The following is a 57,671-nucleotide window of genomic DNA, read 5'->3' on the forward strand; positions in this document are numbered from 1 at the left end:
ATTAATCAAGGAGACTATTGACCGCGTTGCCCCAACAGAAGCACGCGTTTTAATAACAGGTGAAAACGGATCCGGCAAAGAGCTTGTTGCGCGCTGGCTACATGAAAAATCAAATCGTTCCTCGGCAGCACTTGTCGAAGTAAATTGTGCGGCGATCCCATCTGAGCTTATCGAATCTGAATTGTTTGGACACGAGAAAGGATCGTTTACCTCGGCCGTCAAGCAGCGGATCGGTAAATTCGAACAGGCTAATGGTGGCACGTTGTTTCTGGATGAAATTGGCGACATGAGTCTCTCAGCGCAAGCAAAAGTATTGCGCGCTCTACAAGAAAATAAAATAACCCGCGTTGGTGGAGAAAAGGAAATTGATGTAAATGTCCGCGTAATTGCTGCGACGAACAAAGATTTACTACAAGAGATTGAAAATGGGAACTTCCGTATGGACCTTTTTCATCGACTTAGTGTTATCCTTATTCACGTACCTTCGCTGAGCGAGCGAGCAGAGGATATCCCAATCATTGCCAGCAATTTCTGTGAGGAAATTTGCGGTGATTACAATATCCCTACAAAAGTAATTACAGAACCGGCAATGAAAGCGCTTCAGGCACTTCAGTGGACCGGGAATATACGTGAACTTCGGAACATGATCGAACGGGTCGTTATTCTGAGTGATAACAAGATTACAGAAAAAGAGGTTGCGCTATACGCCAACCCAACAGGTCCAAGCAGCGCACACTCAGAATCAAAAAATGGAAATGTATTCGATTTTGAGAAATTCGAATCCTTTCAGGACTTTAAAGATAACGCTGAAAAAGAATACATTAATTTCAAATTGGATAAAAATGGTTGGAATGTCTCTAAAACGGCTGACGATATTGGAATCCAACGTAGCCACCTGTATCATAAAATTGAGAAGTTCGGTTTGAAACGTACTGAATAACCGGCAAAACAGTCCGTAGAGATGAAAGATGGACAATCTACATAAAGTGGATTGTCCATTTCTTAAAATTATTTATCGGGTTGTATAACCGCCGTTAGCAAAAATGGTTTGTCCTGTTATCCACCAACCATCAGTAACTAAAAACTCTACCAATGGAGCAATGTCTTTAATATCAGTTAAGCCTCCCAAATCGGAAGCCGATTTGTGGTAAGCTACAGCATCATCACTTTCCTGTCCGTAGAAGAAAGGTGTATCCATTGGTCCGGGAGCAACTGCAGTTACAGAAATCCCTCGTGAACCAAACTCTTTGGAAGCTGCTCTAGTAAAATGTTCTACAGGAGCTTTTGCTCCTGCATACGTAGAATAATGCCCGGTAAATGCCGCCAACAATGAGGTGACAATGGTGTTGATTTTACCGTTATCATTTATTTTTTTACCTGCTTCCTGAATAAAGAAATAGGCAACTTTGGAATTGATATTGCTCATACTGTCATATTCTTCTTCAGTGGTATCAGCAAAAGGCTTTTTTAGCACTTTCCCGACCGTATTAATTGCGATATCAATGCCCCCGAATTTTTCGATTGTCGCATCAAAAAGTTTGGTGATGTTTTTTACATCTGTCAAATCTGCTTGATATAAAAATCCTTCTCCGCCTGCGTTTGTAATATGAGCCAAAGTCTTTTCGGCATCTGCTTTTGTGCTATGACTATTATAATGAATAGCAACTTTTGCTCCTTTGGCGGAAAAGTCACGACTCAATAAGCCACCTAAATTTTTTGCACCGCCTGCAATTAAAACTACTTTTCCTTTTAAATCGTTTCTCGCCATTTTATTTGATGTTAAATGATTTATAATTAATACTGTAAAGGTAGATAGATTATGAGTTTATTTCGTGGTGAACTTTTCGGGTTTTTATTTTATGTTTCCCTTTCTGAATTGTCCGGGTGTTTGCCCTATGAATTTCTTAAAAAACTTTGAAAAATTAGAGGGATCGTAAGTCAGTATGTTTGCAATTTCTGCTATAGATTTATCGGTTTCGCAAAGCATTCTTTTAGCTTCATCGAGTATTTTAAGGTCATAAAAATGACAAGGGTGATGTCCCGTTTCTTTCTGGACGGTATCGGTCAAATGTTTGTGCGATATATATAACTCATTGGCAATTTTGTTGATTTCCATAAAATCGCCTATTTTCCCTGATATGACATCAGCGATATGATCATCCAGAAACTGAAAGTAATTATCGGTAATTTCGGTACTCCGTTTTAATATCTCTTGTTCGGTTTGTTTCATTTACTATAAATCAAAATATTTTACAAAGATGTAGTTATCCGAATAACTATTTATGGTGAACTTTTCGGTTTTATTCTTTCAGAATGTACTTCTGTCACATTGTTAAAAACATTTTGAGTGCTGGCCGTTCGAGCAAGATTTAGCGCTTAAACGTTGATACCAAAATAACTTTGCTACAGAACCGTCTATCTTTTTAATCCCAAAATTCTTTTCGTTGTGTACAATAATCGCTTTTAAGTACCGATATGCTGAGCGCGTATTTTGAGTGTTACCATAGCCGATAGCGATACAGATTTAATATCCGGACCCTCGGCTCTAAACTTACTAATCGTTAAACTTCCTTTTTTGTTTCCGGTATAGTACAATAACCACCACTACCATCACTATCACACCAATAACGATAACACCCAGAGAAGAACTATTTGAGGAAGTCGCAACCGAATCAATTTGCGCGGCCTGAAGGGGAAATGAAAAATAGCTGAAAAAAAATAATAGTCCGGTCTTTCTCATGATTTTACCTCGATTTATATAAAATGAATTTAAGATATACTTTACTTAAAACCAAGTAGTGTAGATAAACAAATAGTTATTTTAACATGAATAAATCGTGAACTCGAGCTATGATTGCTAATAAAGTTATCGAAATACAATTAACATATTATGAGGGAACGCTAGTATATGTTGCTCGCTTGTTTTTTAGCTAATTAACTCACGTGCTTCCCGCAAAATCTGTTCAGTTTTCAATTTATCTACCTGGAGTTTATCCAGAAATTTGGAATCCTCAAGCAAATCGGACACAAGGATACAATCATTTTCCAATAAAGTTGCTTTGTCCTTATCGGTGAGCCTTGTTAAACAGGTTACCGGATAGAGCCCCTTATTGTCGACGCGCAACTTAATACTATTATCTGCGGGGTAATCCCAGGAAAGCAGGTTAATATTATAATATTTACCAAAATCCTTTGAATCACTCGTTAAATAAGCGTTGGTAACTAGCCAACCATCAGTAAAGTTATACTCGCGACCAAAAAAAGTAATTTTACGGTTGGAGATATCTTTTACGCGCGACATGAAGTACATCGGCGTTGTGACCGATATTTTCGCGTCCACATCGTTTCTAAACTTACATTCAATAGCGAGGAGATTATTTTCCTTAGCAGCTACAACGTCGATTTCATGGGTTACAGCATGGCCTTGCACCGTTTGACCTGTTACCGTTTCGTAGCCATCGGAGGCAAATAATTTCCCTATCCAGCGTTCGAAATGAAAACCTTCCGGACCTAGCTCGCGCAATGCTTTCTTCAACGAATAACGGGCTGCGTAGGAATCCTTATGGGATTTTAGACTATCGAACGCTAATTGATAAAGTTCTTTCGTACTGATGCCATCATACAATTGATCTTGAATGGATGCGTACACTTTCTCAACTTGCTCCTGCGTTGCACCGGAACGCAATAATGAATGTTGAAGACTCTTAGCGTTAAATGGGACGAGTTCACCAGAATATTTTTTTACATTGATCATATATTTCAAATTAGAACTATCTTAATATCAAAAAAAATATCGACAATCCCATGCAATATTTAAAACATTCTCTTGTATCTACTTGTTGTATACTAAAAGAACAATCATGGCAATTATAGATAAGGCAGTCGAAAAAATAAAAGATAGAATCGATCAGGCATGTGATAATGGAAGGGTACCAGAATCGGAACGTTTATTATCAGTTATTGCTGGAGGATTTATCGTTGCATATAGCGTTAGGTCCGTTGTAAAAAGCCCACTTACCGCGCTCTCTGGCTTGACCCTTGGCGGCGCGTTACTAGTACGAGGGGTAACGGGAAAATGTGCTATCAAAGGCGCTATATCAGCCCAAGAAGAGGAGTTAACGCACACTGTAGTTGAGCACCGCTATTTCGTTAAATAACAAATTATTATTGAACAAAATTTTTGATCTTAAGGGCATCCCTAAAAATTGATTTTTGCTTACATTTGTTGCAAAAATCAATACTATGAAAAAGGTCGTCGTATTTACAGGGGCAGGAATTTCCGCTGAAAGTGGCTTAAAAACATTTCGGGGACAGGATGGGCTTTGGGAAGGAACCAATATCAAAGATGTTGCGACACCGGCGGCTTGGAAGCGCGATCGCAAGCGTGTATTAGATTTTTATAACCAGCGACGCAAGCAATGTATTGCGGCTAACCCAAATGCCGCACACTTAGCGATAAAAAAGCTCGAAGAATACTTTGACACGTATGTGATTACGCAAAATATTGATGACTTACATGAACGTGCAGGTAGCGAGAATATCATTCACCTGCATGGCGAAATCTGTAAAGCCCAATCTTCGTTAAATCCTAAATTTGTATACACGATGCAAGTAGCAGAAATCAATCTTGGGGATACGTGTGAACTGGGGTCCCAATTGCGCCCACATGTAGTTTGGTTCGGAGAGGAGGTTCCGAATCTCAAAAAAGCCGAAGAGTTAACCAACCAAGCTGACGTTTTTATTGTCGTGGGAACATCATTACAAGTGTATCCAGCAGCAAATTTATTAAATCAAACCAAAGCCGGATGCGAGGTTTACTTAATCGATCCAAATGCCGAGGAGATGAATGTTGGATGGCAAATTAAGCGTTATTCGATGAGCGCAACAGTAGGTGTACCCAAACTGGTTGACGAATTAACCAAATAAAATTCGTTACATAAACTTAATCATCTTTAATTCATGTGTTTACAATGGTTACCTAAGTAATTAAGTAAGGTATTCTGTTGTTAAAATGCAGCTTATAAAACAATTCTGCCAAATAATATTCTGAATTTCGGAATGTTATTAAATAACACATTGTCAATAAGTGAATTATATTAATCAAATAAACACATTAATCATATCTTTCATATGCCAAAATGAACGATCTACGCATAACTTTAAACGCTTCGAGCACGTCACTTATAAACGCATCGTCAATTAATTCGAACACGCCGTTGACACCGCCAACAACGTCTGTTTCGGCAATCTTATAGGACTGTTCAAGTGTGGCTTGTTCAAATTTTATAATGAATTTTTGGTTCATCGCAAAAATTGAAATCTTACAATCTGGATGGGGGAGTTCCGCTACTATTCGCATGATCGATAAAAGTTTAAAAAACAAAAGCTGCCATTGCTGACAGCTTTTCGAAAGTACATTTAAATTCTGACTAAACCAATCCTTGTGCTTTCATCGAGACCGCAACTTTAATAAAGCCGCCTATGTTCGAGCCTTTTAGGTAATTTATATAACCGTCATCTTCCTTACCATATTTTACACATGTCTTATGGATGTTTAGCATGATGGATTTCAACCGGTCATCAACTTTCCCACTCGACCATTGTTGTCTAAGATTATTTTGCGACATCTCTAAGCCTGAAACAGCAACACCACCAGCATTTGCAGCTTTGCCAGGGGCAAAATGAATTTTCGCCTTATGAAACACTCTAATTGCTTCAGCAGTCGACGGCATGTTTGCACCTTCGCCAACACAAATACAACCATTTTTAACTAAAGCTTTAGCATCGTCTTCATTCAATTCATTTTGCGTTGCACATGGTAATGCGATATCGCATTTAAACTGCCACGGACGTTTGTCTGCGTGAAATGTAGCCGTCTTATATTTTTTTGTATACTTCTCTAGATCTCTACCTAAAGTAGCAACATAGACTAGCTTCTCAAGTGTCAATCCATCAGGGTCATGTAGCGTACCTTTGCTATTAGAGAGTGTAATTACTCGAGCTCCCATATGGATAGCTTTCTCTGCAGCGAAATAAGCTACATTACCTGCTCCAGAAATGGTAATTGTTTTACCGGCAATCTTTTCGTCTAGATTATCGTAAATACATTCCACAAAGTAGAGTAGACCATACCCAGTGGCTTCCGGGCGAATATTAGAACCGCCCCAATTTAGACCTTTCCCAGTAAGTACGCCCGTGAAGGTGTTGCGAATACGTTTATATTGACCATACATATAACCGATTTCACGTCCACCGACACCGATATCTCCCGCAGGAACATCTGTATCGGGACCAATATGTCTATACAGTTCAGTCATGAAACTTTGGCAAAAACGCATAATTTCCATATTGGATTTTCCTTTTGGGTCAAAATCAGCACCGCCTTTTCCACCACCGATTGGAATACCAGTTAAACTATTTTTAAAAATTTGCTCAAAAGCTAAAAACTTCAGTATACTTAAATTTACAGTAGGAGAGAAGCGTAATCCTCCTTTGTAAGGACCGATTGCACTGTTCATCTGCACGCGATAACCACGATTAACTTGAACCTCATTTTTATCATTCAACCACGCTACTCGGAAAGAAATCACCCGTTCAGGCTCCACAAGACGTTCTAGAATTTTTAAATCTGCCCAAGTCGGGTGTTTTTCGTTAATATAGGGGATGAGATCCTCTGTTACTTCTGCTACGGCTTGTAGAAATTCCGGCTCGTTAGGGTTTCGTTCTTCAACGTATTTAATGAAACTTTTAAAGTTGATCGACATTTTATGATAAAGTTTTTAACAACATAGATTATTATTGCGAATATATTAAATTTAACTGAAATTTTCGACCAACACATCGATTTTGTTGCCATATTTTCTTATTACGATTTAATATTTCTCGAGAAAATGTTTCGAATTAATCGGTATCAATGAATTAACGACTGTACCTTAGTGGAATAGACTTATCCGGATTGAGGATCGCGCACTTTAAAAATAAAACCGAATACAATCTATTTCCCTAAAATACGTATCTTGAATTGCTTAATCGATTAATCGAGTTATCCGAAATGGTTAAAATATTCCTAAAGAAGTATCTAAGTATGAAAAAACGTCCTTTAATTCTCTTTATTATCAGCTTTTTGCTAGTATTATGTAGCACGCAAATTTATGCGCAAAACAGTCGTTATCAATGGTTGCAAGAATTAGAGAATCTCGTCCGCGCGGACCAATTACCGACATATCGGCCAAACCAATTGATCGAGCAAATTTCGAGTTACGATCGCACAGGGAAAAATGACGATGGTTTTGACGGCACATACTCGTATATCAGGAAAGAAGGTATGCATTTAGTAATTGCGGACCTGAAAGGTCCCGGCGTAATCAACAGAATATGGACTCCGACTCCAAATGATGATACTTTAGCATTTTACTTTGACGGCGAAAAGCGTGCACGATTAAGAATTCGTTTTTCCGATTTATTTTCCGGAAAGGTTTTTCCTTTTCTTAAAGGGATCTCTGGGAATGAAATAGGAGGTTTCTATACCTACATGCCAATTCCCTATAAAAAGTCTCTTAAAATAGTCCTAGAAGGCGACGAGATACTATTTCAGCAAGTTCAATATAGGAACTTACCGAATAAGGAAGTGTCATCATGGACAGGTGAATTTTCCCAAGACGAGAAAGGTAAGATTAAGCAAATTGCACAACAGTACGCGGAACTGGTACCATCGGTAGAACCTTTCGCACAAGGGCGATCTTCTAACATTCAAATTACGGAAAAGACTTTCGTTCTTGAGCCCGGAAATGAGGAAGGAATATTTGATGTACAAAACGGAGGAAGGATTGTAGGGATCGAGATTGACGGAGGGACAGCATTCGAAGGTTTGCAAAAAGATGTCCTACTATCAGCCATTTGGGATGAGGAAAATATCGAAGCCATATACGCACCTTTGTCCGATTTTTTCGGTTATGCATATGGAAAAAAGGCGATGCGCAGTCTGTTGTTAGGCACTAGAAATCAACTGAATTACAGTTACTTACCGATGCCCTTTGACAGGTCAGCAGAACTTAAGCTTATTTACAAAAAACGCTCACAAACATCACAATCACCTATTTCATTAGAAGTTAAAGTTTATCACACACCTGTTGCACGTATACCAAAATCAGAAGGTAAATTTTACGCTGTTTGGCGTAGAGAAATTCCTGAAACGGGTAAAAATTACCAATTTTTGAAATTGAACGGCAAGGGGCATTATGTGGGGACCTTACAATGGGCGCAAGGGTTACGCCCCGGGATGACACTATTTTTCGAAGGCGATGACAGAACTATAATCGATGGAGAGCAGCGGCTTCACGGCACAGGATCCGAAGATTACTACAATGGCGGCTGGTATGCCTTATTAGACCGCTGGGATCGCGGCATTAGCCTCCCAATTCACGGATCGCTCGACTACAGCTTACCAATGGCTAGAACAGGCGGATATCGGTTGTTCATGACTGATAAAATGCCTTTTGAAAAAGAAATTGACCACTCAATGGAACATGGTCCAGAAGGAAACGAGTTTCCAGTCGACTACACCTCTATAGCGATGTTCTATGGTGCCCAGGCTCTAACAAGCAGACAAGAGCCAACCGATGAGCTACGCGAGGTATATATACCGACTTTGCACGAATACTTTCCGCAACTCATGGAAATTACGCTTGGTAGCGGGGCAGAAGTGAAGCAGGGGCGTGGGTTACAAATAATATCCGACGGACACCATACAGTGCGCATAGCATTAAGTGATATCCCAGAGGGCACCTATAAACTATCGCTTTCGTATCTAGAAAATAAAAATGGTGCCGAATTTGCGGTCTGGCAACGCCAGAAAGAGATTTCAAACTGGAGATCATCAAAATCAGATCACGAAAACAAAGTAGAGAAAAAAGAAGTGGGCTCCGTTCAAATCACTAATCAAACAAACTCGATCACAATTCATGTACGTAAACAAGGAGAGGAGAAGGGGGTTTTTGAACTCGATAGAATATTTTTAGAAAAGATTGATCAATAGAAAATTACCGGCATTACGTATAATTCCGTCGCCAACTATTATCAGTAATGCGGCGTATACATTTATGCTAAGTACGTACCAACCAAATACTTTCCTTGCCATCTAAGGCTTCATTAGGCGTTGAGTTTACGTTTAATATATCCGTTTCATGCCCATCCAGATGCCAATTTAAGTCTTCATTAGCCACATTTTTCATTTGAAAAATTGCGTCTGGATCTTTATAACTTAAGTCGCTTTTTAACAAATTTGTCTTTTTTTCTAGAAACAATTGCTCCGCGTCTTCTTTACTAATCTGTATCAGACTACTCGCTATACTATCAAAATGTGTCATTTCGTGCCCCAGCTGATTAGGATATCGTTCAGCTAGATAACTAACATACAGATCGCGATCACCAGTCCGAAGCGCTTCATTTTTGTAAGCTAGCCGTTCTGGATTAAGTTCAAAATTAAAATCTTCAGGATTCTCTTTAAACTCGAATTGTTTATCAAGTTGTGCGAGTCGTTGTTCGAGTGTAGTCATAAATATTCCATTTGTTTATCATTAAACGTTTGAGTGGCTTAAATGTTGTAAAATTATATAAACTTGCCAATAAGCATTTGATTTACAACCGAATAACACATTATACAACCTCCCCAATTCATCTATACAACTTGTCTTATAATTTATATTATGTTAAATAGAATATTGTGAACTTCATGCCTACTACATTTCACTAGTAATGCCAAGACAATAAAAAATGCCTAACAAGCGCTGTTTATTATACAGCTTCGTTAGGCATCTATTAAAAAATATTCGTCTGAGCTGGCTACGCCACGTTGTCGATCATAATTGCGCCAACGGTAATATTGGTACGGGGATCAATAATAATCGCCCGAGAGTTTTCTGCATTATCATGCTGCTTATCGAACACCACCTCACCAGCTGCTTTAATACTTACTTTCCCAATGTCGTTTAATTTTATCTCGCCATCATACATCTTCTCTTGCGTATTAACATCTACTTTAAAAAGAATATCAACGATCTTAATCTTGGTCACCGCGCTGTGGTTTTGCAACAGGTATACAGTAGACAGATCTAGGGGCTTATTATCGAACCAACAAATATTGGCTTCAAAATTACGTTCCGCTAGCGCAGGTCGATCTGCTGCTACAATAGTATCACCTCGAGAAACGTCGACGTCATCACTTAGGTGAATGATCACAGATTGGCCATCGTGAGCCTGGTCTAACGATTTTTCAGCAAACTCAATTTCCTTTACAACGCTTTGAACACCACTTGGTAATATAACGACCTTCTCACCAATAGATAACCCCTCTCCTATGACGCGACCGGCATAACCCCTATAATCGTGTAGTTCATCCGTTTGTGGACGTACAACCCACTGTACCGGAAATCTCCATGCGCGCTTTGTATTACCTTGTATTTCAATAGTTTCTAGGTAATCTAAGAGATTGTTTCCTTCATACCAACTCATTTTTTCTGAGTCATGTACAATATTATCACCTTTAAGCGCAGAAACGGGAATAAAATCTACATCTTTTAATCCCAAATTTTCCGCTAACGCGAGATAATCTGTTTTAATATTTTCATAAACGGCTTGTTCATAGTCAACCATATCCATCTTATTGACGCAGACAAGCACCTTTTTCAAGTCAAGAAGTTTCGCTAAAAACGAATGTCTTTTTGTTTGCTCGATCACACCTTTACGTGCGTCAATTAGTATAATGATAAGTTCAGAATTAGATGCTCCGGTTATCATATTACGGGTGTATTGGATATGACCCGGTGCATCTGCAATAATAAATTTTCTTCGTTCAGTCTGAAAGTATTTATAGGCGATGTCAATGGTGATTCCTTGTTCGCGTTCGGCTTTCAAACCGTCCGTTAAAATGGCCAAATCAACTGTACCGTCGTTATTTTTTCTGTTTGCCTTTTTTATAGCATCAAGTTGATCATCCAAAATGGAATTGGTATCATATAGTAAACGGCCTATTAACGTACTTTTCCCATCGTCGACAGAACCCGCTGTTATAAACTTTAATATATTCATCTTCTGTTATTTCGTTTTTATGGTTCACTATTTTCTAAAAGTATCCCTGCTTTTTACGGTCTTCCATCGCCGCTTCTGATACTTTATCATCCATGCGCGCACCTCGTTCACTTACTGTGGACGCTTTAATTTCTTCGATGATATCGTCTAGTTCTGTCGCTATCGAATCTACGGCCGCGGTGCACGTCATATCACCAACAGTACGGAACCGCACAGATTTATTTTCAAGCACATCGTCAGCATCGATCTTTAATGCAGGATCTGAAGCCATCCACTGACCGTTCCTTAATACAACATCTCTATGATGACTAAAATAGATACTAGGCAGCGCAATATTCTCACGTTTGATGTAATTCCAGACGTCAAGTTCCGTCCAGTTTGAGATCGGGAAAACACGTACATTTTCGCCTTTACCAATTTTTCCGTTAAATATACTCCACAATTCGGGGCGCTGACGTTTAGGGTCCCATTGGCCAAATTCATCACGAACCGAAAAAATACGTTCTTTTGCACGTGCTTTTTCTTCGTCGCGACGTGCACCTCCGATACATGCATCAAATCCATTCTTTTCAATCGTTTCTAGCAATGTAACGGTTTGTAGAGAATTTCTACTTGCATTTTTCCCTTTTTGCTCAACTGCTTTTCCTTCGTCGATACTCTGTTGTACTGAACCTACTATTAACTGTTCACCTATCTCCTTGACAAGTTGATCTCTAAACGCGATAGTTTCGGGGAAGTTGTGACCAGTATCAATGTGAACCAAAGGAAAAGGGAATTTTCCTGGACGAAATGCTTTCATAGCTAGATGTACTAGTGTAATCGAGTCTTTACCTCCAGAAAACAAAAGGGCTGGTTTTTCAAACTGTCCTGCAACCTCCCTTAAGATATATATCGCTTCTGCTTCTAAATGATCTAAATAATCCATTCTCTATTTATTTCGTTGTAATATGTAATCCACATTCTTTTTTACTCTTATCTTCCCACCACCATCTTCCTGAGCGGAAATCTTCACCGGGCTGAACCGCCCGTGTACATGGTTGGCACCCAATACTTGGAAACCCTTTATCGTGTAACGGATTGTAAGGGATCCCGTTGGAATTCAAAAAAACGTCCACTTCTGGTAAAGTCCAATTAAAAATTGGATGAATTTTAATAATATTGTTGACTTCGTCCCACTCCACCGCTTCCATATCTTCGCGGTTCGCAGATTGATCGGCTCGAATTCCAGTAATCCATACTTTGAACCCCTTTATCGCACGATGTAACGGTTCTATTTTACGTATATAGCAACACTCCTTTCGGTTGTCGATCGATTCGTAGAAACTGGAAGGCCCCTTTTTATTTACCATCTCTTCCACGGCAGTCGTATTTGGATAATATGCCCGAATAGGAAGCTTATATTTTTCCAGCGTTCGGTTCCAAACGTAATATGTCTCCGGAAAAAGACGGCCTGTTTCCAACGTGAATATCGATGCTTTGCTGCCAGCCTGGGCAAGCAGATGTGTTACCACCTGATCTTCGATACCGAACGAAGTAGAAAAAACTGCTTCGGTGCCGAATTTATCTTCGATATACCGAATAATATCAATGGCGTCTAAGCCTGCTATATCTTTTTTAATCTGCGTTATCATATGAATTACTAGATAAGACGTCTTTTGTATGTTCATTCAATGCCCGAACTTTTTGCTGAAAATCACCTTTTAATTGATTTCGTAAAGCTCCCATCAGTTCGAGCGTTTCATCGATTTCTTCGGGTAGAAGTTCATTTAAAAATTCCTTTATTCTTTTCGCTATTGTAGGTGATTTTCCATTTGTTGAAATACCAATTCGTAAATTCCCTTTCGACACGACCGATCCCAAATAAAAATCACATAAACTAGGTTTGTCCGCAACATTCAACAGTACATTCTTATCCCTCGTTAATTGACGAATCTGCTCATTTAATTCTGCATTATTTGTCGCTAAGAACACTAAGTCAACTCCTTCTAGGTCATTTTCTTTAAATGCTCGCGCGGAAATTGTTACCCGCATATTCTCAGCTACCAGTTTGGGAATTTCTTCGTTGAGGTGTTGGGCTACAATATGAACTTGTGCGCCTGGTGAATTTAAAAGGATCGCCTGTATCTTCTCCAGTCCGACAGCTCCCCCACCTACGACAAGTACTCGTATACTATCGAGTTTTACGTAAATTGGAAACAGTTCATTCATTATACCGCCAGTGATTGTATTTTTTCTTTAACTATCTTGAACGCGAGGTGTTTTGAAACCACTTCTCCTAAAACAATAATTGCGGGTACGCCGATAGTCTTTTTGTTCGACTCTTCAATAATCGTATCAATAGTACCGAGTGCTACGCGCTCATTTGGTAATGAACCATTTTGAATCAGTGCGATCGGCAAGTCATTTCGACCATTCTCTTTGTAAAGCGAGATAATTTGATCGAGTTTTGCATGCCCCATTAAAACGACAACGGTAGCCTTTGTGTTCACAGCGGTGTATAAGTCATCAGACAGTCGTCCGTCTGAGGTCGCTCCAGTAATCACCCAAAAGCTTTCACTAACTCCTCTGTACGTTAAAGGTATTTGTTGTAATCCGGTTAAGCCAGTGGAAGATGAAATTCCAGGAACCACCGCCGTAGGAATGTTAAATCGGCGAACATAATCGAGTTCTTCTCCTCCGCGACCAAATACAAAAGGATCCCCGCCTTTTAAACGAACGACGTGACCGTGTGTGAGTGCGTAATCGACAAGCAATTTGTTAATATAATCCTGCGAAGTAGATATGCGCTCTGCGCGTTTTCCTACGTAGATTTTTGTACATGAAGGTTTCGCATATGCTAATACTTCTTGGTTAACTAATGCGTCATATAAAATTACATCAGCATCCTGTATCGCTTTGATACCTTTTAAAGTAATTAGATCGGGATCACCAGGCCCCGCACCCACAAGTGTAATAAATGGTTTACTTTGCATCTCTTCTCTTTCTCTCTATGATGTAGCTAGTTGAGATTTCTCTCTCTTGCCAGCGCCCTCCAAATAAAACGCAGTTGCCTGTAACAAATAAGTGTCAGCAAACTCTTTCGAGGGTTCATATTTATTAATTTGTAATACACGTTCTGCAAATGTAGCAGGAAAATCAAAAATACCTGTTTTTACGTATTTTTCATCAAATTCGTTCATTACTGCAATTTGCGTGCTTGCGTTAACGCCTTTATCTAGCAATAAAGCTTTTGCTGTAGATATAAACGAACTGTAAGCGTGGTATATTGCATCTGCGTATAAACCTTTTTCTACCGCTAGTTTTGCAAACTCAAGCTTTTCTTCTGACTCGAACAACAAGGTGGAAACGAGATCTATCACAACCCCAGCACATTCGCCGACACCAATCGCCGTATTATAAACGTCATTGCGACCCCAATCAACAAATTCGTCTTCGGTTAAGGTACTCAGGTCTGCTATCGGTTTTAACAAACGATAAAAATAGTCTTTAGTCTGGCGATCATAATAATCATGAAAATTTTCTTCCTCAAACTTATTGGCTTTAAAATCATTCAAAACAGCATCAACTACTTGCGTTACCCGTTTGGTAGGTACTTTGGTAATACGATCTGAAATCCGGCCAATTCCCCCGCCTACAGTACCCCCACCCATCATTACTTGAGCTGCAGGTAGCACACGTCCGCTCGCTTTCATTGAGCTGCCGTGGAAACCGATTTGTGCCAAACTATGTTGACCACAGGAATTCATACAACCGGATATTTTGATCTTCAATTCCTGTTCGTGAATCAGTTCGTTATGGAATGTTGTAACATGATGCTCTAGTACACGCGCCATTTCAGTCGAATTAGAGATCCCAAGATTACAGGTATCTGTCCCTGGACAAGTCGTAACGTCGGCCGTACTATTGTAGCCCGTCGCGGCATATCCTAATTGGTGTAGAACGTTGTAAATATGTGGCAAAGACGCCTCTCTTGCAAATTTTAATAACAGATTTTGATCTTGCGTGATTCGCATGTCGTCAGCAATGTGCTCCCGAAGCGATTCCACAAGTATCCTTGCATTATCTGTGGAGATATCCCCGGTAGATACACGTAAAAAAACGCCGTAAAAACCTTTTTGTTTTTGTTCAAATACGTTTGTTGTACGCCAAATTTCATACGCTAAAGGGTCCACCGGAGTAACGTTTCCTATAAATTCTTTAGGCGGTTCAGGAATCGAAATACGCGATCTATCAAACTCATAACGTTTGCTTTTTGTAGCAAGACGCTCTTCATCGACCAGGCGCAAAACCTCATCAATACCGAGCTTTTGTACAACGTACTTAAACCTAGCTTTGTTCCTATTATTACGCTCTCCATAGCGATCAAAGACACGGATTGTGGCTTCAATTAATGGAATGACTTCGTCCTCAGGAAGAAAGTCATATATTTTATTTGCTAAAATTGGCTGAGCTCCTAGCCCACCACCATACATTACGGTAAACCCTCTTTTCTCTTCTCCATCGATTTCTTTGACTTTAGCTACAAATCCGAAATCCTGCAAGTACGAGAAAGCAGTGTCCTTATCACTGGAGGAGAACCCAATTTTAAATTTCCGGCCCATCTCTGCACAAATCGGGTTACGGACTAGATATTCAAATGTTAATTGTGCGTATGGGGAAATATCAAATGCTTCATCAGGGTCGATACCCGACTGTGGCGATCCTGTTACGTTACGCACTGTATTTCCACAGGCTTCTCGGATCGTCATATCGTCCTTGGCTAATTCTTCCCATAGTTCTGGCGTACGATCAAGGCTTACATAGTGAATTTGTATATCTTGGCGCGTAGTCAAGTGTAAATTACGACTGGCATACTCATCAGAAATATCAGCAACCTTAAGTATTTGCTTAAAGGTAATTTTGCCATAGGGTAACTTAATTCGCACCATTTGCACTCCAGGTTGCCGCTGACCATAAATACCGCGTGCAAGGCGCAATGATTTAAACCTATCTTCTACGATATTTCCATTTCTATAAGCACGGATCTTTTTCTCTAACTCAATGATCTCTTTTGCTACAACCGGATTCTCTATTTCTGTACGAAAGCTCTGCATATTAACTTCTCTCTCAATTAACACTTTACCATTTATCAGCTCAAAAAACTGACTTCTTTTCAATAACTTACCAACAAAGTTATAAAATATTTATCTACTTACCATATAAAATCCACCAATTTACTATATATTTTTTTGTAAAATAGGAAGCACAACGCCCCTACCGGAAATAATGAAGATATCTTCATATATCTATTTTAATCGTGCATATAATCGTCGCCACGATGTTGCTGAAAAATTCACGACCGTTTTCTAACTTCATAAAAGATATGTTTTCGCATTTCCCTGACGCTGCGGCTATCAAATGGAATTATGCTTAAGCCAAATTCGACGGTCAGTGGGGGAAGTAATAAGCACGGAATGCTCCTCCGGATCGGAAACTTTTAAAAGTTACGTACTTTAACAAGTTTTGATTTAGCAATAAGGCTCACTTTGTAGATCATGAAAATAGTGAATATGCTTATAACAACAACGATATAACCCAATATCGTATAATGCTCTAGCGGACTTTCGTTTGTTTCTTGAACGATAATCAGCCCAGCGATCGACGCTGCGATCCCACCTGCCAGTTGTTGTAGCGAAGAACTAACACTCATAAACGCTCCACGATCTTCCATTTCAGGTACTGCCGTAACCAGTGCCGATGAAGGCGTCATCCTACTTAGTATCCCCGTCATCAGCAGAATGTTCAATACAACCACCATCATAAATGGTGTCGGACCTAAACTTGTATATATAAGAACCATTACTATCATCCACACCGTAGCGATCGTGAAAATTTTAAACTTATCGAATTGATCACTTAAGCGACCTACTAAAGGCATTATAATCAATGAGCAAACACCCGAAAGCATGAATAACACGGGAAGCTGTTCGTGCGTTACATGTAGGTTATTTACGGCAAAAACACTACTAAACGGCATCATCATAAATCCCCCGATAGACAGCAGTGCGGTTGCCAAGAACCCAACTCGATGTTCTTTTTTCGAAAATGTATTCCAAAGATGTCGGGCCGCGGACCGTTCTTTCTGCACCCCTAAATGAGCAGTGATCGGCTGTAGTTTTACCGTAATAAGTATTGCTATAATTAAAGCAACCGCGGCAATCCATAAAAAAGCACTCTGCCACCCCCACGCATTTCCGATATACAAACCAATTGGAATCCCTAAAACCTGACTCGCACCAAAGCCCATTTGCACAAATCCCATAACGCGGCCCCGCTGGTCTAGACGAAAGACATCGGTAATAATAGCCATTGAAATCGACCCTATTACCCCCCCAAATAATCCCGTCACAATTCTCGCAGCAACCAGAAGATGGTAATTCGTTGCAAACCCACAAAGGAAAGTGCCGATGATAAAGCCGGAGTAAAAAAAGAGTAATAATTTTTTCCGATCGAACCGATCAGCAAATCCAGCGGTTAACAACCCGGATAATCCAGCACTGAAAGCATATGCTGAAACCGCTATCCCAAACTGAGAAGGTTTGAGGTTAATCGACTTCATCAATAGATCACCCATCGGTGCCATAATCATAAAGTCTAATACAACAGTAAACTGGGTAATAGCCAATATAAAAATGACGAGTTTCTGATAACCAGTTAATGAGACAACTTCCTTTTTTGACATCTGATCGATCTAGGATTACTACGAATTATTCAGTTATACGACACGTACTTAAGTCCATTGTTAATTAATAACATTTCTTAAGCGTTCTACTGCAGAACACCAATTGAAAATATTACGATCCTAGCTCGAATCGTGGTATTTCCGCGGCAATTTAAATAAATAATGTGGATGGTGCTACAGTATTAAATAATTTTAAAAAATATCATTGGAACAACGTTAGCATTCACCGTACTCTACAAGACATCATTTAATTGAAAAAGGAGACCACGAGTGTCTCATTAAAATCGGAACGCTTTAAAAATTAAATAAATTGTGCCCATTAAAATCCGTTCGCTCTTTGTCATATTGAAATTTAGTTTTACTAAAGAGCTCAAGTATGTTCGTTTTATTGGTTAGGGAGATGCTTAATTGATACTGCCGATTTTATTTGCAAGTCCACCCTTAAGTTGCTGTCTGTTCCCGTAGAAACAGAAGTTGTCGCTGGTCTAGTTCCGACTTTTTTTTGAGCGCTTACTTTTTGCTATTCTCAAACATTTTAGCTTGGCGTAACCAGCGTTGTTAGGGTTATTCATTATTTTACTTGTGTTCTATTACAGATGCTTTCTTTTCGTTGAAATTAATCTCTACAAGTTCGTCTTCTGAGGTAAACACTTTATGATAAGCTTCCAATGTTTTTGCCCTTACGGCAAAGGTCTCTTTATCAAAATTAGTGCTGTTGAGCTGTTCCTTCGGTTTAGCGACATCGCTTATTTCTACGCTTTTAGCAATATGATAGGTACTATCAGCAACCTTTACCACCTTAAACCAACCAAACCCTCTTTCTTTACTATCCGCAAAATTTCCTTTTTCTTTATACACATAATACCTTCCAAAATAAATATCGCCTTCGTTTACCGATGCCGATTTAGCCAATCGCTCTTCGTAAGCTTTCTTTTGAGACGGTAGTGTAATGGTTTCATATACAGCATAGCCGATTAATGAAAATGAAAACAACAACATTATCCACCCAAAAATGGTTATTTTGAACCATCCTTCCTGCGGAGGCAATTTTTCCAGTTCTTGTAGTGCAAATGTCTTCATTTCATTCGTCCACTTACCCCTTGCAATATGGCCACCCGTAGGCGTTTGATAATATTTAAGGAATACTTTTTTCGGTCGATATCTATGAAAAGCTGTTCGATTTTCCCGTTGAAAGAAGGCAAGTATCATTGCGTTACCTTGATTTTTCGGATTTTTTAAATGTGTTGCCTCCACTTTTTTTACAATAGAATCGGTTATCCTAATCCACATAGTCTGTTGTTTTTAAAATTATTAAATTTTTTGTTTTCTTATATATGCGCAATAAGAGTTCCACGCCGCATCATATTCGTCCTCCAGAAAGTATTCCAATCGAATTTTGGTAATGGTCTGGTTATTAAAGCTAAATGAAAGCTGGCCGTCGCTAACAATCATCGACATGCTTTGGTCACTTTGGTTAGCCATCCACTGAACAAATTCTCCTTCGTTTTCAAAAGTGATTAAAACAGGATGTGGGCCCATTCCGTCATTTACCTCGCCAAGACAAAACCTCCCATCAAAAAAATACAGTCCGATGCCGCAATAATCCCGGTGAGCATGATAGAGTCCGCCTGTGCCCAGATAGTAGTCCTCTTCTCTTAATCTTGTTGGACTTTCTCTTAATTTCTTAGCAACTGCACCAGCAAGTGCTTCTCCATAGATTTCCCGATTTAAACCTTGGAAAATTTCAAGGTCTCTCGCGCTAAGTGCTGAGGGGGATATGTTAGAAATATACGTTTTCATTTAATTAGCTTGATTTTTCACGTTTTCCAAGGTACCAGCCCTGTGTTTCTATCTCTAGGAAGGACAAGTACGTCCATGCATTTATTCTCTTTTGCATCTCTAAATCTTGGATTGAAACATTTTCCAAATTATTCAGCCAGAATTTGTTTGAGATATCCACTCACCTATCATCCCAGCAATCATAATGTGTTGTCGTTCGAATACATTTAGCTGGAAATGGAAAGTATTAAATGAGGAAAGATCAGTTTGTTCTAGCTTCTGATTTTGCAATTGCTATTGATCATCTGGCTTCAGCAATTCGTTTAGCCCGGCAATTACCTCCGCTTCCAGCGCCTTTATTCTACGCGATCTAGCCAGCACATAGATGCCTAGCGGGAGAAATAAAAACAGCAGTATAACCACCATATCCCGACCATTGGTCATCGTGATCATACCTCGTTCGGGTTTTATTTTTAATCCGATAGATCCTGTGAGTGTAAATCCACTGGTGCGTACCTGAATAGCGCCGAAGTTTGCAGTTATTTTACGGTCCGGTAATTTCTCGCGCAGTCCTTCGATCAGTTGCCCTTTTGAAAATGGCTTAAAACGTAATACTTTCATATGTTTGTTATTTATGTTATAAAATATCTCGGTCAAAAGTAATCACCGTTACTCTGTGAATAAGACCGCTCGTAATAACCCTAGATATAAAGAGACTCTTGCAAAGAGAATGCTGTCAATACAGTATTTTCTTTCATCTTGATCATTATTAAGGCAATACAATATCTTGGAATTGAAACGGAAGCTCCTTTACGGCATCCTTAGTTTCAATAAGAATTTCGATATAACAATCTTTTGTTGGTTGCTCGGTAAGGTAGAATTGATACAAGTTATCGACAGAAGAATATCCGGTATCGATTTTCTCCCGGTTTCCGTTGTAAATAGCTATTCGGTAAAACGCCTCGCTTAAGGGTCTGTTTAGTCGAAAAGTAAGTGTCTTGTGCCTGGACCCTCGGTTGCTCATTCCCATTATACCAGTAAGTAATTGGCGGGCCTGTTTTACTTCCTCTTGTTCCTCCCCGCCTATAGGGCCTTCTTTTTTACGTTTTTTTACTTCTATATCAATCATTTTTTGAACCTCTTCCTGCATATTGAGAAGCTTATCGGTATCCATCAATTGTAGCGCAATTTCAGGATAGGTACGCGCTAGCAGGTTTTCGCCTTTTCGTTGTAAGAAATCACGGATAACAACTTTCCCATTATTGGCTTCGGTCGGTCTAAAGTAGAGCAGACTGCCCTGAAATTGTTCGATCTTAGTAGCGTGGCGGGTGGGTGCTTCAAGGGTAAACTCCATTTTTTTATCGTTGTGATACCTATCGTTTTTGTAAAAGCTATCTTTAATTTCTTCGAGCGATTTTCCGGTTTCATCGACTACTGTAAGCTTGCCGAGCTTTACAAAATGGTAATTATCGAGCATAACACCGTTCACTGCAGTAGTAAATGTAATTTTACTAATGGAATCGGAGGTACTGCGCTGGGTTTGTCCGTTGAGTCTTTCTTCTTTAATATCCTGCATAAACAAGTGAAGCTCTTGCGAAAACAGAGTTATCGAGGAAATACAAAAAACGAGGATTAAAATTAGTTTCGGTTTCATTGCTCTATTGGTTTGGCGGAATGTCCATGACACTTATTGACGCTGCATCCACGATTATCTGCTAAATGTGCGTTCTATTTTCTTATGGTAAGGTAACATCAACAAATTGAAATGGGATCTCTTGGATAGCATCGTTGGTTTTCACAATAATATGCATCCTCATTTCCGGCGTAAGGCTTTCATCTATAGGAATGCTATAGGAGTCGCCATACGCCGACGCCCCGTTAGTGAGTTTCTTTCCGTCTTTAAATATCTCCACTTCAACAACAGCATCATTTGGGTCGTCCTTGTAGAAGTGTAATCGTTTCGAAGCATCACCTCCCCAGTAGCTGTAATCGCTTATTACTTTGTCCAGATAGACTTTAGCGTCCTCAACATCATTCCCCACACCTGCCTTTTTATGGATCTCTTTTATTTTTTTAAGATATCCCGTTTCATCGTTCGCCTGCAGGGTACCTAAGCCCTGTAAATCAATTAGTACCAATTTACAGCCGCTTATTCCCTTCAGCAGATTTTCATGATAATGCTGCTGTAAATTGCTAAAGTTCAGCTCTGATTTAAGCGCCTCTGAGACGGTAAAATATTCTATCACGCCTTGTACCGAGATGCTTACTGCATTTCTTGCGGGCGGTTTGATGCCAATTACTACTTCATTCTGCTTTGTGAAATAATCGGTCGGATACGGATACCCCGCAATCATCTCTAACGGATTATCCAAATTATCTACCGCCCGGATTTCTTTTATGCTAATCTGATGGCTTTGATCGACTTTAACTCCCGTGAGTTCCGTGGTAAGCTCTAACTTACTTGGCCAAAAACCGATGTTTCTTTGTTCTTCGGTGCCTTTTAGCACAAGTTCTCTCTTTTGGGCGAGTAATAATTGGGAACTAAAGATGTATAAAACAGATATTAAAATGCTAATTTTCATGCGTTTATGGCTTGTTCATTAATTTAAACATGTTTGATGCAACGACCAGCGATTGAGTTTTTAAATTACACCTTCAAATGCGCATTAGATAAGTGTAAGCAACCGTCGTTTGGGCATTATTTTTGTATACTTTTCACAAAAGAGAACAGGATATAAAAAACAACAATTTATAGACCAGATAACATTTACAAAGCCTGTTTCGTTGCTGCATTTAGTGAAAAGCCTTCCCTTTTCTTCATAAATGTCAATGAATCCTCTAGGGGAATTAATACAACACCCATATAATATCCGAAACCGACACCCTCTACCCCGAACAGCCGCCGCTGAAGCAACTAAATCTAGCGACTAAAGACATTTAGATGCGCTTTTTTTTCGATTTAAATTATGCCCCATTTAAACAAAAAGTATCCGGCACCGATAACCAAAATCGGCAGTCCAAATGCAAACAGTATGTTGCTTCCTAGATAAATACCCCAATAGGAAATGATGCGTACTTTTTGGTAATTATTCGGGCTGTAAACAATAGGTACTTTTTCACCAATATCGTAGGCCGGTGGATTAGAGCGTGCATTTGGCGTATAGGTCTTTTTCTCGCCCTTCACGGCATATTCTAGCAGCGGCGCGTACATAATGGATGTCCCACTGTTATTGCGAGATTCCATAGCAATATTGTCTCTCACAGTGGCTAGCGTCCTTACACCTGTTTCTCGGAAATTTCGGGACGATAAAAAAAACTGAATTCCCAAAGCCACTAGAGCTAACCCAATCAACACCAAAAGTCCGTGTATCACTACTCCCATCTTCACTGCTTTTTACTTTTCAAAATTTTACTCGATAACGGCCTAGCCCGAATAAAAAAATCGTTTTCATCCTGATTAAACTATTTATCAATAAATTCAAATTTACCCTCAAACAGTTTCCCGATAACCGGTAACGGCTTCTTTGCTTCATTTGCAGCAGCGATGATACCTAATATCATCAGAATAAGGAAAATGATGCCAGAGTAACTAAGTATCGTAGCCAAAGACGGAATTAGCGTTAATAGGATAACAACCAAGATATTGAAAATCAAGGAAGCTACCAGCAGCCCCAACCCTTGCTTTAGATGATACCTACTCAAATCGTTCCGTTCTTCTTTACCACCGAAATAGGCAACCAACCAAAGGATACCAATGTAACTTAAAATAGATTGTACTTTAGGAGTCATAATCATTAAATTTTGATACTACAAAAATCGGTAGAAATCAGCGAACACCTTTTCTATTTAGCTCAACAAACCATCTACAACAAATTATATCGTATATACAAACTATATACACAAATACTATTCGACGTATTACTAGCTAGTTACAACAATAAAAAATAGACTGATTTAACATTGTATATTCAGGTTTCGTCTATTTTTTTTCATTATTTTGTTGGGCTTTGTAGATAGAAGCAATACAAAATCGAGATGTAAAACAATATGAGTAAAGCACTCTTTATTTATATCCCGTGCTCACCAGCCAAAACGATAAATAGATGAAAATACAGCGTATATTATATAGTATAATTTTACTGTTGCTTAGCTCAACCGCTCAAGCCCAACATATCCAGCCCTCTACAAAGGAAACACTGGACAAGTTGGAGAGGTTACAATTGGATAATCAGTCGGCAGAAGCCCTCAAAGTTTTAAAGGCACACATTACGAGGACAACTCCCGCTGGCGATCTGGCCTATTTATACGCACACCAAAGCGGCATATATGCATCAATGGACAGTCTGTTGGTTGCAAAACGGCTCATTGACCGGAGTATGGAGCAAGCAAAAAAATCGAAAATAAATACTTCTTTAGCTGTCGCTTATCGGGCAAAAGCCTTTTTGTATAACGTCATGAATACTCCAGATTCGGTAGTTAAAAGTGCACTGGAAGGATTACGACAGGTAGAAAACATTGACGATGACCTTCCTACAAAATATCATCTCACCTATATGTTATATAGCGCTTACAGCAACTGGGAGGATGCTGAAAAAATGGAGTACTACATCCGTAAAGCAGAGCGTTATGCCTTAAAAGAAAAGAACTTCAATCTCCAAGCCAATGTCAATAACGGGATTGCAAGCATGTACTTGACACAGTATAAAAAGAACAAACAACAGAATCTACTCGATAGTAATATTTATTATTTGAAAAAATCTTTTGCGCTTCTGCAGAAACATCCGGCTGAAATTACGGGCAACACCTTTGCGATTACCTGCATCAATCTGGCGAACTATTACCTGGATTATTCATCAGAAAAACTTTCTACCCGGGAACGTAAAGCTTTTCAATATCTCCAGCTTACCGAAGAGAAACTCAAAGCTAAAGAAGCGACCTCTGAAAAATGGATGAATGTGTTTGGAATTAAAAGTGGTTTTGCAAAAAAGCAGGGAAATTTAGCGCTTTCCGAACAATATCTATTACAAGGGCTCACCCGGTTAATGAGCGCAAAGGGCAATTATTATAAATTAGAGTATGCCATGAATAAAGAGCTCGCTGATCTCGCCCAAAAAAAAGATGATACAAAGTCTGCCTTATCCTATCAGCAAAAAGCGGAAGGCTTATTAAAAAAATCATTCAACGAACAACAGCTTTTCAATGCACAGAAATTAGATGTACAATACGAAACCGCTAGGAAAGATCAGGAACTGCAACTTCTCAAGGAGCGTGAATCGTTTAACCGCAAACAAAAGTATCTCTACGGTGGAATCGCCCTTGCTCTACTTTTTGGGTTGGTGTTTATGTTTATTTCCTATCATTTCAAGCTGCGTTACTCCATCGAGCGGGAGAAGAAACTAGCCAAAGAAAAAGAAGATGCGCAACAACAGGCACTGATGCAGCTTCAATTAGAAAAAGAAGAGCAGGCACGTCTCAAGGTCGAACAGGAATTATTGGATCTGCGAAAGCAACAATTGGAAAAAGAAGCATTAGCAAACTCTTTAATTATCGACCGCAAAAATGACACACTAAAGCTAATCCAAAATAAAATCCAAAATGGCCAAGCCGGTAACATACAGAAACTAATCAAAGAGGAAATGTTACTACAATCTGATTTTGAAGACATAAAAATGCAGATTCAGGACTTGCACCCCGATTTTTTTAACCGCTTAGGCGAAAAAGCTATTCAAAAGCTCACGCCACTTGATCTGAAATATTGCACATATCTCTACCTTAAGATGTCTACCAAGCAAATCGCTCAGGCACTGCACGTAGAGCCACAAAGCGTACGGATGTTCAAATATCGGCTTAAACAGAAATTTGGACTTGGAAAAGAAAAGGACTTGGAAGATTTTTTAGCGGAATAGGCTTTGCCTATTCTCTGAAAAATAAATAACGAACACATCCGGCTGATAGAAATTAGCACTATTTATATAATGTTTAATTGTTACTGCTTCCTCGTGTAAGATTTGGATACTTTGGGGTCGAAAAACCTTAAACTTACATATATCCAGATCATTACCATTTATAAAATACTAGATACTTTGATGTGCTTCAATATTTCGTGTACTTGGGCCTTGGCCTGCCGATCGTTCCCAGGATAGGTGAAGTTTATTTTGAGGTATTGTCCTGATCTGAAGTAAGTTTTAGCCACGCCTTTTATACGCCCACCGACTTCCTGCTCTTCGTAATACACATGCTGTCCGTTCGCGTCATACGCCATGAAGTGCTGATTTGTGTCATCAAACGCATGCCGGTCGTCATCAGTGTCTTCCAGCTCGGTATAAAGTTCTACCTCGCCGCCCGGCGTATCATAACTAAAAAAATAGTCGCCCTTCACCGCTTGTGGAGCGAGCTGGAAAGGCGTGTCCTTGATCTTCAGGTGTACCTTGTTAAGCAAGTATCGCTCCTCTGGGTAAATGCCAATAAATGGATCCCTCCAGAAAGTTTCCGGTGTTTCGACCGGTTTTAACTGTGCGACCGTTGCCTGCTGCCATTCGACTATGCCTAGACCCAGCTGTTCATTTACGGCATTTAATTTTGCTAACGTAGCCGCCGTGTCGAATGGCAGAAGCGGGATAGCTGCTTCAAAAATGAGATTATCTTTTTGATAAAGCCCTAATAAGCATTCTCCCCGAGCCGAACTTGCCCAATAGATCCCCGTTTTATATGTATCCGTTTTGGCAAAAATCCCCGTTTCGGTCAGAGTCGCACTATAACGATTCATCCCCGCATCGACTCCATCAAAAGCAATGTTTCCACTCTCACTATAGTGTTGATCGAGGAAAATCTCTTGTGCATCATATAGCAACGTGGCATGAAGGAATAAGTCACCCCAGTCCGGATCCTTAAACAAGACCGTTTCCTGCTGGTATATCGGGTTATTAGCGCTGTTATGGGAATACTCAAGAACTCCAATAGCATTATTGTATCGCCCCATATAGGGAAATACTTGCGCTGCATTGGTAAATACCATCTTATCATCGTCACTTTGAGAGAGTTCGTTGGAAAAAGGAGCCTTGCGGAGCCATGTAGCAAGGTCTTTTCCGGTGAGCTGCGCAATCTCATCAGGCCATTCGAAATCCCGTGTTTCCCGGTTACAGCTCGCCAATACTAAAAAAAATAACATTATACTTAATTTGTTTAGTTTCATATCAATTTGATTTATAATCGTCCATCCCTCGATCGGGAGGCTTTTTATTCTGCTTCGACACATAAATACCATGCGTTTAGCGCTAGATTGCACCCATATTTCTGATACCGTTCCTGGCGTAATAGGATAATAGGTCTAATTTTCATCTTTTTATTGATTACACATGACCATGCTTTGATCGCTTTACTGAGGCAGAAACATTGCGTCGAACCCGACGCTGCCAGCAGCTAAACCCTACGCTTCGTTTACCATGCTCAGAACCAACGTCCTTCCCTTAGTGAGATTTGCCTCCATCATCCAGTGGTCGCGAAGCGTAAATAAATACTATAACTTTTGCTAGGGTCTATCAACAACATGGTGGCTCCAGCTTTTCATTACAAAGATGAATATAAACGGCAATAAATATAAGCAACAAAGAATCTACCACTCGGTGCGATAGTATATACAAAACGTCTACGCACGCTACCCCATAGCTGAAAACTATGCAATATTCCCGCACGACCGGAATGCCTAATTCTACCACGGTTCTCTGTTTATTGCCCGGCCGTGTACTCCGGTCAACAACCTTCACGGCGAATGCAATATCTTGCTCTTTCTCGAACATTTCCGAACGTTAACGTCTGATCGCCGTAGAAAGTGACTTTTTCTTGGCTGTGCCTCGGTGCCCATTCGCCGTTACATCGACACCAGGACCATTATCTGCATTAATGCTGCATGCTTAATTTAAGCAAAAAAGGTACCGGCGATACCCGTACCTGAATCATTATGCTGGTTCAGTTGCGATTTAAGACCCCAACTCCCTGCAAACATCTTCGACAGTAATAGGAGTAATATATTTAAGGTAATTATGATCACGCGCCGGCCCTCCTACTCTGCCCGAGATTTCTACCACTTCCCCGGAACTGAGCTCCACTACGTTCAACTGTTGTAAGTTCATGATTTATTAATTTTAATACGTGAATAAAATAAATAAAACTTGTATTTGTTGCACAACATTTCTAAGATACTAAAGGAGAGATCGCATTCGAAGGCACAATTCAGAAACGTAGTAATCAATCCGTAACGCAGTCCATTTGAGTATGGATACGTAAAAAAAAGGTACGCCCCCCGCCGTACCTAAATTATCAAGCGGAAACATATGTTGCCAGCCCTGAAGCTTCCTTAGTGTTGCGAGTGTCTCCGCAAAGATTTCAGCACCAAACTCCCTAATAACGTCAATATTGGTAATAGGCTTGATACAGCCACCGATTGTTTCAACCAACTCGTTGGCGTTAAGCTACACTACATTCAACTGCTCTAAATCCATAATTTTGTGATTTTAAAATTCTTTTGCTGCACAACGACTCGAAGATAATGAAGCATAGATCATACTACGCGACAAAATTCAGAACCGTCGCAGCAACTCCGAAAAGTGCACCTATTGGGTTTATATACGTTTCAAACAAACTGTAATAAATAGTGTATTAATGGTTTTATAATCAATATATTACACCATATTCAACAGTGCATACGCCCGTGTTCCTAAAAAACTTAACGCGAGAGCGTGATTACTTCTCCATCCTGAGGAATTATTAATTTGTCTGTACCGATACTCAGTTCGGTAGCTTTCTTACTTAAAGAGACCCTAGTTGTACGGCAATGATCTAAAGCATCCATATGTACCGCGATAACCTTGGCATTTCCACTTTCACCTATTAAAGCCGTTGTTTGGGACTCCTCCATGAGAATTGGTGTATCTTCATAACCTTGAATGAGTGCTCCCCCGGAATTAACAACAATATAATGGGGTTTAAATTTTTTAATAGTCTCTTTGATCTCATCTGTCAAAATTGCGTCACCAACAATGTACACGATCGGCAAATTCTCTCCCTTCAATATAAATCCAGATGTCTTTCCCATCATCTTCAACACCTCACCGCTACCATGCTGCGCCTCTATCCTAGTTATGTTAATATCATTCCAAAGCATAGTACTATCTAAAGCAGTAGCGTTACTAAAACCCTCTTTTTCAAAAAAAACTGTATCCGCGGGCTGGTTTATCAGCCTTATGGACTTACTAAGCGTTTTACTCGCTTCTTCGTCAAAATGGTCTGCATGGGTGTGAGTCACTAAGACCAAATCTACATCGTCAACGATTTCATTTATTGGTAACGGTAGATCAACCGTGGGGTTTGTTTGGATTCCTGCCCAAGACTCAATCGCTCCTTTTGGCGACAACATAGGATCCACTAAAATCTTTTTCCCACCATACTCAATGATCAACGTTGCATTTCTGACTAATTGAAGGGTGGGTTTAGTATCCCGTTTACTTTGTGCAAATGACGAGATAGCCGACAGCACAATCGCTAATGCTAAGATTACTTTTTTCATAAATTTATATTTTGTTTCTTATAAAATTCGCGCTCATTTGTTAAATTTTTCGAGCAACGACTTCGGTACAAAGATCGGAACAGCGAACTATCTGTAAGATATCAATCACCTACCAATTACTACCATTTTGATAAGATGAGTCCCAAACAGAGCGTTAATATCAATACGTTTTTTAAGATATATATTTTCTAACTTTGTCCTTGAAAAGATATAATATGAAAACGATTAAGTTTCATAAAACTGAATGTGGTGTTGATTTTCTGTTAAATGTGCTAACGGAAAAGGATATTGATTATGCTGATATCGGTACTTTCGACACCGATTATTTCGAGATTCTATTTTTTAAAGAAGCAAAGGGCTCCCTCATTCTAAATCAGCAAGAGATCGAACTGAAAGCGGGTTCGATTATTTTCATCTCACCGTTTCAAAAGCGGCAATGGAGATTAGATACGGGTAATATTCAAGTTACGACCTTGATTTTTCAAGAAGCCTTTTTAAATGACTTCTTCGCCGACAAATTATTCACTTATCGCTTACTGTATTTTTATCAATTGGTACATCCTCTAGAAATGAATATAAACAAGGATGAACTACTGAAATATTGTAACCTGTTAGCAGAGATTAAAATGGAGCTGTTGAACAGTGAAACCGATAGTGCGCATATTATTCGTTCTTTGTTATATTATCTGCTACAAACACTGAATCGGCGATATGCAAATCAACACGGTCTGTCGCTGCTGAAATCAGGCAATAATGTTGCTTTGCTTTTCAAGAATTTGATGGAGATTCATATCAAGGAAAAACAGCGGATTGGAGATTATGCTGACATGCTGGGGGTTAGCAGAATTTCACTGAACAAAGCGGTCAATGCTCAATTTAACACTACTGCAAGCCAACTACTAAAGCAGCGCCTTCTTTTTGAAATACAAAACTTGCTTCTTCACTCGAACAAAACTATTAACGAGATAGCCTACGAGCTTAATTTTTCTGAACCGAACCATCTGATGAGATTCTTTAAGATGCAAACCAATCAAACGCTCACGCAGTTCATCAACAATTCCCCGAAGACATCACAGTAGAAACTGAAACATTAAAGGAAAGTGGTCAAACCCATCACTTGAAATCTTTTCAGGGATGGATTGTGCGGGGGCGTATGTTATAGAATTCAAAGCTTGTAATGCGACATTTCTTTTAACAAATGTATATATAACACAACACGTTAACATATGTTAAATAACTGATAATGTAATATTTACTTGTTATTTTTAATCAGTTTAGAAAGAAAAAATCATTACCATTATCGACTATGAAGATATTTTCTAGCAACCTGTTGCTGATCGCCACTGCCATCCCATGCCTTCTTAACAGCTGTAATTATGATGATGCTCCCGAAACGAAAAGTAGCAAATCAGGAAGTTCCTTCTCGCTCTACGCCCAAGCCATTCAAGACTCGTTTGAAATAATTGTCCAACTTCCACTGTCCTATGGTCTCCAGAGCTCTAAAATAAAATATCCGGTGTTGTATGTAACGGATGCGGACCTTTATTTTCCGATGTTGGCACCCGCGGTTCACCAATATGAAGAAATCGGCTTGCTGCCACCTGTTGTGCTTATCGGCATTGGCTACGGTTCCATTCAGAAGATGGACTCCTTACGGACGCGTGATTATCTTTACCCTGCCGCAATACCTTCAGATGAAATGCAAGCGCCCGGTGGTGGACTGGAATTCTATAATTTTATAACAAAAGAACTGATTCCAATCGTAGATAAACGGTTTAGTACCGGTGACCACCGATTGTTATTAGGACATTCGTTCGGAGGCAATTTCGTTCTTTTGGCTCAACAACAGCAGCGTAAGTTAGGCAAGAAGCTGTTTCGAGGTTTTGTCGCAGCTAGCCCAGCGCTTTGGTATAATGATTTTTACTTACAGCAACAGGAAAAAATGCTCAAGGAAACGCATCCGAAAATCGATCTATTTCTAAGCGTCGGAAAAAGCGAAGATAAGCAATGGAACATCGATCCGGTGCTCCAGTATCAAAAAGTGCTAGATAGCTTGGGGCGTGATTCTCTAAAACTCTCTACGGTCGTATATCCGGGCCTAACACATATGGAAACTGGTCTATTTTCGATGTTGCAGGGTGTTATTGCACATAAGTTTGATGGCAGCAAATAAGAAATTCTTCACCAATACATGAGCGAATCAGTCAGAAATAAGAACCATTACAACCTATTTAAAAAACAGTTGTAGTGATTCTTTGATAGTAAATTTAGTGTTTCATCTTTATTTTCAGTTAAACGACTGTCTAAATTTTAACGGTGAAACCTTTGTCTTAGTTTTGAAGAGCTTACTGAATGATTGGGGATGCTCAAAACCAAGTCCGTAGGCAATCTCACTTATAGATAAATTTGTCGTGGAGAGCATTTCTTTCGCTTTCTCAACTAATTTTTCGTGAATATGTTGCTGTGTATTATGTCCAGTAAGCGTTCTAAGTAAACTGCCTAAATAACTCGGCGACAGGTTCAAGTTATCAGCAATGTATTGAACCGTCGGTAAACCCGCCGAAATTAGTTTATCGCCATTAAAGTAGTTTGTCAATAAATTTTCCAGACGTTCTAGAATTTCGTGATTGGATTTCTCTCTTGTAATAAATTGACGGTTGTAAAACCGTTTGGAATAGTTGAGAAACGTTTCAATTTGGGAAACGATGATCTCTTTGCTAAACTTGTCAATATTCGATCTGGTTTCCTGCCTTATATTTTCTACAATCCCATTTAACGTTGCCTCTTCTCTTTCGGATAACTGTAGTGCTTCATGTACTAAGTAGTCAAAAAAATCATAGTGTTTTATACTTTTTGCGAGCGGCGTGTTCCAAATAAAATCCGGATGTATGAGTAGCATCCAACCGGATATATCTTCGTATGTTTCTTTTCCGGTAATTTTAACACTGAGAACCTGGTTTGGTGCCATAAAGAAAAGTGTTCCCCCATCTTCAAAATCGTATTGCTGCTGCCCATACTTATACTTTACGCCTTTCATATGTTTCAAGGCTACAAAATAAAAATCAAATACAGCATTTAAAGTCTTTCCATCCGGTAAGTCGATGAAATCCTCCTTTGTTACTATGCTTAACAAAGGGTGTTCAGGTTTGGACAAACCTCTTAACCGATGAAACTCACTAATCGATTTTATCCGGATTGGTTTTGTATTTACCATATTCAAAGATAATTAATATCGATTGTAAACTTTTGCGAAGTCTTCTGCAAACGTTCTTAATTTTGTTTTCCCCAATTCAGGCCGGTGCTTTAGGTAATTATCAAATATTCTTCCACTATGCGTTTCCGCGTGCATTCTTACGAATTCAGTCGCTAAATGTTGTGGGAACCCGGATTTAATCAAACCGTCTAATAGCTGGTCATCTGGAAGTGAAATCCATTTGAGATCAGGCTTGCCGATGGCGTCGCCTAAAATCTTTGCAGCCTCATCGCAGGTCAATTCATCACTTGCTATATAACGAGTTTTTCTTCCCCGAAATGCTGTAGTTAGTTCTTCAAATGCTACCTCCGCGATATCATTTGGCGATACAAACGCGATTTTATCACTCCCGCCGTAGCCAGCCATTATTACGCCATGTTCTTTTATACTATCAATATCATTGTAGAAATTGGTATAAAAGGAACCGGGACGCAGTTCTACAACTGTTCTATCCGATAATTGGTTAAGAAGGAAAGAGTCTTTTACCTCCGCTGCCCAACCAGTTAGAAATATAATTTTCTCAATCCCGTTTTGCTTGATGGCCTGTACATAATTGGTCTCAATTTTCATGAAATAAGCCCTCTGGTCTTGTTCCATAAAATTGAACGGTATCATACAATACACGGTGTCCGCACCCGCAAAAGCAGTTGTTAGAAAATCAATATCTTCCAATGAACCAATAGCTGGTTTTGCACCAATAGTTTCAATCTCTACCTGTTTGTCAGCTTTGCTGCTGATCACCGTTACCGAATGTCCTTTTGCTATCAATGCTGTAGCAAGTGGTTTGCCGATGTTGCCCAATGAGCCTGTTAATACAATATTCATATCCTGTCTTTTTTGTTACTACAAAAGTGCGCAGATGCCAAAAAACAGAAATAACCAAAACGACTATTTTTGAAGCCGAAATGAGCAGTCTTTGTAAGCAGTCAACCAATATCGGCAGCTGAAATCCAACCGTAATACCCAAGCATAGTATTATTTTCAATCTCCAATATGTTGATTTCCGTTTCTATGTTCTGTCATTTTCCCTTGTAAAATCGGTCCATTGTACTTATCACTTTTGCTTAAATCAGTAATCTATCTTTCGGGTTGTTTCACTACTTCGTTTTATTTAATTCAACAAAATAACGATCTTCATTATTGTGACTTTTCGGAGCTATCGCTAAAATTTTAAGGATTTCTGTGTCTGTATTAGCGAGATGATGTATAACCAATGGATGAATTGTAAATGCATCACCAGATTTTAGTGTTCGTATTGTGGTATTTTCACCACCATTAGTTTTTCCTTTAAATAAACTTGTTTCAATGGATGCTTCTCCGGAAAGAATATAATACATTTCAATCCCCGCTTGATGATAATGTGCAGGCAATGCTTGATTTTTGCTTAATTCAATGATAAATAATGACATTGTATCATTCCCCGTTAAATGTGCTACTTTTTGCATCATTAAGACGTCTTTTGATACCTTTCTAAGGATTTCAAATCCGTTTACAATTTCAATCATTTTTATATGTGGTTAAAGGTCTGCATTTCTCCATGTCCGAAAGACCAATTTTCTTTTTCATTTTCAATCAATGAAATGATGATGTCTTGTGGGTTTATTTTTGCCGAATATTCAATATTATCAGATATACGTTTATATAACCGTTCCTTTTGCGTTATCGTTCTGCCTACAGCAGCAATAATCTGTATGAAAATTATTGCTGCTGTATGTTTTATATTCAGGTACTCTTTGGGGAACCGGAGTTGTATAGGGGGCAGTTTTTCAATAATATGAAAATAGTCATCTTTAGGGATATTAAATTCCTGTACTAGTGCGTTATGGATAGCTTGCGAAATATAAGTCTGTGTTTCTAATTCGTAGCTTTCTGACAAGGTTATTCTTACTAGAGGCATTGTAGATTATTTGATGTTACAATGCAAAATTCCGCAAGATAAATCACTTTATACCTTGACGTATGTCAAGACTTTTTAGTCTCGATAAGGTTTCTGGACGAATTTTAAGATAGGAAGCAATTAAATGCTGAGGAAAATCTTGCTCGATATTTTTTCGATAAGAAATTAGTTCTGAATACCGTTCTTTAGCTTTGAGCTTGACCAAAGAAGTTTCTTTAAAACATTTGTTGATAAACAATTGATCCGAAATGTCCTTAAACAGAACGGCCCACTCCTGTTGGTTCATGAACGCACTATACATTTCCTTATCAAGCGTATAGACGATTGCATCTGAATAGGCTTTTATATATGCAGGTGATAGAATATCTCCAAGAAAACTCCGATAGGATGTAATGACACTGTTTTGAGTATATAGCTCATTGACAATGAAATTTAGGTTTGCATCTTCAAAATATGAATAGAACGTACCGCTTTCAACTATACCAATGTATTTGCATACTTCATTTTCTTCCACAAAGAAATCTCCTTTTTTAAAGGATAACTTCTTCCCTACACTTTTAATCATGTCAATATTTCTATTTGAAAGCATTTTTCATCCTATATTTAGAGATTTACGTTTTTAGTTTTCAATAGAAAAGATATTTAAATAATGCGAAATCTTATAATTAACCGTTCAAAGGTACGATTTAGCAATAAATTACTTTTTATATAAAAGTATCAAAATGGACAAAATATATTTATAACTATCTAAAAAATCACAGGGATACTATTTTCATTGAATACGATATAATTCCACGACAAGTATGGGCTGAAAGAGGACGTAAAGGGTTTCCGTTATACTATTCAGTTAAAGGTCGGATCTCTTTATTTGGACGTTCAATAAGCTAAATATTAATCTGATCCAATTTTTGTCATGTACTTAGGAAGGGTATATATTCTTAACACACTTTCTACTGGAATAGATATTACTTAGGTAGCCATAGATAACTATTTTTAATAGCAATGCGGGATGATAGCTGGAGGCTCCTTTGCTGTAATAAGCATTTAATAAAGAACCCGTCCACATTGATGGAGTCAACCACTTGATTGACAACACGGGCAGGGTGGTTTTCCGGAATCAACTTCTCCAGTGTCGGAGGAAGCGTTATAAGTTGATTCTGATAATGTGCCTTAAAAGTGGGGCTTTTATTACCCAGTCATCTGATTTTTACGCTATAAACATGTGAAAATGAGGAGATTAACGTGTGTTTTCCGAAAGAAATATATACAAAAAAAGAACTGTATCAATGATTTATGACACAGCTCCTTTTTATATTGTGTTAAAACAAAGTTAAACCGTTTCCTGGTTTAAGCCTTGTTTGTAGACTGCTTTCTTAACTTGGATACGACGAGTTACAGACCTTTTCTCGTATGCTTGGCGTGAACGTAGTTCGCGCAAAACCCCTGTTTTTTCGAATTTCTTTTTGAAACGTTTCAACGCTCTGTCTAAAGATTCTCCTTCTTTGATGTTTACGATAATCATGTGCTTAGTATACCTCCTTTCGTGCCTTTTTTAATTTGTGATGCAAAGATACGTTAAATGATATCGCCATCAAAGAAATATAGATATTATTTAAAGCGAGAACTTCTCGATTAGTAGCTCTAAAGGTTCTTCTGTCGTGCACAGTGCGGTTTGAAACCCTAGCTCCATTGCTTTATCTAAATGTTGCGGGCTATCGTCGATAAATAACGTCTGCTCAGGAACGATATTATTTTCATCGATCAGTAGCTGGAAGATCGCTTTGTCCGGCTTCCTGAGCCCCACCTTGTGCGAATAATAGGTTTTCTCAAAAAAATGTTCGTTGCTCTCAACGCCATATACCTCGCGAATATGCCCCATGCAATAAGAATAATGTATCACGTTATTATTGCTCAACAGAAATGTTCGATATTTATCATGTAGATATTCCAACATGCCATGTCTACCCGGAGGCACCCCTACTAATAATGAGTTCCACGCCTCATCAATCGCCGCGTCCGTTAAGGACGAATCGCCCACGATGTGACGAATTCGAGCGCGAAACTCAGAAGCAGTAATTTCTCCCCTATCAAACTCATCAAACAATGGGTTTTGGGTCCGGTGCCCAAAAAAATCATCTATGTTTTTGATCCCCAATCTTCTAAAAGATTCCTGGACTCGATCAAAGTCTATCATAAAGATGACATTGCCATAATCAAGAATAATATTTTTAATTTTTTGCATCGAAAATTTTGTTTTCTCACTACAAATATCGATAATTGCATCGTCAAAAGCGAGTCGATGATCAACTTTTGACGAAAGATCAAAGCGCGCCTATAGCTCAGTTGGTTAGAGTAGAAGACTCATAATCTTTTGGTCCCTGGTTCGAGCCCAGGTGGGCGCACTCATCGAAAAGTCGTTTTTCTGTACAGGAAAACGACTTTTTTCGTTTCTTAGGGCACTTTAGGAGCATGTGCCCTACGCTGGGTCGGATACCCCGATACGGTGTGATTTACATAGTTTTTTGTTGAACTTCACGTAAAACCGTTACAAATACGTTACGGAAAATTTTGCGTGGCAATTCGAAAGAATTATGGCAACCGTTAGCGCCAAGGTGTTCGAACACCACAAGAAAACCGATGGAACGTACAATGTCAAAATCTGTATCCATCACAAAGATCAAAGAAGGTATCTTGACACGAATCATTTCGTCGTCAAGAAACAATTGACCAAGGATTTTAAAATCAAAGATCCTTTCATCGCGGACAAGGTCGAGCAACAATTGCGGGACTATCGCAAAGAAATTAGCGAATTGGATGATAAACTTGATTTCTTTACAGCCGAATCGTTAAGAGATTATCTGCGCGACAAAAATGAGGATATTGATTTTATTAAGTTTTGCAATTCACATATCGAACGGCTAAAGAAGGAAAGTAGAGCCGGAACAGCAGCTACGCATCGAGTAGTCCGAAACAGTCTTGTAGATTATTTAAAAAGGGATTCAGTGTCTATCAATGAAATCCATTCAAATATGCTTGTGGCGTATGAACGTTACCTAAGATCGGAAAGAACGATGACACGTTATAATCAAGATAGTAAACCTGTTGTTACCACGGAGAAAGGTTTGTCTAATAGTGGGCTACACAACCACATGCGTGATTTACGGACATTATTCAATGCCGCACGAGAACTTTATAATAATGAAGATCTCGGAATATATCGTATCAAGCACTATCCATTCAAGAAATACAAGGTTGGTTCTCCACCCCTAACCAAGAAAAGAAATAATACGCTTGAACAGGTGTTGACTATACGAGATTGTGTCACCAAGCCCGGAAGCCGTGCTGAATTGGCCAAGGAACTTTACATGCTTTCATTCTACCTCTGCGGAATGAATGCCGTAGACCTATACCAAATAACAGAGCGTGACATTAGAAATGGTCGCGTCGATTATAATCGTTCTAAAACAGAGGCCAAACGCAAGGACAACGCATTTATCAGCATTAAGATTGTTGATGAGGCAAAGCCTCTATTGGAAAAATATATAGGTAAATTCTCTCTTCGCTATTCCAGTTGCGATTGCCTCAATTGGGCATTGTGTAAAGGCATGGAGCAATTGCGCAAGTTGACCGGAATACCCGAACTCACTTTGTATTGGGCCAGACATACATTTGCCAGCACAGCGAGGAATGATTGCCGTATGAGTAAGGATGACGTGGCCCTTGCACTCAATCACGTCGACGAGGGCAATCGCACGACGGATATTTATATTGCTAAAGACTGGAAAATCGTGGATGACGTACAGCGCAAGGTTGTTGCACAGCTTAAAAAGACCGAGGGTTGGATATTGACTCGACAACAAAAGAAAAATAAAACTGATAAAGTAGCTGCTTAAAAAGCAATCGAATTACATGAGGTGAATTTCCTCATGTAATTCGTCATAAATATTTATAAGATGTAAATTTGATAGATATGAGAACAGTAATTTGGTTTTTTATTACTTGCATCATTGCGACGTTCGGATTTTTTGCTGCTTTGAGTATGGAGAATCCCTGGCCGGGATTTGCAGTTGCTTTTGGTGTTTGGCTGATTTTTATATATAAGACAACGAAGCCGAGGCAGAAAAATTAGTGATTACTACTCTCCCCGTTCAGCTATCTTTTGTCTTAACGCTCTTTAGAAAGCGTCCCAGGGAGGCTTTCACTTGATTCGCACCATAATAAGGAGTGACTTGCATTTACCGTATCTAAAGATTTAAGGAATTACAACACAACATAATGGAATAGTCAACTTTCAAAATAACTCCCACTTAAAAGCTCTGTTGAAATGAAGTAAACAAAACCATTTTTCAGTATCTTTGCGGTAATGAAACATCTGTCATTCATATTTGCATTAATGGTTCTGGCCTTATCGACGATACCAAGCTTTATGGAAGATAAATGTTTTGACCAAACCCATAATACGACCGTCGACCAAGAACAGAATGATGACGATTGCAGCACGGAATGTTGCTCGCCTTTTTTCTCATGCACTACCTGTATCGGATTCGTTTTAACCTCGTTTCATTTTGCAATTGCACTTTCTTCCAAGCAACCTGAAAAGAAATTAGGTAAAACAACAGCTAATCCAATTTCCAATTTCCCCTCTTCCGTTTGGCATCCTCCCAAACTTGCTTAACTCAATACGCTGTGCTACAGCACAAAAATTGTTGTTAGCAGTTTTCATATTTATCATTTATTTATTATTAAGAGCCATCTTCAATGAAGAGAATATTATTGGTGCCATTTTTTACGGTACTCTACCTTTGTGTATATGCACAAAACACATTAAATGCTGTCGTCAATAACAGGGAGACAAAGAAGCCTTTAGTCGGCGTAACCGTATCTATAAAAGGTACTCCAATCGGGGCGACCACCAATGAAAACGGTCAGATTCAATTGACAAACATTCCGGATGGACGGCAGGAAATCTTGTTTAGTTATGTCGGCTTTGAAGAACATATCGAAATTTTTGAGTTTCCAATAACGAACACCAACATTATTGAAATTCTACTCATAGAAAATTCGGAGGAGCTGGAGGAAATTGTTATCTCTTCCACGAGAAGCACGAGAAGCATTCAAAATATCCCTACCCGAATTGAATTTATTGGAAGTGAGGAATTAGGCGAAAAAGGCAATATGAAACCGGGAGATATCCGGATGCTTTTGGCGGAGAGCACAGGAATTCACGTACAGACGACGTCGCCAACAAGTGCCAATGCCAGTATCCGTATTCAGGGACTTGATGGAAGATATACGCAAATTTTGAAAGACGGCTTCCCTATTTATTCCGGTGCTTCAAGCGGATTAGGATTGTTGCAAATTCCACCACTTGACCTCAAACAAGTGGAAGTCATCAAAGGTTCTACATCTACGCTATATGGAGGCGGAGCAATAGCGGGATTAGTCAATTTGATTTCCAAAACGCCGACCTATGAGAGAGATTTGCGTTTTCACCTCAACGGAACATCCGGCAGAGGTCTGGATATAAACGGCTTTTACGGGCAAAGGTTTGATAAAATTGGGACTACCATATTTGCCTCCCATAACCGTAATGCAGCGTATGACCCCGCCAAAAATGGATTATCTGCTATTCCTCAATTCGAACGATATGTGCTGAACCCGAAGCTCTTCGTTTATTTTAATGAAAAGACGAAACTAAACTTCGGCGTCAATGCAACGATTGAGAACCGTATAGGGGGTGATATGCTTTACATCAAAGGAAACGGAGATAATACACACCAATATTTCGAGGAAAATAAAACACAACGCTATTCCATACAATTCGCATTTGACCATATCATTAATGAAAACAATTTTATCCAAGTCAAAAACAGCGTAAGCTATTTCAATCGAAACACAACCATTCCAAACTATCAGTTTGAGGGAACACAAACGGCATCGTTTACTGAAGCCAGTTACACGAACAGTACAGAAAATATAGAATGGGTAGCAGGTATTAACCTGTGGACGGATAATTTCAAGGAAAAGGAACTAACCGCATTTCCGCTTAGGAATTATAATCAGACCACGTTTGGTGCTTTTGTACAAAACACATGGAAAACCACGGATTGGCTGCAATTAGAAACGGGTTTCCGTACAGATTACGTCATGGACTATGGAGCAGTTTTTTTGCCAAGAGTTTCAGCTTTATTCCACGTTGTCGAGGGTTTGACCTCACGGGTTGGGGGTGGGTTTGGGTACAAAACACCCACCATTTTCACGGAAGAAAGCGAACGTATACAATATCGAAACGTTATGCCTATTGATGAGGGAACCAATACCTTGGAAAAAAGTTATGGAGCAAATGCGGACATCAATTACAATACTAACATCGGCGAGAATTGGTCCTTCAGTATAAACCATTTGTTCTTTTATACATATTTGGATAATCCGTTGTTACTTGAAAGCCCGTCTACTGACTTCTTTCAGTTCATTAATTCACCGGGCTACATACACACCAAGGGAACGGAAACGAATATTAAAGTCGGCTATGATGACCTGAAATTGTTTTTAGGTTACACTTATACAAATGCCCGATTGCACCAAAATGGAACAACTGTAGAAAGCCCTTTAACGCCAAAACACCGTATTAATTCCATCCTAATGTATGAGGTAGAAGACAAATGGAAAGTTGGTCTGGAAGCCTATTATTTCAGTCCTCAAAAACTGAACAATGGAACTACTGGTAAAGATTACCTTATTACCGGGTTTATGGCTGAGAAGATTTGGGAAACGTTTTCTCTATACATCAACTTTGAGAACTTCCTTGACGTCCGGCAGACACGTTTTGACACCATTTATACAGGGACGATTACCAATCCCGTTTTTAAAGATATCTATGCCCCATTAGATGGGTTTGTAATTAACGGTGGAATAAAATTTAGCCTTTAAAAGATGAAAAAGACCACATTCAACATAACCAAAATGGACTGTGCAAGCGAGGAGCAGTTAATCCGTATGAAATTGCAAAATTTTGACACGGTGAAATCCTTGGATTTTGATATACCTAATAGAAAATTAAATGTCTATCACAGTGGCGTCCCTAAACCGATTTTATTGGCATTGGAAACATTGAACCTGAATACATCAATTATTTCAACTGAAGAAAGTGATTCAGTTGTCGAGATAGATACGGGCAACGGCCAACGGAAGCTACTTTGGACAGTACTCATTATCAACTTCGTTTTCTTTGGATTGGAAATGTTGTTTGGTATCTTTTCGAACTCAATGGGCTTGGTAGCGGATAGCCTGGATATGCTTGCTGATAGTATCGTTTACGCATTGGCATTGTTTGCCGTTGGGGGGACGATCGCAAGAAAGAACAACATAGCCAGATTTGCGGGGTATTTTCAAATCGTCTTAGCGATTATTGGTTTTGTTGAAGTTGTCAGACGGTTTATCGGAGAGGAAAGCATGCCGGACTTTCAAACGATGATAATCGTTTCTGTTTTGGCATTGATTGCAAACGTACTTTGTCTCTATTTACTGCAAAAAAGCAAAAGCAAGGAATCTCACATGCAAGCCTCTATGATTTTTACTTCAAACGACGTGATTATCAACTCCGGTGTTATCGCGGCCGGCCTTTTGGTCAATTGGCTAAATTCAAGTTATCCCGACCTAATCATCGGAGCAATCGTATTTGTAATTGTGGCACGAGGGGCTTATCGGATTTTGAAATTAGCGAAGGGATAAGGAGTAATTGCAGGTAAGAAGTGTGTGACGGCATTTCTTATCTGCAAAACTAATTTGCAATGACTTAATCATCGCTTATAAATAGCATCAATAGCGGTGCTTGCCAAAGTACCGCTATTTACCTGTGCTACTACTCAATTTATCCAAATAGCTTCCAATATCTAGAAGTCGAAAAGACCGCGGGAAGAGGGGCGTCGTTGTATGTCCATACTTATGTTCTTGCCCATTTTGATCTCATTTCCGGCGGTTTCTATAGTCTATAAAAGCCTGCTTGAATCTAAGCACCGGTAGTTCGGTTATTTTTCCAACAGAGGCCTTTTTATTTTGTAACCTAATAGAGAATTGTAAACTTTAATAGTTTAGGATTGTTTAAAATAAATACAAATGAAGCGGATAATCATCGTTGTCTCTTTCGACCAATAAAAGTGTATTGTATTGATAATGAGGACTAAAAATATAAGACTTTTAATAATATGAAAGCATCATTGACCATACAGACAGTGTTTATTATCATGTGTGTGGGAGCTAATTTAGTGGCGAGCGCACAGCACCGATACGAAAAGAGTGATACAACTCGAGCTAAACATAATCAGATAGTGCAGGATTCCATTCAGAAAATCAATCCTGACGAGATGAGGGACCGCTCATCTGATAAAAGGAATATGGAACAAACGGGACATACCGACATGCAGCACATGCAAATGGATATGAATATTCCGATGACTCACGCCTTCTCCTTAAATCTTCCTATGACCAGAAATGGTTCAGGTACTGCATGGCTTCCTGATGCATCACCGATGTATGGGGTAATGTTATATGCTAAAAAATGGATGTATATGCTTCACGGCAATATTGATCTACGCTATACCAAGCATGACCTTACTAATAAAGGCGCAAGAGGAGATGAGAAATTCGATGCTCCTAATTGGTTTATGGCAATGGCCCAACGGAAAGTCGGAGAAAATGGACTTTTTCACTGGAATGCTATGATTTCTCTAGATCCCTTAACCGAGGGCGGATATGGTTACCCCTTGCTTTTTCAATCTGGGGAAAGTTGGAACGGCGTCCCGTTGATTGACCGACAGCATCCGCATGACCTCTTCTCGGAATTGTCCGTCAGCTATACCCATGCCTTTTCTCCAAAAACAGACCTTATTGTGTATGTGGGCTATCCGGGGGAGCCCGCCATCGGTCCGGTAGCTTTTATGCATCGGCCTTCTGCTCTTTCAAATCCTGATGCGCCGATCTCTCATCATTGGACAGACGCTACTCACATTACTTTTGGCGTTGCGACTTTAGGGTTCCGGTATGATAAATTTAAGCTGGAAGCCTCTTCCTTTACCGGACGGGAACCGAACGAGAACCGCTATAATTTTGATAAACCGCGTTTTGATTCCTGGAGCGGTAGGTTTTCGTTCAATCCTTCAAAAAGTTGGGCGCTACAAGTATCGAAGGCATATATAAAGAGCCCGGAACAACTGCATGCCGGTGAAAATGTTAACCGTACTACTGCCTCGGTTGTTTATAGCAAGCCATTTGGTGCGGAAAATTGGTTAAACACAACAGCATTATGGGGACTGAATAAAGCCAAAGACCATGATGGTGAGAATGCAGCACTGCTTGAAGCCGAACTGCGTCTGCGAAGACTTGCACTTTATACTCGTTATGAGTGGGTGCAGAAATCGGTTGAGGAGCTCGGTCTGGATAAAAGCACATATGGAAAAGAGACTTTGTTTCCGGTAAACGCCATTACTCTTGGATTCAATTACGATCTCTTCAATCTTGGCCCGATCCGACTGGCCGGAGGCGGACAGATGACGCTATATGAGGCTGATAATCGTCTTGACGCATTGTATGGAAAAATCCACTAGCGGGAGAAGTTTTTATCAGGTTGTACCCGAAACTTATGAAATAACAATATAATGTCAATTAACTAAATTTTTAATTATTCAAAACAACGATTATGTCACATCAACAGTATCAGAATTGCATTGACGCATGCTACACATGTGCAATAGCTTGCAGCCATTGTGCTGCAGAATGTTTAAAGGAAGAAAAGGTTCAGGACTTGAGAAGATGTATCCAGTTGGATCTGGAATGTGCGTCTACTTGTAAATCCGCAGCAGATTTGATGAGTCTGGGAAGCAGTTTCGGTTCTCATATCTGCCGTGTATGCGCCGATGTCTGTAATGCGTGCGCAGACGAATGTGAAAAGCACGCTCAAATGGGTATGGAACATTGCCGTGAATGTGCTGACGCTTGTAGAAAGTGTGCCCAGGCATGCGAAGAAATGGCAACCGCGGCTTAGATTTCTTGATAAAGACGTAAAAATTCTATATGTCATTATATATGTGAGTTTATCAACTGACATATGTAGCAAAAATGATGATCTTCTTCTTAGTATCGGAACAAAACATCCTCCAAGCAGCCAACTTAGGGGATGTTTTATTTAGTCATATAAAAATTAATTTCTTCTACACACTACAACTTTGTACAAAAGCTGTTTATTTACTTTATCAATACATAATAATTGTAGTTTTGTCTACGTATTAAAATTAACATATGACGACGTTATTTATTAAGAATATGGTTTGTAACCGCTGCATCATGGTCGTTAAGAATGAACTAGATAAGCTTGATTTAGCGGTTACAAATATAAAACTGGGTGAAATTACCCTTGCAAATCAATTAACTTCCAACGAAAATGAAGTTTTGGGCAAAGCCCTGATACCATTAGGTTTTGAGATAATCGATGACAAAAAAGGCCGTATTATTGAAAAGATAAAGAATATTATTATTGAGTTGGTTCATCATCAGAATAACGATACCAGAACCAATCTTTCGGATGTGTTAAGTAGCAAACTAAACCACGATTATAACTATTTATCCAACCTATTTTCGGAGGTAGAAGGTACTACCATTGAAAAATATTTTATAGCCCAAAAGATTGAAAAGGTAAAGGAATTACTGGTATATGATGAATTGTCTTTGAGTGAAATTGCTTTCCGCATGAATTATTCAAGCGTGGCTTATTTGAGCAACCAGTTCAAAAAGATAACCGGACTGTCTCCAAGCCATTTCAAACAGATTAGAGAAGATAAAAGAAAGCCGTTGGATGAAGTTAAGTAAATATTAGAGCACTCTTAATGAGAATGCTCTATTTTGCGGATTTCATCCGCAAAATTAGATTTAACGGCCCCCATTCCATAAATCTTACAAATCATTCCCAAAATTACACAATAGCCTGCATGATTATAATGCCCAATTTTGTAGTGTAAAGTAACACAACCGAAATATGGCTATAAATAATCAGAATACGAAAAAAGATACCTATCCGGTATTGGGTATGACCTGTGCTTCTTGTGCAGGCAGTGCAGAGAGCATTGTAAAGCATGAGCCAGGAGTTGTTAATGCCTCAGTGAACTTTGCTACGGGCAATCTTACTGTTGAATATCTACCAAATATGACCGATGCCGCCAAACTGCAAAAAGCCGTTCAGGGCGTTGGATACGATTTACTTTTAGAAGACGAAAGTAAGCAGCAGGAGACGCTGGAAGCGATCCACGCTCAAAGATACCAAACGTTAAAAATTAAAACCATTTGGGCACTTGTGCTGTCACTTCCCGTGGTGTTAATTGGTATGTTCTTTATGGATATGCCTTATGGCAATGAAATAATGTGGCTGTTCTCGACCCCTGTTGTATTATGGCTGGGCAGGGACTTTTTCATCAATGCATGGAAACAGGCAAAACACCGTTCCGCCAATATGGATACATTGGTAGCCTTGAGTACAGGCATCGCTTATATATTCAGCGTATTCAATATGCTGTTTGCCAGTTTTTGGGAACAACGGGGTTTAGAAGCTCACGTGTACTTTGAGGCGGCAGCCGTAATTATCGCATTTATCCTGTTAGGGAAGTTGTTGGAAGAAAAAGCGAAAGGAAATACCTCATCAGCCATTAAAAAACTGATGGGCTTACAGCCGAAAACGGTTATTGTAATAGAAGTAGACGGTACTGAAAGACAAAAAGCCATTGAAGACGTGAATGCAGGTGATACAATCCTTGTAAAACCCGGAGAAAAAATAGCGGTTGATGGTATGGTAACTTCCGGTAGCTCTTATGTTGATGAAAGTATGTTGAGCGGTGAACCTGTTCCCGTCCTGAAAAATGAAAACGAAAAAGTATTTGCAGGAACAATCAACCAAAAAGGAAGTTTCCAATTCAGAGCGGTGAAAGTAGGTAAAGAAACTATGCTTGCTCAAATCATAAAAATGGTGCAGGATGCCCAAGGTAGTAAAGCGCCTGTACAGAAACTGGTAGATAAAATTGCAAGTATCTTTGTTCCGGTAGTGATTGGTATTGCTATCTTAACGTTTACCCTATGGCTGGTTTTGGGAGGAGAGAATGGTGTAGTTCAAGGATTATTGGCAGCCGTTACCGTATTAGTTATCGCTTGCCCCTGTGCGTTGGGGTTGGCTACCCCTACGGCAATTATGGTAGGCGTTGGCAAAGGTGCGGAAAAAGGCATCCTGATTAAAGATGCTGAAAGTCTTGAATTGGCCAAGAAAGTAAATGCAATCGTATTGGATAAAACCGGAACGATTACCGAAGGCAAACCACAAGTAACAGACATTAAATGGTTAGATAATGATGATGTTACCCAAGCCATCTTACTAAGTATCGAAAGGCAATCAGAACACCCATTGGCAGAAGCCATTGTGAAACATCTTGACGGTGTAGCAACCGCCTCAATATCAATGTTCAACAGTATTACAGGAAAAGGTGCAAAAGCTGACTATAACAACAAAACTTACTACGTGGGGAATAAAAAGCTTTTGGCGGAAAACGATATCTCTGTTTCTCAGACATTGCAGCAACAGGCCAACGAGTGGGGGAAACAATCAAAAACGGTTATTTGGTTTTCAGACAGCAAACAGGCTCTTTCGGTATTAGCCATATCGGACAAAATAAAAGAAACATCGGTACAGGCAATTAAAGAAATGCAGGATATGGGGATCGACCTCTATATGCTTACCGGTGATAATGAAGCAACGGCGAAAGCTATTGCCGAACAAACAGGTATTAAACATTATAAGGCAGAAGTATTGCCACAGCACAAAGCAGACTTTGTAAAAGAGCTACAACAACAGGGAAAAACTGTTGCAATGGTTGGTGATGGCATCAATGACAGTACCGCTTTGGCAACCGCCGACGTAAGTATTGCTATGGGTAAAGGAAGTGATATTGCTATGGATGTAGCCAAAATGACTATTATTTCATCGGACTTGACCAAAATACCACAAGCAATAAAATTGTCGAAACAAACTGTATCCACCATTAAGCAAAACCTGTTCTGGGCGTTTATCTACAACCTGATCGGTATTCCGATTGCAGCAGGTATTCTTTACCCGATAAACGGTTTCTTGTTGAATCCCATGATTGCAGGTGCGGCTATGGCGTTAAGCAGTGTAAGTGTGGTAAGTAACAGCTTGCGTTTGAAGTGGAAAAGGTAAATCAGTAAATCTCACAAATCAAACAAGAAATTGCATAACAATACTAAACTATAAAGTAGTGTAATTTGCATTATCAAATAACTCAAAATTTTTAAACAATGGAAAATAAACAATTTCAATTCAAGACGAACATCAATTGTGGAGGATGTATCGCATCCATAAAACCACATTTGGACAATGGAGAGGGCATTTGCCATTGGGAAGTAGATACGGCTAATAAGGACAAGTTGCTAACTGTTACCGCCGATGGTGCAACTGAGCAACAGGTTATCAGCATCGTTGAAAATGCGGGGTTTAAGATAGAGACCATCAATTCCTAGTATTCAGAAGATTCGTTAGAAACTAATCTTAGATGGGCATAATAATATAATTGTTGTGCCCATTCTTACTTTGCATACAAAAAATTAGTATTGTTTACAAAAAATAGTCTAAATTTGCATTAAGATGAGGTTTGTTATAACTGAGGTATATGTCTAAAATACTAAAGATATTCTTAAGTGTATGCTTACTGGGATTTTTTCTAATCCCAGGAGAAGCTTCGGCATGCTCATCGCATACCAGCAAAATCATCAAAAAAGAAAAATCTTGTTGCGATCATTCTTCAGATCATCAAAGTAAACAAGCTTGTAAAAAAGATTGCTGCAAGGATGACGAAGGTACAGATACTGATTGTTCGGGAAATTGTGGACAGAAATCTTGTCACAGTTCTTTCCCTTCGTTTTGGATTCACGATACTAGAGAGTCTCAGAACACCTTTCTTCCTGAGAGCAAAAAACCATTCCCATTATATAGTCAACCCTATTATTCATCAGGGTTTCATTCCATCTGGCAACCGCCTAAAATAGCTTAAAAGCTGGCTTGATAGCCAAAAGTATGTCTTGTCGAGAGCTGAACCAGTTTTCGACAATCCCCTATTTTACTATTTTTTACTAATAATCAACAAAATGAAATCGATATTAAAAGTATTGATGGTAATTCCTGTATTACTATCAAGTATAAATAGCTTTTCCGGAATCAAAGCTACAAATGAAGTGACTCAAATCACATCTCAACTTACAGCAGTTTCCGGCAGCTATTTCTCTATCAAAGATGCGCTGATAAGCAGCAATGCGAGTACCGCGGCTACAAAAGCGAAAAATATGGCTACCGCTATTAAAGCCGTGGATATGGGTAAGCTTTCCACAGAAGAACACAATGCATGGATGAAGGTTATGCAAGATTTGACCCGTAGTGCGGAAGCGATCTCAAAATCCAAGGACATTCAACAGCAAAGAGAAGCCTTTAACTTGCTTTCCAAAAATATGTATGAACTGGCAAAGGAGTCAAAACAACCTGTACCGGTATATTACCAACATTGCCCGATGGCCAACAATGGAAAGGGAGCAAACTGGTTAAGTAAGGAACCTGCTATCAAAAACCCTTATTACGGTAATAAGATGTTGACGTGTGGAAGTGTTACTGAAACTATCAAATAGCAATTACTACATGAAAATTATGCTATTCGCTCTGGTCGTTTCAACTGTGCTGACTTCTTGCAACGGAAACTCCAATGAGACCGCGAAAGTTTCGGAGCAACTCGTGACGGAAAGTAATCAAAAATCCTTCAACAAAGGCGATATCGTACCCAGTGATCTAGTGTGTATGGTCAATGATGAATATATGGGAAAGAAACAATTCGAAGTAAGTTTTGAAGGAAAGACGTATTATGGTTGTTGCCAAATGTGCAAAGAACGTATACCAAAGGACCAATCGGTTCGTATGGCAATTGACCCTCTTTCAAAAAAGCAGATAGATAAAGCGACCGCCCTGATCGCTATTACCGGCGACCGTGGGGAGGTGTCCTATTTTGAAAATAAAGCTACATATACAAATTACATAAAACAGTTTTAATTATTAACAAAAACTCATGACAATGAAACATTTATTTCTAGGCTTAATCGCCTCTTCAGTACTGACTTTAACAGCATGTAACGGAAACGCGGAAAAAAAATCGGAAAGCACAGCGCATGCGGATCATGCTACTGAAACAATTCCTTCCGTCAATGATGCTACATCCATCGAACAGGGAAATTTTTCTGAATTGTATGCTCATTACCAACATTTAACATTTGCCCTGTCGTCAGACAATGATAAAGAAGCCGCCAATGCCGCTAAAGGCATGTTGGAGGCTCTTCCTAAAATCAAGTCAGATGGATTCAGTACGGAAGAAAAAAACACGTACGATGATATTGCTGCCGATATCCAAGAACATGCTGAACATATCTCAGACAACGTGGGCAATATCGCTCATCAGCGTGAGCATTTGGTTACACTTAGCGAGGATTTTTACGATATAGCAAAGACGTTTGGCACAGACAAACCTTTATATAAAGTTTATTGCTCGATGTATAATGACAACAAAGGTGCATACTGGTTAAGTGATAGTAAGGAAATCAAGAACCCATACTATGGAGCGGATATGCTTACCTGTGGAGAAGTTCAGGAGGAGTTAAAGTAAGATCAAGGATTTTTTAGCATACAGGTTTCAATTTTAATGAGAATCTGTATGCTAAATTAATATGGCAAAACTGTATATGTATGCTTAATAAAATTATTAAATACTTTCTCAATAATAGAATAATTACCATTCTACTGTTGATTGTAGTGGTCATTTGGGGGCTTATTACAGCGCCCTTTAATTGGCACCAGAACGTGTTGCCAAGTGATCCCGTTCCTGTAGATGCGATACCGGATATTGGTGACAACCAGCAGATCGTAGCAACGGAATGGATGGGAAGATCTCCCAAGGATATCCAAGAACAGATCACATATCCCTTAACGACATCCCTTTTGGGGATTCCGGGAGTAAAAACAATCCGAAGCAGCTCCATGTTCGGCATGTCATTCCTTTATATCATTTTCGAGGAAGACGTCGAATTTTATTGGAGCCGTTCCCGAATATTAGAAAAGCTCAATTCGTTGCCTGCTGGTACGCTCCCAACAGGGGTTATACCCTCATTAGGTCCAGATGCTACGGCGCTGGGACAGGTTTATTGGTATACCTTAGAAGGACGCAATCCTGAAACCGATGAGCCGACCGGTGGTTGGGATCCCGAGGAACTGCGTACCGTGCAGGATTTCTATGCCAGGTATAACTTAGCAGCATCAGAAGGGGTTTCCGAAGTGGCTTCCATCGGTGGGTTTGTGAAAGAATATCAGGTTGATATCAATCCTGACGCTATGCGTGCTTATAACGTCTCCGTAATGGACATTATGTCCGCCATTCAAAATAGCAACCTCGATATTGGTGCGGAAACGATCGAGATTAACAAGGCAGAATATCTTGTGCGCGGACTGGGTTATATCAAGAGTGTCAAAGATCTCGAAGATGCGGTGGTAACCGTACGGAACAATGTGCCTGTTAAAATAAAAGATGTAGGATTTGTAAACTTAGGGCCAGCCACACGACGTGGGGGGTTGGATAAGGAAGGTGTCGAAGCCGTGGGGGGTGTTGTGGTTGCCCGGTACGGGGCAAACCCGATGGAGGTGATCAATAACGTCAAGGCAAAGATCAAACAAATGGAAGCAGGTCTTCCCCAAAAAACATTAGCAGATGGTACAGTTTCCAAGGTAACAGTAGTTCCTTTCTACGACCGCTCAGGATTGATTCAGGAAACGATCGGAACATTGGAGAATGCTCTTGCCCATGAAATCCTGATCTGTATCATCGTGGTCATCGTATTGGTAATTAATCTGCGTGCATCCATATTGATTTCAAGTATCCTACCGATTGGGGTACTGGCCACATTCATTATCATGAGGCAAATGGGTGTAGAGGCGAATATCGTGGCCCTTTCAGGTATTGCAATCGCTATTGGTGTCATGGTAGATGTCGGGATTGTCTTTGTAGAAAGTATCCTACGATATATGGATGAAGAACGAGCCAGGGGTGTTGAAAGCCGAGGAAAAGCTTTTGTAAACTTAATTTCCAAAGCCGTATCCGAGGTGTCGGGAGCCTTGTCAACAGCCATGCTCACTACGATCATCAGTTTTTTGCCTGTTTTTGCCATGGAGGCGCAAGAAGGAAAGCTATTTAAACCGCTGGCCTATACCAAAACTTTTGCTCTAACTTCAGCTTTTCTCTTAGGAATCATCGTATTGCCAACACTGGCATATTACGTTTATTCGATTCGATTGAACGGTAAGAAGCTGCGCCAGTTTGCCAACTATTTCTTAGTGGCAGCAGGTATTGGACTTTGGATATACTCGGGCGTTTTTATAGCGTTTGCTTTGACCCTGATCGGAGTAAACAACTTGTTTACACCCAATTGGAAAGGCGAAAAATTCGCCAACTACATCAATGTAGGTATTACTCTCTTCGTAGCAATGTACTATCTGACGGTGGAATGGCTGCCGCTCGGCACGCAGGCCAGTACGACGCTTAACTTTGTATTTGTGTTTTTGGCAATTGGAGCCATCCTAGGAATGTTGTGGGTATTGGTGATTTATTACGAGCAAATTTTGCGTTGGTCGCTTTCCCATCGATGGAAGTTTATGGCCATACCTATCATAACCTTAGTGTTCGGATTGTTGGCTTGGATGGGAACCGAAAGAAGTTTCGGGTTTGTAGCCAAAGGCTTCGAGACATTCGGATGGAAATCGTTCAAGGAAACAGCTTTTTGGCAGAAATCCACCGAAACGTTCCCAGGTATTGGCGAGGAGTTTATGCCCAGTTTAAATGAAGGTTCCTTCTTGTTGATGCCTACCAGTATGCCACATACCGGTATTGAACAAAACCTGCAATTCATACGGACATTGGACAAACGCATTCAGAATATTCCTGAGGTAGAACTCATCGTAGGTAAATGGGGACGTGTAAACTCTGCCCTTGACCCGGCACCTACCCAAATGTTTGAAAATACCATCAACTATATACCGGAATATATTTTGGACGAAGATGGTCATAGAGAGCGTTTTAAAACCAATAGTGATGGGCATTTTGAACTGATTAACGGAGATACCTACGATCTGGATCAAGGATTCAGACAAATTCCACGAGATAGCCTTATCATAGATAAAGGCGGCAAGTTCTTTCGTCAGTGGCGTCCCGAGATAAAAACGGCGGACGACATTTGGCAAGAGATTGTCAATGTTTCCCATTTGCCGGGCCTGACTTCAGCGCCAAAACTGCAACCAATTGAAGCAAGACTGGTCATGCTTTCTACTGGTATGAGAGCTCCCATGGGTTTAAAAGTATCTGGTCCTGACCTTGAATCGATAGAAGCGGGCGGAAAAGCATTGGAAACTGCCTTGAAAGATATTCCATCGATCATGCCATCTACGGTTTTTTACGACCGTGCAGTAGGCGCGCCTTATATTGAATTGCATTTGAACAGGGACAAGATGGCCCGGTATGGGATTACCGTAGCAGAGCTTCAGGAAGTAATCAGTGCTGCAATCGGGGGTATGTCTTTGACTAATACAGTAGAAGGACGTGAGCGGTTTCCCGTTCGCTTACGTTACCCGCGCGAATTAAGGGATGATCCTGATGCACTACGAAAAATAATCATACCTACAGCTACCGGCGTACAAATACCTTTGGGTGATGTCGTTGACATTGAATACGCAAAAGGTGCACAAATGATCCAAAGCGAAAACACATTTTTGTTGGGCTACGTCATCTTTGATAAAATAAGTGGTAAGGCTGAGGTAGAGGTCGTGCGCGAAGCCGATAACATCTTACAGGAAAAAATAGCTTCTGGGGAATTGACTTTACCCGATGGGGTAACGTATGTATTTGCGGGTAATTATGAACAACAAGAACGTGCGGCAAAACGTCTACTGCTTATCATACCGATGAGCTTATTGGCTATTTTGCTAATTCTTTATTTCCAATTCCGGACAGTTACCGCTTCCTTGATCCATTTCTCCGGGGTGTTTGTAGCGCTTGCAGGAGGTTTTATTTTATTATGGTTATATGGACAGCCTTGGTTCATGGACTTCTCTGTGGGGGGGACGAATATGAGGGACTTGTTCCAGATGCACAGCATTAACCTCAGTATAGCTGTTTGGGTAGGCTTTATAGCCCTCTTTGGGTTGGCCACAAGTGACGGTGTACTAATGGGTACATATATACACGATACGTTCGTTGCCCGAAACCCTAGAACAAAAGAAGAGATCAGGGAGGCCGTTGTCTATGCGGGGTTAAAGCGCGTGAGGCCCGCAGCGATGACTACCGCTACAGCATTGATAGCGTTGTTACCGGTATTGACCTCAACGGGTAAAGGAGCAGAAATAATGGTGCCGATGGCGATCCCAACATTTGGGGGGATGCTGATCCAATCCATGACCATGTTTGTAGTGCCGGTATTCCAATGCTGGTGGAGAGAATCGGCCCTTAGAAAGGAAAACAGGTCAAAAAATAAAAATCAAATAACTGATGAAAACGAATAAAACATATATAACGTCGATCCTATTTGTAGTGTTAGGTTTCTTTTCGAATGCTTTCGCCCAGGAACAAACGAAAGATTCACTATCACACTACATCAAGGTCGCAATAGAAAACAATCCCGGCGTAAAGTCACAGCGCTTAGTGCATGAAGCCTTCCTTCAAAAAATCCCGCAAGCGGGAGCTTATCAGGATCCGGAACTATCCTTGGAGGCATACACAATGCCCATGGAAATTATTGGTGGCCGATCCATTGGAAATATCAGTTTAATGCAGATGTTCCCTTGGTTCGGTACGAGAAAGGCAGCCCGGACAGAGGCAACCCATATGGCCAATATGCAAGATCAGCAATACCGGGAAGCCGTGGATAACCTAATTCTGCAGGTCAGCACGCAATGGTACACGATGCAAAAACTGAATGAGCAGCTACACAATAACGAAGAAAATAAAAAAATATTAGATCAGTTGGAGCAATTGGCCTTGAGGAAATTTTCTTCTCCACCCAGTACTGCTCGACCTACTCCGGTTCCGACCGTTAGTAGCAATGCTCCCTCCACACCTTCAACATCCACTGCCTCATCGGGTATGGGTGGTATGAGTATGGGAAAAGGTTCAACGACGGCGCCAGCTACTAACCCCGGCACGAATATGTCGTCCGGGGGGGATATGGGCGGAATGGCAGGAGGTTCAGGGCCGGGTATGTCAGAGGTACTCCGCATCCAAATGGAAATTGCTGAAATTGAAAATAATATTGAAAGCCTACATTCTCAAATCAAAGCTGAAAAAGCGAAATTCAACGCACTATTAAACAGGGATGCCACCGAAGAAGTTGTATTGGGAAAGGAGATATACAAAGTGGAATTTTTATATAGCGAAAAGGAGGCTTTGGCATTTATTGAACAAAACAATCCCATGCTTGAGATGATTTCGGAGGAAGGTTTGGCCTTCAAAGCAAAAGCCGAGATGGATCGAAAAATGAGTTATCCCATGATCGGTATCGGAGCTGAATATATGGTTGTTGGGAAAACCGACAATATGATGCTCGCCATGGAGGGTATGAACGGGAAAGATATGATTATGCCCATGGTCTCGGTGACCCTGCCGCTCTTTCGTAAAAAGTATAACGCCCAACAAAAGGAAGGCCAACTGTGGCGGAAATCAACTGAGGAAAACTTTAAAAATACTTTCAATTCGTTGAAAAGTGAATACTACGGGTACAAAAGCCAATTGGACGATGCGGAACGGGTTGTGAAATTATATGAAAAACAGACAATCCTTGCACAAACAACCTATAATTTGATCGTAAAGGAGTTCGTAACCGGCAAAAGTGATCTGACCAATGTCATCCAGGTGCAGCGTCAATTGTTGGACTATCAACTTCGAAAAGCAGAAGCGCTTGCCAATTATAACACGATGGTCGTGTCAATAAAGAAATTATTAGCGGACAATAAGTAACGAACTATTCAAAGAAATTAGTAATGAATAAACTGAAAAATATATTTAGAAACAATATAGTAAAATACGGAGCTATATTGTTAGCCGGACTACTACTGGGTTGGGGGATCTTCGGAGGTGGTGCGTCCCATGACCATAGTCATGATCTTGAAATGGAGGTAACCGAGGAGGGCGCTACTGTGTGGACTTGTTCCATGCACCCACAGATCAAAATGGATAAACCGGGCAAATGCCCCCTATGTGCGATGGACTTGATCCCATTGAAAACATCCGGTGGTGGCGACGATGTGGTTGACGATGATGCGATCCAAATGTCAAAAGAGGCAATTGCATTGGCAAATATCCAAACCTCCATGGTTGGGCATCAGGATGCAATTAAGGATGTACAATTGTACGGTACCATCCAAGTGGATGAACGCTTACAACAATCCCAAACTTCCCACGTCAACGGTCGCATAGAGAATCTATATGTAACCTTTACCGGCGAATCCGTCAAGGAAGGTCAACTGATAGCCAAAATATATTCCCCGGACCTTTTAACAGCACAGCAAGAATTACTGGAAGCAGCAAAATTGCAAGATCTGCAACCTTTATTACTTGATGCAGCTAAAGAGAAATTGCGCTTATGGAAAGTTTCAGAGGAGCAGATAAATAAAATTATAGAATCCAACAGCGTTTCTCCTTATGTAAACATTCACGCTAATACAAGCGGTGTTGTCACAACCAAGAATGTGAACCAAGGGGATTATATCAGCCAGGGAAGTGTGTTATATACCATTTCGAACCTTTCAAGGCTATGGGCAATTTTCGATGCCTACGAAACAGACTTACCGTTTTTAAAAGTTGGTGATCAGCTGGAATACACTTTGCAGAGTGTGCCGGGAAAAGTATATAAAGGGCGGATAGCTTTTATAAATCCAATGATCGATGCGAATTCGAGAACCGCAAAGATTAGGGTTGAAGCCGATAACCGTGATCGCAATCTCAAACCGGAAATGTATGCGACAGCGCAAATTACCGCTCCATTAAAAGGGTACGGTAAGGAGATTGTGATTCCAAAATCAGCGGTATTGTGGACAGGAAAGCGTTCAATCGTGTATGTAAAGCAACCAAATACCTCAACACCGGCGTTTAAACTTCGGGAGGTTGTATTAGGACCCTCATTGGGTGATCAATACGTCATCATGTCGGGATTGGAAAATGGCGAAGAGATTGTTACAAACGGTGCTTTTACGGTAGATGCGAGTGCCCAACTGGAAGGAAAGGTCAGTATGATGAACAATGACGGATCGACGGTACAAAGTGGACATCAACATGGTAATATGGAAAATTCCGCTAATAAAACACACGATATGCTAAAGGTTTCCGGGAACTGTGAGATGTGCAAAAGCCGCATCGAAAAGGCAGCGAAAAGTGTTAAGGGGGTAATATCAGCAAACTGGGATGTAAATGCCAAAGTCATCCATCTGGACTTCGATTCAAAAGTAACTTCAAAGAGCAACATAAGCAAGGCTATTGCCAATGTCGGTCATGATACAGAACTGGACAAGGCTTCTAAAGCAGCTTACGATGAATTGCCGAGTTGTTGTCTATATGACCGTTAAACTTTGACAATCTAATTGGTTCGTTATGGAAGGCATCAGAAAAAAAAATGCAATTTCTAAATCAAAACTAATCTTTATGGTTTTGCTGACTGTTTTATTGTTAATACAGTTGGCAAGACCTGAAAAGAATACAACAGCCACTCCAGCGGGAAAGGCTTTTGTTGATACTTTTAAAGTTGGTGAACAGGTCAATGCAATTTTGGCTGTTTCATGTTATGACTGTCATAGCAATAACACGAATTACCCTTGGTACAGTGAGATTCAGCCTATGGCTTGGCTGATGGAAAAGCACATATTAGATGGAAAGGAAAAGTTGAATTTTGATGACTTACCACCTTATGGGTCCCGAAGACTTAATTCAAAATTCACGCAAATCACCAAGCAAATTGAACAAGATAAAATGCCACTAAATTCTTATTTATGGTTGCATGAAGGTGCTCGTTTGAGAATGGAAGATAAGAAGTTGTTAATTGATTACTTTAATTCATTAGCAGACAATGAGTAAATTTAGACTATTAATTGAACAGGCAGATCCATAGATATATATAGGTCAAAAAATGCCACAATCAAAATGATCATGAAACAATCTTAAATCGTTGTTATGAAAAAATACACATGTCCAATGCACCCCCAAGTACTCAA

57 protein-coding genes and 1 tRNA gene (2 of these 58 cut by a window edge) are annotated in these 57,671 nt (G+C 39.8%); 26 read left to right on the forward strand and 32 right to left on the reverse strand.

What is annotated here, in order from left to right; all coding sequences use genetic code 11:
* On the forward strand, nucleotides 1–940 hold the 3' portion of the coding sequence (locus FM107_RS08210) for a sigma-54 dependent transcriptional regulator (protein WP_086948036.1). It extends 437 nt beyond the left edge of the window; only the last 940 of its 1,377 coding nucleotides appear in the window; its start codon lies beyond the left edge, outside the window; it ends in the stop codon at nucleotides 938–940.
* 72 nt (nucleotides 941–1,012) lie between these two features.
* Here the strand turns inward: FM107_RS08210 and FM107_RS08215 are convergent, their stop codons facing one another.
* The 3 genes from FM107_RS08215 to FM107_RS08230 form a co-directional block, all read right to left on the reverse strand.
* On the reverse strand, nucleotides 1,013–1,768 hold the full coding sequence (locus FM107_RS08215; protein ID WP_086948037.1) for an SDR family oxidoreductase: 756 nt from the start codon (nucleotides 1,766–1,768) through the stop codon (nucleotides 1,013–1,015).
* Between the two features lie 84 nt (nucleotides 1,769–1,852).
* Nucleotides 1,853–2,230, reverse strand: coding sequence for an AraC family transcriptional regulator (locus tag FM107_RS08220; protein ID WP_086948038.1), 378 nt, complete (start codon nucleotides 2,228–2,230; stop codon nucleotides 1,853–1,855).
* 696 nt (nucleotides 2,231–2,926) lie between these two features.
* Nucleotides 2,927–3,754, reverse strand: coding sequence for an ATP cone domain-containing protein (locus FM107_RS08230; protein WP_218778939.1), 828 nt, complete (start codon nucleotides 3,752–3,754; stop codon nucleotides 2,927–2,929).
* A 106-nt stretch (nucleotides 3,755–3,860) separates the two neighbouring features.
* On the opposite strand from FM107_RS08230, the gene FM107_RS08235 reads away from it, so the two are divergent.
* Nucleotides 3,861–4,157: a DUF2892 domain-containing protein gene (locus tag FM107_RS08235; protein ID WP_256959423.1), complete on the forward strand. Its 297-nt coding sequence runs from the start codon at nucleotides 3,861–3,863 to the stop codon at nucleotides 4,155–4,157.
* An 85-nt stretch (nucleotides 4,158–4,242) separates the two neighbouring features.
* Nucleotides 4,243–4,926, forward strand: a complete 684-nt coding sequence (locus tag FM107_RS08240) for a Sir2 family NAD-dependent protein deacetylase (protein ID WP_086948040.1) — start codon at nucleotides 4,243–4,245, stop codon at nucleotides 4,924–4,926.
* Between the two features lie 187 nt (nucleotides 4,927–5,113).
* Here FM107_RS08240 and FM107_RS08245 read toward each other — a convergent pair whose 3' ends face one another.
* The gene (locus FM107_RS08245; RefSeq protein ID WP_086948041.1) at nucleotides 5,114–5,359 is read right to left on the reverse strand and encodes a hypothetical protein; all 246 of its coding nucleotides are present in this window, start codon (nucleotides 5,357–5,359) and stop codon (nucleotides 5,114–5,116) included.
* Between the two features lie 70 nt (nucleotides 5,360–5,429).
* Nucleotides 5,430–6,764: an NADP-specific glutamate dehydrogenase gene (gene gdhA, locus FM107_RS08250; protein ID WP_086948042.1), complete on the reverse strand. Its 1,335-nt coding sequence runs from the start codon at nucleotides 6,762–6,764 to the stop codon at nucleotides 5,430–5,432.
* Between the two features lie 320 nt (nucleotides 6,765–7,084).
* On the opposite strand from gdhA, the gene FM107_RS08255 reads away from it, so the two are divergent.
* Complete coding sequence (locus FM107_RS08255; RefSeq protein WP_086948175.1) at nucleotides 7,085–9,034, forward strand: glycoside hydrolase family 172 protein; 1,950 nt, start codon at nucleotides 7,085–7,087, stop codon at nucleotides 9,032–9,034.
* 67 nt (nucleotides 9,035–9,101) lie between these two features.
* Here the strand turns inward: FM107_RS08255 and FM107_RS08260 are convergent, their stop codons facing one another.
* The 15 genes from FM107_RS08260 to FM107_RS08330 all read right to left on the reverse strand — a co-directional run bounded on the left by FM107_RS08260 (nucleotide 9,102) and on the right by FM107_RS08330 (nucleotide 23,374).
* Nucleotides 9,102–9,554, reverse strand: a complete 453-nt coding sequence (locus FM107_RS08260; protein WP_086948043.1) for a hypothetical protein — start codon at nucleotides 9,552–9,554, stop codon at nucleotides 9,102–9,104.
* 286 nt (nucleotides 9,555–9,840) lie between these two features.
* Entirely contained in the window at nucleotides 9,841–11,085 is a 1,245-nt protein-coding gene (locus FM107_RS08265; protein WP_086948044.1) for a sulfate adenylyltransferase subunit 1, read from the reverse strand.
* Nucleotides 11,086–11,119: 34 nt separating this feature from the next.
* Entirely contained in the window at nucleotides 11,120–12,010 is an 891-nt protein-coding gene (gene cysD, locus FM107_RS08270) for a sulfate adenylyltransferase subunit CysD (RefSeq protein ID WP_086948045.1), read from the reverse strand.
* Nucleotides 12,011–12,017: 7 nt separating this feature from the next.
* Nucleotides 12,018–12,716, reverse strand: a complete 699-nt coding sequence (locus FM107_RS08275; protein ID WP_086948046.1) for a phosphoadenylyl-sulfate reductase — start codon at nucleotides 12,714–12,716, stop codon at nucleotides 12,018–12,020.
* Nucleotides 12,700–13,293 (reverse strand): bifunctional precorrin-2 dehydrogenase/sirohydrochlorin ferrochelatase, encoded by a 594-nt coding sequence (locus tag FM107_RS08280; protein ID WP_086948047.1) that lies wholly within the window; start codon nucleotides 13,291–13,293, stop codon nucleotides 12,700–12,702. The genes FM107_RS08275 and FM107_RS08280 overlap by 17 nt, the downstream gene beginning before the upstream one ends.
* Nucleotides 13,293–14,057 carry a uroporphyrinogen-III C-methyltransferase gene (cobA, locus tag FM107_RS08285; RefSeq protein ID WP_086948048.1) on the reverse strand — a complete coding sequence of 255 codons (765 nt, stop codon included), beginning with the start codon at nucleotides 14,055–14,057 and terminating at the stop codon, nucleotides 13,293–13,295. Before cobA ends, FM107_RS08280 begins: the two co-directional genes overlap by 1 nt.
* Before the next feature lie 15 nt (nucleotides 14,058–14,072).
* On the reverse strand, nucleotides 14,073–16,178 hold the full coding sequence (locus tag FM107_RS08290) for a HEPN domain-containing protein (RefSeq protein ID WP_086948176.1): 2,106 nt from the start codon (nucleotides 16,176–16,178) through the stop codon (nucleotides 14,073–14,075).
* Nucleotides 16,179–16,561: 383 nt separating this feature from the next.
* Nucleotides 16,562–17,806, reverse strand: a complete 1,245-nt coding sequence (locus tag FM107_RS08295; RefSeq protein ID WP_086948049.1) for an MFS transporter — start codon at nucleotides 17,804–17,806, stop codon at nucleotides 16,562–16,564.
* Nucleotides 17,807–18,382: 576 nt separating this feature from the next.
* Nucleotides 18,383–19,096, reverse strand: coding sequence for a hypothetical protein (locus tag FM107_RS08300; RefSeq protein WP_086948050.1), 714 nt, complete (start codon nucleotides 19,094–19,096; stop codon nucleotides 18,383–18,385).
* A 21-nt stretch (nucleotides 19,097–19,117) separates the two neighbouring features.
* On the reverse strand, nucleotides 19,118–19,606 hold the full coding sequence (locus FM107_RS08305) for a hypothetical protein (protein ID WP_086948051.1): 489 nt from the start codon (nucleotides 19,604–19,606) through the stop codon (nucleotides 19,118–19,120).
* Between the two features lie 273 nt (nucleotides 19,607–19,879).
* Nucleotides 19,880–20,206: a hypothetical protein gene (locus FM107_RS08310; protein WP_086948052.1), complete on the reverse strand. Its 327-nt coding sequence runs from the start codon at nucleotides 20,204–20,206 to the stop codon at nucleotides 19,880–19,882.
* Between the two features lie 148 nt (nucleotides 20,207–20,354).
* A complete protein-coding gene (locus tag FM107_RS08315; protein ID WP_143559452.1) occupies nucleotides 20,355–21,239 on the reverse strand; it encodes a hypothetical protein in 885 nt (294 codons plus the stop codon).
* 82 nt (nucleotides 21,240–21,321) lie between these two features.
* Entirely contained in the window at nucleotides 21,322–22,167 is an 846-nt protein-coding gene (locus FM107_RS08320; protein WP_086948054.1) for a hypothetical protein, read from the reverse strand.
* A 377-nt stretch (nucleotides 22,168–22,544) separates the two neighbouring features.
* Nucleotides 22,545–22,967, reverse strand: coding sequence for a DUF3592 domain-containing protein (locus FM107_RS08325; protein WP_086948055.1), 423 nt, complete (start codon nucleotides 22,965–22,967; stop codon nucleotides 22,545–22,547).
* Nucleotides 22,968–23,047: 80 nt separating this feature from the next.
* Nucleotides 23,048–23,374 (reverse strand): import component protein, encoded by a 327-nt coding sequence (locus tag FM107_RS08330; RefSeq protein ID WP_086948056.1) that lies wholly within the window; start codon nucleotides 23,372–23,374, stop codon nucleotides 23,048–23,050.
* A 314-nt stretch (nucleotides 23,375–23,688) separates the two neighbouring features.
* On the opposite strand from FM107_RS08330, the gene FM107_RS08335 reads away from it, so the two are divergent.
* Nucleotides 23,689–25,491, forward strand: a complete 1,803-nt coding sequence (locus FM107_RS08335; protein ID WP_086948057.1) for a hypothetical protein — start codon at nucleotides 23,689–23,691, stop codon at nucleotides 25,489–25,491.
* A 158-nt stretch (nucleotides 25,492–25,649) separates the two neighbouring features.
* On the opposite strand, the gene FM107_RS08340 is transcribed toward FM107_RS08335, so the two are convergent.
* The 4 genes from FM107_RS08340 to FM107_RS08350 form a co-directional block, all read right to left on the reverse strand.
* Entirely contained in the window at nucleotides 25,650–26,777 is a 1,128-nt protein-coding gene (locus tag FM107_RS08340; RefSeq protein WP_143559453.1) for a hypothetical protein, read from the reverse strand.
* Between the two features lie 784 nt (nucleotides 26,778–27,561).
* On the reverse strand, nucleotides 27,562–27,714 hold the full coding sequence (locus tag FM107_RS19510; RefSeq protein WP_179204435.1) for a hypothetical protein: 153 nt from the start codon (nucleotides 27,712–27,714) through the stop codon (nucleotides 27,562–27,564).
* Between the two features lie 69 nt (nucleotides 27,715–27,783).
* Nucleotides 27,784–28,038, reverse strand: coding sequence for a hypothetical protein (locus FM107_RS08345; RefSeq protein ID WP_086948059.1), 255 nt, complete (start codon nucleotides 28,036–28,038; stop codon nucleotides 27,784–27,786).
* Between the two features lie 269 nt (nucleotides 28,039–28,307).
* On the reverse strand, nucleotides 28,308–29,147 hold the full coding sequence (locus FM107_RS08350; RefSeq protein ID WP_086948060.1) for an MBL fold metallo-hydrolase: 840 nt from the start codon (nucleotides 29,145–29,147) through the stop codon (nucleotides 28,308–28,310).
* Between the two features lie 215 nt (nucleotides 29,148–29,362).
* Between FM107_RS08350 and FM107_RS08355 the strand changes: the two genes are divergently transcribed.
* Nucleotides 29,363–30,226: an AraC family transcriptional regulator gene (locus FM107_RS08355; RefSeq protein ID WP_086948061.1), complete on the forward strand. Its 864-nt coding sequence runs from the start codon at nucleotides 29,363–29,365 to the stop codon at nucleotides 30,224–30,226.
* A 227-nt stretch (nucleotides 30,227–30,453) separates the two neighbouring features.
* The gene (locus tag FM107_RS08360) at nucleotides 30,454–31,320 is read left to right on the forward strand and encodes an alpha/beta hydrolase (protein ID WP_086948062.1); all 867 of its coding nucleotides are present in this window, start codon (nucleotides 30,454–30,456) and stop codon (nucleotides 31,318–31,320) included.
* Between the two features lie 114 nt (nucleotides 31,321–31,434).
* On the opposite strand, the gene FM107_RS08365 is transcribed toward FM107_RS08360, so the two are convergent.
* The 8 genes from FM107_RS08365 to FM107_RS08400 all read right to left on the reverse strand — a co-directional run bounded on the left by FM107_RS08365 (nucleotide 31,435) and on the right by FM107_RS08400 (nucleotide 36,539).
* Entirely contained in the window at nucleotides 31,435–32,361 is a 927-nt protein-coding gene (locus FM107_RS08365; RefSeq protein WP_086948063.1) for an AraC family transcriptional regulator, read from the reverse strand.
* A 12-nt stretch (nucleotides 32,362–32,373) separates the two neighbouring features.
* A complete protein-coding gene (locus tag FM107_RS08370; RefSeq protein ID WP_086948064.1) occupies nucleotides 32,374–33,225 on the reverse strand; it encodes an NAD(P)H-binding protein in 852 nt (283 codons plus the stop codon).
* A gap of 272 nt (nucleotides 33,226–33,497) precedes the next feature.
* On the reverse strand, nucleotides 33,498–33,905 hold the full coding sequence (locus tag FM107_RS08375) for a cupin domain-containing protein (protein WP_086948065.1): 408 nt from the start codon (nucleotides 33,903–33,905) through the stop codon (nucleotides 33,498–33,500).
* Nucleotides 33,906–33,907: 2 nt separating this feature from the next.
* On the reverse strand, nucleotides 33,908–34,297 hold the full coding sequence (locus FM107_RS08380; protein ID WP_086948066.1) for a tautomerase family protein: 390 nt from the start codon (nucleotides 34,295–34,297) through the stop codon (nucleotides 33,908–33,910).
* 43 nt (nucleotides 34,298–34,340) lie between these two features.
* A complete protein-coding gene (locus FM107_RS08385; protein ID WP_086948067.1) occupies nucleotides 34,341–34,862 on the reverse strand; it encodes a Crp/Fnr family transcriptional regulator in 522 nt (173 codons plus the stop codon).
* Between the two features lie 354 nt (nucleotides 34,863–35,216).
* Nucleotides 35,217–35,363 carry a transposase gene (locus FM107_RS08390; protein ID WP_086948068.1) on the reverse strand — a complete coding sequence of 49 codons (147 nt, stop codon included), beginning with the start codon at nucleotides 35,361–35,363 and terminating at the stop codon, nucleotides 35,217–35,219.
* 264 nt (nucleotides 35,364–35,627) lie between these two features.
* Nucleotides 35,628–35,819: a 30S ribosomal protein S21 gene (rpsU, locus tag FM107_RS08395; RefSeq protein WP_086948069.1), complete on the reverse strand. Its 192-nt coding sequence runs from the start codon at nucleotides 35,817–35,819 to the stop codon at nucleotides 35,628–35,630.
* Between the two features lie 90 nt (nucleotides 35,820–35,909).
* A complete protein-coding gene (locus FM107_RS08400) occupies nucleotides 35,910–36,539 on the reverse strand; it encodes an HAD family phosphatase (RefSeq protein ID WP_143559455.1) in 630 nt (209 codons plus the stop codon).
* Nucleotides 36,540–36,625: 86 nt separating this feature from the next.
* Between FM107_RS08400 and FM107_RS08405 the strand changes: the two genes are divergently transcribed.
* The 19 genes from FM107_RS08405 to FM107_RS08490 form a co-directional block, all read left to right on the forward strand.
* Nucleotides 36,626–36,699: transfer RNA gene (locus FM107_RS08405), tRNA-Ile, on the forward strand.
* A gap of 189 nt (nucleotides 36,700–36,888) precedes the next feature.
* Nucleotides 36,889–38,190 carry a site-specific integrase gene (locus tag FM107_RS08410; protein ID WP_086948070.1) on the forward strand — a complete coding sequence of 434 codons (1,302 nt, stop codon included), beginning with the start codon at nucleotides 36,889–36,891 and terminating at the stop codon, nucleotides 38,188–38,190.
* Nucleotides 38,191–38,723: 533 nt separating this feature from the next.
* Entirely contained in the window at nucleotides 38,724–38,972 is a 249-nt protein-coding gene (locus FM107_RS19695; RefSeq protein ID WP_256959426.1) for a hypothetical protein, read from the forward strand.
* A gap of 83 nt (nucleotides 38,973–39,055) precedes the next feature.
* The gene (locus FM107_RS08420; protein ID WP_086948072.1) at nucleotides 39,056–41,227 is read left to right on the forward strand and encodes a TonB-dependent receptor; all 2,172 of its coding nucleotides are present in this window, start codon (nucleotides 39,056–39,058) and stop codon (nucleotides 41,225–41,227) included.
* 3 nt (nucleotides 41,228–41,230) lie between these two features.
* Entirely contained in the window at nucleotides 41,231–42,028 is a 798-nt protein-coding gene (locus tag FM107_RS08425; protein ID WP_086948073.1) for a cation diffusion facilitator family transporter, read from the forward strand.
* Between the two features lie 473 nt (nucleotides 42,029–42,501).
* Entirely contained in the window at nucleotides 42,502–43,899 is a 1,398-nt protein-coding gene (locus FM107_RS08430; RefSeq protein ID WP_086948074.1) for a hypothetical protein, read from the forward strand.
* A gap of 260 nt (nucleotides 43,900–44,159) precedes the next feature.
* Complete coding sequence (locus FM107_RS19965) at nucleotides 44,160–44,336, forward strand: four-helix bundle copper-binding protein (RefSeq protein ID WP_256959439.1); 177 nt, start codon at nucleotides 44,160–44,162, stop codon at nucleotides 44,334–44,336.
* A gap of 254 nt (nucleotides 44,337–44,590) precedes the next feature.
* On the forward strand, nucleotides 44,591–45,157 hold the full coding sequence (locus FM107_RS08440; RefSeq protein ID WP_086948076.1) for an AraC family transcriptional regulator: 567 nt from the start codon (nucleotides 44,591–44,593) through the stop codon (nucleotides 45,155–45,157).
* Between the two features lie 166 nt (nucleotides 45,158–45,323).
* Nucleotides 45,324–47,543, forward strand: coding sequence for a cation-translocating P-type ATPase (locus FM107_RS08445; protein ID WP_086948077.1), 2,220 nt, complete (start codon nucleotides 45,324–45,326; stop codon nucleotides 47,541–47,543).
* Nucleotides 47,544–47,641: 98 nt separating this feature from the next.
* A complete protein-coding gene (locus FM107_RS08450) occupies nucleotides 47,642–47,863 on the forward strand; it encodes a heavy-metal-associated domain-containing protein (protein ID WP_086948078.1) in 222 nt (73 codons plus the stop codon).
* Between the two features lie 149 nt (nucleotides 47,864–48,012).
* A complete protein-coding gene (locus tag FM107_RS19340; protein ID WP_143559456.1) occupies nucleotides 48,013–48,393 on the forward strand; it encodes a hypothetical protein in 381 nt (126 codons plus the stop codon).
* Between the two features lie 94 nt (nucleotides 48,394–48,487).
* Complete coding sequence (locus FM107_RS08455; RefSeq protein ID WP_256959427.1) at nucleotides 48,488–49,018, forward strand: DUF3347 domain-containing protein; 531 nt, start codon at nucleotides 48,488–48,490, stop codon at nucleotides 49,016–49,018.
* 10 nt (nucleotides 49,019–49,028) lie between these two features.
* Nucleotides 49,029–49,433: a hypothetical protein gene (locus FM107_RS08460; RefSeq protein ID WP_086948079.1), complete on the forward strand. Its 405-nt coding sequence runs from the start codon at nucleotides 49,029–49,031 to the stop codon at nucleotides 49,431–49,433.
* Nucleotides 49,434–49,455: 22 nt separating this feature from the next.
* The gene (locus tag FM107_RS08465) at nucleotides 49,456–50,040 is read left to right on the forward strand and encodes a DUF3347 domain-containing protein (protein ID WP_256959428.1); all 585 of its coding nucleotides are present in this window, start codon (nucleotides 49,456–49,458) and stop codon (nucleotides 50,038–50,040) included.
* Between the two features lie 80 nt (nucleotides 50,041–50,120).
* Nucleotides 50,121–53,975, forward strand: coding sequence for an efflux RND transporter permease subunit (locus FM107_RS08470; RefSeq protein WP_086948081.1), 3,855 nt, complete (start codon nucleotides 50,121–50,123; stop codon nucleotides 53,973–53,975).
* The gene (locus tag FM107_RS08475) at nucleotides 53,962–55,425 is read left to right on the forward strand and encodes a TolC family protein (RefSeq protein ID WP_086948082.1); all 1,464 of its coding nucleotides are present in this window, start codon (nucleotides 53,962–53,964) and stop codon (nucleotides 55,423–55,425) included. The genes FM107_RS08470 and FM107_RS08475 overlap by 14 nt, the downstream gene beginning before the upstream one ends.
* Before the next feature lie 23 nt (nucleotides 55,426–55,448).
* Entirely contained in the window at nucleotides 55,449–57,029 is a 1,581-nt protein-coding gene (locus FM107_RS08480; RefSeq protein ID WP_086948083.1) for an efflux RND transporter periplasmic adaptor subunit, read from the forward strand.
* Between the two features lie 25 nt (nucleotides 57,030–57,054).
* Nucleotides 57,055–57,534, forward strand: a complete 480-nt coding sequence (locus tag FM107_RS08485) for a heme-binding domain-containing protein (RefSeq protein ID WP_086948084.1) — start codon at nucleotides 57,055–57,057, stop codon at nucleotides 57,532–57,534.
* Nucleotides 57,535–57,630: 96 nt separating this feature from the next.
* A protein-coding gene (locus tag FM107_RS08490) for a copper-translocating P-type ATPase (protein ID WP_086948085.1) crosses the window boundary here: on the forward strand, nucleotides 57,631–57,671 show its 5' end (the start). The gene runs 2,065 nt beyond the window's last position; 41 of the gene's 2,106 nt are visible here — the first part of the coding sequence; it begins with the start codon at nucleotides 57,631–57,633; its stop codon lies beyond the right edge, outside the window.

This window comes from Sphingobacterium sp. JB170 (assembly GCF_900163865.1).
Lineage (GTDB): Bacteria > Bacteroidota > Bacteroidia > Sphingobacteriales > Sphingobacteriaceae > Sphingobacterium.

Coding starts and splice junctions, on each gene's coding strand:
- FM107_RS19965 (WP_256959439.1), top strand. CDS start 44,160: ATGAGTCTGGGAAGCAGTTTCGGTTCTCATATCTGCCGTGTATGCGCC.
- FM107_RS08300 (WP_086948050.1), bottom strand. CDS start 19,096: ATGTGGATTAGGATAACCGATTCTATTGTAAAAAAAGTGGAGGCAACA.
- FM107_RS08390 (WP_086948068.1), bottom strand. CDS start 35,363: ATGTGGACGGGTTCTTTATTAAATGCTTATTACAGCAAAGGAGCCTCC.
- FM107_RS08310 (WP_086948052.1), bottom strand. CDS start 20,206: ATGAAAGTATTACGTTTTAAGCCATTTTCAAAAGGGCAACTGATCGAA.
- FM107_RS08465 (WP_256959428.1), top strand. CDS start 49,456: ATGAAACATTTATTTCTAGGCTTAATCGCCTCTTCAGTACTGACTTTA.
- FM107_RS08325 (WP_086948055.1), bottom strand. CDS start 22,967: ATGGGAGTAGTGATACACGGACTTTTGGTGTTGATTGGGTTAGCTCTA.
- rpsU (WP_086948069.1), bottom strand. CDS start 35,819: ATGATTATCGTAAACATCAAAGAAGGAGAATCTTTAGACAGAGCGTTG.
- FM107_RS08410 (WP_086948070.1), top strand. CDS start 36,889: ATGGCAACCGTTAGCGCCAAGGTGTTCGAACACCACAAGAAAACCGAT.
- FM107_RS08440 (WP_086948076.1), top strand. CDS start 44,591: ATGACGACGTTATTTATTAAGAATATGGTTTGTAACCGCTGCATCATG.
- cobA (WP_086948048.1), bottom strand. CDS start 14,057: ATGCAAAGTAAACCATTTATTACACTTGTGGGTGCGGGGCCTGGTGAT.
- FM107_RS08215 (WP_086948037.1), bottom strand. CDS start 1,768: ATGGCGAGAAACGATTTAAAAGGAAAAGTAGTTTTAATTGCAGGCGGT.
- FM107_RS08230 (WP_218778939.1), bottom strand. CDS start 3,754: ATGATCAATGTAAAAAAATATTCTGGTGAACTCGTCCCATTTAACGCT.
- FM107_RS08275 (WP_086948046.1), bottom strand. CDS start 12,716: ATGATAACGCAGATTAAAAAAGATATAGCAGGCTTAGACGCCATTGAT.
- FM107_RS08400 (WP_143559455.1), bottom strand. CDS start 36,539: ATGCAAAAAATTAAAAATATTATTCTTGATTATGGCAATGTCATCTTT.
- FM107_RS08265 (WP_086948044.1), bottom strand. CDS start 11,085: ATGAATATATTAAAGTTTATAACAGCGGGTTCTGTCGACGATGGGAAA.
- FM107_RS08245 (WP_086948041.1), bottom strand. CDS start 5,359: ATGCGAATAGTAGCGGAACTCCCCCATCCAGATTGTAAGATTTCAATT.
- FM107_RS08475 (WP_086948082.1), top strand. CDS start 53,962: ATGAAAACGAATAAAACATATATAACGTCGATCCTATTTGTAGTGTTA.
- FM107_RS08480 (WP_086948083.1), top strand. CDS start 55,449: ATGAATAAACTGAAAAATATATTTAGAAACAATATAGTAAAATACGGA.
- FM107_RS19510 (WP_179204435.1), bottom strand. CDS start 27,714: ATGAACTTACAACAGTTGAACGTAGTGGAGCTCAGTTCCGGGGAAGTG.
- FM107_RS08335 (WP_086948057.1), top strand. CDS start 23,689: ATGAAAATACAGCGTATATTATATAGTATAATTTTACTGTTGCTTAGC.
- FM107_RS08425 (WP_086948073.1), top strand. CDS start 41,231: ATGAAAAAGACCACATTCAACATAACCAAAATGGACTGTGCAAGCGAG.
- FM107_RS08330 (WP_086948056.1), bottom strand. CDS start 23,374: ATGACTCCTAAAGTACAATCTATTTTAAGTTACATTGGTATCCTTTGG.
- FM107_RS08385 (WP_086948067.1), bottom strand. CDS start 34,862: ATGATTAAAAGTGTAGGGAAGAAGTTATCCTTTAAAAAAGGAGATTTC.
- FM107_RS08235 (WP_256959423.1), top strand. CDS start 3,861: ATGGCAATTATAGATAAGGCAGTCGAAAAAATAAAAGATAGAATCGAT.
- FM107_RS08420 (WP_086948072.1), top strand. CDS start 39,056: ATGAAGAGAATATTATTGGTGCCATTTTTTACGGTACTCTACCTTTGT.
- FM107_RS08260 (WP_086948043.1), bottom strand. CDS start 9,554: ATGACTACACTCGAACAACGACTCGCACAACTTGATAAACAATTCGAG.
- FM107_RS08305 (WP_086948051.1), bottom strand. CDS start 19,606: ATGAAAACGTATATTTCTAACATATCCCCCTCAGCACTTAGCGCGAGA.
- FM107_RS08240 (WP_086948040.1), top strand. CDS start 4,243: ATGAAAAAGGTCGTCGTATTTACAGGGGCAGGAATTTCCGCTGAAAGT.
- FM107_RS08340 (WP_143559453.1), bottom strand. CDS start 26,777: ATGAAACTAAACAAATTAAGTATAATGTTATTTTTTTTAGTATTGGCG.
- FM107_RS08470 (WP_086948081.1), top strand. CDS start 50,121: ATGCTTAATAAAATTATTAAATACTTTCTCAATAATAGAATAATTACC.
- FM107_RS08360 (WP_086948062.1), top strand. CDS start 30,454: ATGAAGATATTTTCTAGCAACCTGTTGCTGATCGCCACTGCCATCCCA.
- FM107_RS19695 (WP_256959426.1), top strand. CDS start 38,724: ATGGAAGATAAATGTTTTGACCAAACCCATAATACGACCGTCGACCAA.
- gdhA (WP_086948042.1), bottom strand. CDS start 6,764: ATGTCGATCAACTTTAAAAGTTTCATTAAATACGTTGAAGAACGAAAC.
- FM107_RS08445 (WP_086948077.1), top strand. CDS start 45,324: ATGGCTATAAATAATCAGAATACGAAAAAAGATACCTATCCGGTATTG.
- FM107_RS08370 (WP_086948064.1), bottom strand. CDS start 33,225: ATGAATATTGTATTAACAGGCTCATTGGGCAACATCGGCAAACCACTT.
- FM107_RS08220 (WP_086948038.1), bottom strand. CDS start 2,230: ATGAAACAAACCGAACAAGAGATATTAAAACGGAGTACCGAAATTACC.
- FM107_RS08315 (WP_143559452.1), bottom strand. CDS start 21,239: ATGAAACCGAAACTAATTTTAATCCTCGTTTTTTGTATTTCCTCGATA.
- FM107_RS08485 (WP_086948084.1), top strand. CDS start 57,055: ATGGAAGGCATCAGAAAAAAAAATGCAATTTCTAAATCAAAACTAATC.
- FM107_RS08320 (WP_086948054.1), bottom strand. CDS start 22,167: ATGAAAATTAGCATTTTAATATCTGTTTTATACATCTTTAGTTCCCAA.
- FM107_RS08455 (WP_256959427.1), top strand. CDS start 48,488: ATGAAATCGATATTAAAAGTATTGATGGTAATTCCTGTATTACTATCA.
- FM107_RS08355 (WP_086948061.1), top strand. CDS start 29,363: ATGAAAACGATTAAGTTTCATAAAACTGAATGTGGTGTTGATTTTCTG.
- FM107_RS08365 (WP_086948063.1), bottom strand. CDS start 32,361: ATGGTAAATACAAAACCAATCCGGATAAAATCGATTAGTGAGTTTCAT.
- cysD (WP_086948045.1), bottom strand. CDS start 12,010: ATGGATTATTTAGATCATTTAGAAGCAGAAGCGATATATATCTTAAGG.
- FM107_RS08380 (WP_086948066.1), bottom strand. CDS start 34,297: ATGCCTCTAGTAAGAATAACCTTGTCAGAAAGCTACGAATTAGAAACA.
- FM107_RS08375 (WP_086948065.1), bottom strand. CDS start 33,905: ATGATTGAAATTGTAAACGGATTTGAAATCCTTAGAAAGGTATCAAAA.
- FM107_RS08290 (WP_086948176.1), bottom strand. CDS start 16,178: ATGCAGAGCTTTCGTACAGAAATAGAGAATCCGGTTGTAGCAAAAGAG.
- FM107_RS19340 (WP_143559456.1), top strand. CDS start 48,013: ATGTCTAAAATACTAAAGATATTCTTAAGTGTATGCTTACTGGGATTT.
- FM107_RS08295 (WP_086948049.1), bottom strand. CDS start 17,806: ATGTCAAAAAAGGAAGTTGTCTCATTAACTGGTTATCAGAAACTCGTC.
- FM107_RS08280 (WP_086948047.1), bottom strand. CDS start 13,293: ATGAATGAACTGTTTCCAATTTACGTAAAACTCGATAGTATACGAGTA.
- FM107_RS08255 (WP_086948175.1), top strand. CDS start 7,085: ATGAAAAAACGTCCTTTAATTCTCTTTATTATCAGCTTTTTGCTAGTA.
- FM107_RS08350 (WP_086948060.1), bottom strand. CDS start 29,147: ATGAAAAAAGTAATCTTAGCATTAGCGATTGTGCTGTCGGCTATCTCG.
- FM107_RS08460 (WP_086948079.1), top strand. CDS start 49,029: ATGAAAATTATGCTATTCGCTCTGGTCGTTTCAACTGTGCTGACTTCT.
- FM107_RS08430 (WP_086948074.1), top strand. CDS start 42,502: ATGAAAGCATCATTGACCATACAGACAGTGTTTATTATCATGTGTGTG.
- FM107_RS08450 (WP_086948078.1), top strand. CDS start 47,642: ATGGAAAATAAACAATTTCAATTCAAGACGAACATCAATTGTGGAGGA.